The sequence below is a fragment of the Marinococcus tarijensis genome (assembly GCF_054971385.1).
The window spans coordinates 56,833-113,599 of record NZ_JBQOJA010000004.1; the positions used below are offsets into that span (position 1 = coordinate 56,833).

The following is a 56,767-nucleotide window of genomic DNA, read 5'->3' on the forward strand; positions in this document are numbered from 1 at the left end:
GTTTTGCTTTTTTTACGCGGATCGAGCTGAAAACGTTCAATCAGCTGCTGGCGTTTCTCTTCATTAAAATTACCGTGCAGCTTCCCAAGAATATCAATCACCTGGCCGCCGGTTAAATTCGGCCAGACGTTCACATCACCGGGTACGTAAGCCACACGTTTATGAATATCTACTGCCTCAGTCCACGCATCTTTGCCAAACAGCTTCACTTCACCGCCGCTTTTTTTCAGCAGACCGAGCATTACCCGGATCGTGGTGGACTTCCCTGAGCCGTTTGGTCCTAAAAACCCTATCGTTTCTCCGTTTTGGATCGTCAAATCCACATGTTCAAGTGCCGCGTGCTTCCCAAAGTATTTTGACACGCCCTCTAATTTCACCAGTTCGCTCATCTCTACACCCCCTAAAGTGAACATTTTCATTATTATCGTTTAAACTATTTTACAATATTCGTTCAATTAATTCACCATTTATTTTGTTGATTCTATGCTTTAGAAGACTACGGCTGATGATTTTTGGGAATGTGTAACAAAGATCTGAAATTGGAGGCAGTATGTATGATGACTTTACGACTCGGCTACGTATCTCAGGCTCTTGCTCTCTGGAACGCTTCTCCGGGAAAAACAATGACCCTGACACGCTGGCAGAAGATGGATCCCGAAAGCCGCGGGGATAAGCTGCGGGAGGTCACCCGTTTAAACCTGGAGCATACGATCCGCATGCTTCACTACAATATCGCCCACGACATTCCTTTATACCGTTTTTCTTCCTCGCTTGCGCCACTCGCTACGCATGACGATGCCGTCTGGGATTACATAACGCCTTTTGCGGATTTATACAAGGAAATTGGCAGGCTTGTGCGTGAGCACAATATCCGCCCAAGCTTTCATCCGAACCAGTTTACGTTATTTACAAGCGACAAGCCGCATGTCACCGCCAATGCCGTGCAGGACATGGAGTACCATTACCATATGCTTGAAGCGATGGGCCTCGAACAAAGAGCGTGGATCAACCTGCACGTCGGGGGAGCCTACGGTGACAAAAAAACGGCAGTAGCACGGTTTCACGAAAACCTCCAGCAGCTGCCCGGAAAAATCAAGGCGCGGATGACGCTCGAAAATGATGATAAGACGTACACCGCCAGTGACGCACTTGCTGTCTGTGAACAGGAAAACATTCCAATGATGTTTGATTATCATCACTTCAAGGCCAACCATTCCGGGGATGAACGTCTCGAGGAGCTCCTGCCCCGGTTTATCGATACGTGGGCCCATACGGACAGCCGGCCGAAAATCCATCTTTCCTCGCCGAAATCGCCCGAGGCCTTCCGCAGCCATGCCGATTACGTGGACCCGGAATTTAACCTTCCATTTCTGCAGGCCTTAAAGCAGATTGGCAATCCTATTGATGGAATGATTGAAGCAAAGCAGAAGGACTATGCGCTTTTGCAGCTCGTCGAAGATCTCGCTTCGCGGCGGAATGTGACCCGGACCGGCGGGGCTGAGCTTCAGTGGAAATAAAGAGAGACAAAAAGAGAGCCTGGGCGCAGGCTCTCTTTTTTACCATTCCAATATGATTTTTCCGATGTTTTTATTATCCTGCATATACCGGTGTGCATCTGCGATCTTTTCAAATGAAAACACTGTGTCTACGATAGGACGAATGGAGCCGTTCTCAAGGTACGGCATCGCATGCTTCACAAAATCCCTGCTCAGCTCGGCTTTGTATTCGTCGCTCCGCGGTGTAAGAAGCGTACCAGTCAGCTGCACGCGCTTCATTAAAAGCTTCATCAGGTTCACGTTCGGCACGTTTGCCCCGCCAAGCACGCCAATCAACACCCAGCGGCCGTCGGTTTGAATGCTTTTCAGGTTTTGTTCCCAATAGGAAGCCCCGACAAAATCCAAAATCACGTTTACTCCCTGATCGCCGGTCGCTGCAAGCACCTCTTCCTCAAAATTCTGTTCCTTATAGTTAATACGCACCTCTGCGCCAAGCTTTTCGGTAAATGCCAGCTTTTCCGCTGATCCGGCGGTGGTAATTACCCGCGCCGACGAGAGCTGACTGGCCAGCTGGATGGCCGCCGTGCCCACACCGCTTCCCCCGGCATGAATAAGGACAGATTCTTGCTGATTCAGGTGCCCGATCCAGTAAAGCGTCTGGTAGGCCGTTAAGAATACCTCCGGCACGGCTGCTGCTTCAGCATACGTGTACGCCTCCGGTATCCGCATCACCCGGTCGGCACGCATAACAGCATACTCTGCATAGCCGCCGCCATTTACAAGCCCCATCACCCGGTCGCCCGGCGAAAACGGGTTCTCAACACCTGCTTCTTCCACCACACCTGCCACTTCAATGCCGAGCACCGGATTTTCGATGTATCCGGCCTTGCCCTCCCGGTTTAAAATATCGGTCCGGTTCACAGCTGCTGCTTTCACCCTGATCAGCACCTCGTCCATTTCCGGCTTCGGAGCATCACGGTCCTGAATCTGCAGTACCTCTGGTCCGCCGTTTTCTGTGGTAATGACTGCCTTCATTGCTATCACTCGCTTCCTTTAATCTTTCGTTTCCAGTATTCGCTTCCTTAAAGCACGTGTCAACTCGGACATTTACCTGCTGCTGCCACAGCTGCTTATTTCCCGGGAAATAGCCTTTGTAAGATTGATTTTTCGATAATAGCAGCCAATACCTTTATACTGGAAAAAAGGCAAAAGCTGAGGTGCAGATAAATAATGACCAATACAGAAAAATTAAAACAGGACGCATACGCATTTTTAGAGCAATATTACCGGGAAACAGACCAGCCGATGGAAATTTTTCAGCAACGCTGGGAAAACGTCGCGCAGGAGATTGAAGTCTCCGGGCACTATGAGCATACATTTGAAGAACTGGCATTCGGAGCGAAGGTCTCCTGGCGCAACAGCAACCGCTGCATCGGCCGGTTTTTCTGGAAAAGCCTGCAGGTTATCGACTGCCGGAACGTGCGAAGTGAAGAGCACGCGGCCGAAGCACTCCGCCACCATATCCGTTACGCAGAAAACGGCGGAAAGATCATTCCAACGATCTCTGTCTTTCCTTCAGTCAAAAACGGTCTGGAGCGGATGCGCATATGGAACTACCAGCTGATCCGCTACGCCGGCTATGAGCGAGAGGGAGAAATCATTGGCGACCCGCAGTCTGTAGCTTTCACAAAATACTGTGAATCACTGGGCTGGAGAGGCGAAGAAACGTCGTTTGACCTTCTTCCCCTGGTTGTTCAGGTAAACGAAGGCACTCCCCAGTGGTTTCCGCTAAGAGCTGAAGAAGTACTCGAGGTTCCGATTACCCATCCGGATAGCGATGCTTTTTCCACGCTCGGTTTAAAATGGTATGCCGTACCAATTGTTTCGGATATGAAAATGGAAATCGGCGGCATCACGTATACAGCCGCGCCGTTTAACGGCTGGTATATGGAAACGGAGATTGGGGCCCGGAACCTCGCAGACGAGGATCGCTACAATATGCTTCCGCAGGTTGCAGACGCGCTTGGCATCGACCGGACGTACGCGGGAAGCTTATGGAAGGACCGGGCGCTGGTCGAGCTGAACCGTGCCGTGCTGCATTCGTATAAAAAAGCAGGCGTCAGCATGGTGGATCATCACACGGCTGCTTCGCAATTCGGCCGGTTTGAAAAGCAGGAGCAAAAAGCAGGACGGGAAGTAACCGGTGACTGGACGTGGCTGATTCCGCCGGTGTCCCCTGCCGCTACTCATATTTTTCACACCTCCTATCGCAATATCATGCACACGCCGAATTTCTTTTACCAGCAGCATCCCTATAAATAATAATACAAAGAAGCGGGCAGAGCCCTCCTGCTTCTTTGTATTTTACGTTTGAATAAATACCCCTTCCGGGAACCCCTATACCAGAACCTAATATGAGAAGGGATGATGAATATGAACGCTGTACAAAAGGAATGCCTCGAAGCCTGCATCGAATGTATGAAGCAGTGCAATCAGTGCTTTAACAATTGTCTGCAGGAGGACGACGTGAAAATGATGGCCGAATGTATACGTCTGGACCGCGAATGCGCGGACATTTGTGCCCTGACGGCTAAAGCCATCCAGTCCAACAGCCCGTTGATGAAAGAGACGGCCCAGCTTTGTGCCGAGGCGTGCAAAGCATGCGGAGATGAATGCGCCAAGCACGATCATCAGCATTGCAAAGACTGCGCAGATGCCTGCTACCGCTGTGAAAAAGCCTGCCGCGAGCTTGCTGCATCATAATTTCTGCGCTAAAAGCCCCCTCCTAAAAGTGGAGAGGGCTGCTTTTTTTATGAAAATTTCACCGGTACACCGGCTGCTTCAAACAAATCATAAAAGGTCGGACACGTTTTTGACACGCATCCCGGATCTTCAATATAAATCCCCGGCACCTTCGCCCCAATAAGCGAAAGGGCCATAGCCACCCGGTGATCATCGTACGAATGAAGCGACACTCCAATCGGTGTTCCCGGGTATATTTTCAGCCCGTCCGAATATTCATCCACCCGGATGCCCATTTTCTGGAGCTCTGTGCACGCTGCGTGAATGCGGTCGGATTCGTGGTGACGAATATGCTCCACATCCCGGATCGTAATCGGGGCATCGGCAAACGGAGCCAGAGCAGCAACGGTCAGCGTCTGATCGGACATTTCCTTCATGCTGAGCTCAAACCCGCCCGAAAGCTGTGTGGGGCCTGTAACTTCAATGTAGGTGTCACCTTTTTCCACGCGGCAGCCCATTTTTTCGAACACATCCACCATTCCTATATCCGGCTGATTGGTGTCCATTGTTAAATTATTAATACGGACCGTCCCGGCCGTCAGGGCCGCCAGTGCCATAAAGTAGCTGGCTGTCGACGCATCTGCTTCAAGCGCCATGCTCCGGCCCTGAAAGCTTTTTGCCGGCACCTGCATGTCGGTTAAATCCTCGTTGTACGTAACCGGCACCCCGAACTGATTCATTAAATCAAGCGTAATGTGTACATATGCATGCTGCACAATGTAATCCGGAATCCGGATCCGCAGGCCTTCCTCGGTATAGGCGCCCGTCAAAAGCAGACCGCTGATAAACTGGCTCGATAATTTTCCGGAAATGGTCACTTCTTTACCGGGAAGCCCGCCCGCATGAATTTCAAGCGGATAAAACCCCTTTTTATCTATGTAATGAACATCGGCTCCAAGCGTTTCCAAAGCTTCCATTAACGGCTCCACTGGACGTTCACTCATACGTTTGCTTGCTTCCACTTTGTAAACGCCGCTCCCGGCTGCTGCAAGCGGGCCTGGGAGGAAACGGGCCGTCGTACCGGCAGCCCCTATGTAAAGCTCTGCATTCTCCTCCGGCCACCGGCCCCCGCATCCGTGGATCGTCACCGTATCGCCCTCCACTTCGGACTTTACGCCAAGCGCCCGGAGAGCGCCAAGGCACCAGTACGAGTCATCGCTTTTTAAAATGCCGGAAAGGGTGGACGTGCCTTCGGCGAGAGCAGCCATGATCAGTGCCCGGTTCGTAAAGCTTTTGCTTCCCGGCACCGTCAAAGAGGTGTGAATCGATCCGGGCGAAACCGGAGAAACGTGTACTTTATCTACATCTGTTAATGATGCCCACGGCGAGCGGGCCCGAAAATCTGGTGTACTCATAAAACATCCGTCCTCTGCATCTTTTTCTACATTACACCACGAACCAGTACTGCGCGCAACCAGCGTTTTTCGAAGACTTATACTATCCCCGTAAGTGCCGGACTGACCATAAACCAGAGCAGAAGCACCGCCATAACAATCCAGCCGCTCAGCTTCATCCATCCCGGCTCCCGGCGCGAAAAAGCAATCATGCTCATAAATGCACTGAGTGCCAGCAGCAGAATCCCAATCGTCAGCAGTGATCCGAATAACGGCACGAGGGGGCTGCTGTCAGGAAGGGAAAACACGGCGGACACAACGATAGATACAGCAATCAGTCCGAGGCCTCCCAGGGAAGACGTTAAGGAAATTCTGCTGAATTTTTTATCCTTCATTTCATTCGCTCCCTTTTGAGTTCTTTTCTTGTCTTCCTTTCCCTCACGCATATTTCAAAAACGTGCTTTTACGTTTCCAGATCCATAATATCCTGCACGCCTACACGCCGGGTGCCCCCGCCTGCTTCTATTTTAATTGTTTTGTTCAGCGTATCCAGATGCAGAATTTTTCCGGTCATTTTTATTTCTACATAAGGATCAAAAACGTGAAGCGTTACTTCCACTCCGGCCGCCACAGCCTCCTGAAGGCGGTGGGAAAACTCCTCAAGCTGCTGCTCATCCCAAAGGGGCCTGAACTTCATCCGGTCCTCTTTTTGGTGACGCAGCCACATTTCCCGGTGCTCCGGCAGAATCATGCGACTGGATTCCCAGCGCATATTCGATCCCGGGGTTAATTTGTTTTCTTTCATCCGTAACGCCTCCTTTCGCTTTAGTATACACGAACATTTGTTCCTTTTGTGGTTTATTTTTAAAATATGGAAAATTTTTTCTGACAAAAAAAGGCCTCCTGTTTCAGGAGACCTTACCGTTTCAAGCCTTTTTTGTCTGGAAAAACTGAGGCAGATGCTCCCGATGGGCTTCGAGCATGTCATCAAGCATCTGTTTTGCTTTTGTATCAGATGGAACGAGAGGGTTAATGGTCATTGCCAGAAGAGCTGTTTCGTAATTTCCCGTCACCGCCGCTTCGGCAGCGACCCGTTCAAACGACTTGATCTGCTGCACGAGTCCCCGGACTGCCACCGGCAGCTCCCCGACAGCCACCGGCTTCGGACCGTCCTTCGTGATGACGGAGCTGATTTCCACTGCCGACTCTCCCGGAATCCCGGCAATGGCGCCGCGGTTTTTAGTATTAACCGGCTGGATATCCCGGGTGTCGTTATAAATCGAATTGATCAGGCTGCATGCCGCTTCGCTGTAATAAGCCCCGCCGCGCTGCTCCAGCTGCTCCGGCTTCGACCGGAGTGCTTCATCGGTATAGAGGGCAAAAAGCTCCTCCTCCACCCCCTGGACGACCTCCGCCCGGGTGCCGGTTTTCCCGGCGGCCGCCTGCTCCTCGGCCAGCATTTCTTCTGTTTTATAGTAATACCGGTGATAAGGGCAGGGCAGCACCTGCAGCGCCCGGATGAAATCCGGCTCCCATCCGAGCGCTGCGATATTTTTCATCGTGGAGGCATTCGCCAGATCTGCCACTGCTTCGAGTGCCTGCTGTTTCACATCTTCGCCGTCGAGATAAATGTTCAGTCCGTACACCATATGATTCAGCCCGGCAAAATCAATACGGACACGGCTGCCGTCTACCCCAAGCGCTTCGGCCACACCCATCTGCATTCCCACCGGCACGTTGCAGAGACCGACAATGCGTTCATGGTTCGTGTAGCGCAGCACCGCTTCTGTCACCATGCCGGCCGGATTCGTAAAGTTTACAAGCCACGCGTCCGGACACAGCCGCTCGATGTCATGAACAATGTCAATAATAACCGGAATCGTCCGCAGTCCTTTAAACAGTCCGCCCGGCCCGTTCGTTTCCTGGCCGATCACGCCGTAGGAAAGCGGAATCCGCTCGTCCTTCGCCCGGGCTTCAAGCATGCCGACCCGAAACTGGGTGGTGACAAAATCTGCCCCCGGCAGTGCTTCCTCACGGCTGTAGGAAAGATGCACGGTCATATCGATACCTGCTTCGGCTGCCATACGCTGGGCGAGTTTTCCTACGATCTCCAGCTTTTCTTTTCCTTCCGGAATATCTACGAGCCACAGCTCCTTCACCGGCAGTTCCCGGTATCTTTTAATAAATCCCTCCACGAGCTCCGGCGTATAGCTTGAACCCCCGCCGATCGTTACAATCTTAATACCTTCCTTCATCATCTCACTCCTTTATTCTGCATGTCTTTATACAGGCCAGGCCGCCTGCGTGTAGACAGACGGCCCCGTAACCTGGCAGGTATCGTTCCCGGAGAAAGAAATTGCCTATATTACGCTTCATCTGCTCGGCACCCGCCTGTTCGATAATGAGAATGGCACTGTTGAAACGGTAAAGAACTCTCTCGATGCCGATACGTACGATATGGTCGCTTTTCTCCTCGTTCATATCGACAAGGAGCTGCATCTGAAGTTCCAGCACGACCAGGAGCTCGTCATTGCCCTTGCACTTCATCTTCAGCCGGCCATCAGCCGGTTCCGTTACAATATGAATGTGCGCAATCCAATGCTTGCCGATATTAAGGCTAACTATCCGCTCGCCTTTGAAGCCGGGGTGATTGCCGGCATCGCTCTTGAAGACCATTACGATATTCGTATTGATGAAAATGAAATTGGTTATCTGACTCTTCATATCGGTGCCGCTCTTGAGCGCAGTAAAATGGAAACGACGCCTTCCCGCTGCCTGATCGTCTGCGCCTCCGGCCGCGGAAGCGCACAGCTGCTCTACTACCGGCTTCAGTCAAAGTTCGGAAGACGTCTCCACATTATGGGAACAACGGAATACTACCGGCTTCGGGACATGGATTTTGACCATATCGACGTTATTATCAGCTCAGTGCCGATTTACGATGACCTGCCTGTCCCTGTCCTTCAGGTAAATACGATTTTAAGCGAAACTGATCTTCGCACCATCGAGGGCTTCATTGCCAAAGAACCCGCCATCCGTACGTATTTACGGGAGTCTCTCGTTTTTTTACACCAGCCCTTTTCCACTACTCGGCAGGTACTCACGTTTTTCGAACGGGAGCTGTCTTCCCGGCACTTAATTGATGATGGTTTTCTCGATTCTGTCCTCGAACGGGAGAACGTGGCCTCGACTGCCTTTGGCAACCTTGTCGCCATCCCTCATCCGGTCACGCCTAAGACAGAGGAGACCTTTTTAGCCTTTTGCACGCTCGATAAACCTGTCCGCTGGGGCGAACGGCCTGTCCAGCTTGTCTGCCTGTTGAATGTAAAAAAGACAGCACCGAAGACCTTCAGGAGATGTATGAGCTGCTCGGCCGGGTGATTGAACAGCCGAAATTAATTCAAAGGCTGCTAAAAGCAGAAACCGCTGAAGGATTTCTCCAGCTTCTCGCATCTTCCTGATTTGAACAGGCAGAGAAAATGACCCCTCTCTGCCTTTTTCTTTCTAAAAAACGATTTTCGTAAATTATTCACATCCTTTCCTCCTTTTCGAACGTATTCTTTGATATAAAGGAAGAAGACGTTTGTAATCACGTTTTCGTTCATATAAAAGGAGGAAAAACAATGCGCCGTTTAATCGCCTGCTTAGCCGCCGGCTTTCTGCTTTCGCCCGCCGCGGCTGAAGCACATACACACCTCGAAAGCTCCGACCCTGAAGACGGAGCCACGGTGGAAGCACCGGAAGACATCACGTTTTATTTTGACGGTCCTATTGAAGACTACAACGGGGTTACGGTCAAAGATGCAGAAGGAAATGACGTGGAAACCGCCGATGTTTCCATTGAACCCGAGGATCAATTGAACGTAACAATGGAAGAGCCGCTCGAAGCTGGAGAATACGATGCTTCTTTTGATATTGTCAGTGAAGACGGCCACATTATGGAGGACAGCTCTTCCTTTACCGTAGAAGAAGCATCCGAAGAAGAAGCGGCCACCTCCGATGACGCCTCCTCTTCTGAAAACAATGCGGAAGGCGCGGAGGAAAACGCTGACGGTGAAACCGAAAGTGCCATTAATGAAGAAGAAGCCGGCTCCGGATTCGGCATAACCATTGGACTTATCGGCCTCGGTCTTGTCGCCGCCATCGTTGCCCTATTCCTGTTCCGCCTTAAGCGCCGGACATGATTCTTGCAGCAGGTAACGCTCTACAGTATTTGTTTTTTGCTGTGCTCGCCGGTACGCTTTTGCTTCAGCTTATCCCGGCAACGCACCGGCCGGCTCTTTCTATCCCGTTTTTCGTTCCTGCAGCAGCTGCCGCCCTCCTGCCCGTCGTTTCCTTCGTTCCCATCGCCCAGCTCACCCGCACGGTGGCCGCAGGCAGGGACATGCCTTTTTTCGGGGCCCTCGAACGCATATTATTCCAGTACGAAGTAGGCCAGAGCTGGGTAGTCCTGTTTGTGCTGAGCTTTTTTCTGCTCGGGATATTTATTCTTTTTTTTCATTCCACCGGCATGCCGCGCGCTGCTGCTGTGGTTGGGCTCGTTCTTATTATGGGAATGATTGGCGCTCTGGGAGCATCCGGCCACGCGGCGAATGCAATTCCGCTCATCGGCGGGACGCTTCACTTTTTCCATCTGCTTGCCGTGAGTCTGTGGATCGGCACGCTTTTGATGGTCAGCTGGTTTGCCGTTTCCTATAAACATTGGGCTTCTTTTCTGGAATGGTTCACGCTGATCGCTGTCATGTGTGTCATCATTATCGCCTTTACCGGCGTAATCATGGGACAGCTGCTGACAGACCCATTTGTCGGTTCTTGGGCTCTTCCATACGGCGAAGCGCTCATATGGAAGCATTTGTTTTATATTGTTATTCTCATTTTTGCTCTTTTTAACGGAATATTTATCCGCAGGCGCCTGCATCAGGACGAGAATTACAATCCGCGGACGTGGCTTCGGGCGGAAAGCCTGACCGCCATGCTCATCTTTGTCATTACCGCTTTCATGACCGAACAGGAGCCAGGCGGCAGTCTGCATTATGAAAATCCGGCCTTTTTGTTTCATGTACTCTACCCTGCTTCTATAACGGACAGTGCTTCCTTTCAGCTGCAGCTGCATCCCATCACCATTTTAAGCGTGCTGTTATCCATTGGATTTTTATACTTGATGGTGCAGAGCTTTTATCGCGGACGCTCGCCGTTCAGCGTTTTCGTCCTCGGCTGTATGTTCGTGTTGAGTGCATATACCGGTCTCGTATATATTCTGGATTTTGCCTGAGCAGCATGCTGCCCAAGCGCTCATGGAAGTATTCATGAGTGCTTTTTTATTTGCGCCTCAGTTATTTCCGGGTAATAATTGATGCTAATGAAAGGAGCCGTTTTATGTTTCAATTGAACGACGTAAAGTATAAAAACATTATTAGCACAAAGCAGCTGACCATCCCCACGGATACCATCACTGCCGTTACCGGCCCAAGCGGCTCGGGAAAATCAACTCTTCTGCGTCTTCTTAATTATCTGATCACCCCGGAACGCGGCATCATTTCCTACCAGGGAAAAGCGTTCTCCGAATGGCAGCCTACAGAACTGCGCAGGCACGTAATGATGCTTCCGCAGCAGCCGGTACTGTTCGGGGAAACGGTTGCTGAAAACCTTCAGGCCGGAAGGATCTTCAGCGGCAGGGAAGAAGCTTCTGAGGAAAAGCTTACCGCAGCAGCACAGCAGTGCATGCTTGATAAAAAACTCAGCGGTCCTGCCGAAAATCTGTCCGGCGGAGAACAGCAGCGCCTCTCCCTCGCCCGGCTGCTTCTTGCCGGCCCCGATGTCTATTTACTTGACGAGCCGACGTCAGCGCTCGATGAAGACATGGAATGGAACGTCATGGAACGATTTCTGGAGGAAGCACGCCGTTCTGCCAAAGGAGTTATTTTTATCAGCCATGCGACGGCGATGGCCGATCATTTTGCCGAGCACATCATTCAGTCAGATTCTTTTACCAGAGGGGAGATCTGAAGCCATGACTGAAAATACCTCTATTATCGAGCTGTCGTTCTGGCAGATTCTTGCTGCCTACGTATTTATCGTTCTTCTGCTCGCCATTGTACGCTGGCGGAAAATCCCACGGGAAAAAGAAATACTCATTTCTTCGCTCCGCATGACGTTTCAGCTGCTGTTAATGGGCTACGTGCTTATGTTTTTATTTGAAAACCCGAGCCCATGGCTCACGTCGCTGATTGTCCTTTTCATGCTCGGATTTGCGATCTGGAATATTTTCCAGCGTGTCCGCGGGCCGCTGACCCGGGAAATGAAGCGGGCGATTGCTGTATCGATGAGCGTCGGCACCATCCTGAGCCTGCTGTATTTCAACTTCGTAGTCATTCAGTTTGCTCCGTGGTTTAACCCCCGCTATTTTATCCCGATTGCAGGCATGATTATCGGCAATTCCATGACTGGCATTACCCTTGGGGTCCAGACGCTGACAGAGCACCTGCACAGCCAGCGCTCCCGGGTGGAGGCAGCACTTATGCTCGGTGCGACACCAAACCAGGCTACCCGGAAGCTTGTAAATCAATCCTTCGATGCCGCCATTCTTCCCACGATTAACAATATGGTCGGCGCAGGAATCGTGTTTCTGCCCGGGATGATGACCGGACAGATTATTTCCGGCGTTAACCCTGTGACAGCAATCGGCTACCAGATTGCTATTCTTCTCGGCATTACCGGAGCTGTCGCCCTCAGCGTTATTTTATTTACACAGCTCGGCTACAAGACGTATTTCAATGAACGTATGCAGCTGAAGGATCAGCAGTAAAGCTGTTTGTTTGAAAGGTTTCACTTTTTTTCCATTTGTCCGATATGAATAAAAGAAGGTATTCGTTTACATATTAGGGGAGTGGATGAACGTGAAGGAAAAATTATTACAGCCGAATCTTCGAAAAAAACTACTCATATGGTTTTTAGTGATCGGTCTGCTTCCGGCTGCGGCTGTCGCTTTTTTTGTCTTTCAGGAAAGCAGCAGTGTCGTAGTGGCTGAAGAAGAAGAAAAACTGACCATGACTTCTGAAACCGCGGCAGAGGAGATGGACCGATGGCTCGTCAAACGGCTTGATGAAATTGTATTCGCTGCGGGAACGCAGGATATGAGCAGCGGCGATACCGATACCCGCCTCAGCCTGATGAATCAAATTATCGACCGCGATGAAACGTTTGAAACCGTCGTATTTACCGGGCCGGATGGCATTGTGGAAGCGCACACCACCGAAGAAAATATCGGGGAACTCGATCTCGGCGACAGAGACTACTTTAAGAATGGGATGAGCGGCGAGACTACGATCTCCGACGTCCTTAACTCCAATGCTACCGGCAACCGCATTGTAGTCGTGGCTTCTCCGGTGACCGACTCTAATGGTGAGAGTGCCGGCGTCATGTCTGCATCTGTTAATTTTGATGCTTTAATGGATCGTTATACAGGCAGCGGAAAGGAAAACAGTGCTGTACCTATTCTCGTGGATAATCAAAACGTCATCCAGCTTCATCCGCAGGAAGAACTTATCGGTCAGCCGGTCGGCCAGGCTGATATCAGCGGTGAATGGCAGGCACTGCTTGCCCAGGATCAGGAGGAAGCATCCTCCACAAAGATAAAAAATGGCGGTGAACAATTACTCGTCTCTTCTTCCCCGGTTCAGGAAGCAGGCTATAAAATTTTCTTTCTGACGCCCATGGAGGAGGTCCTCGCAGCAACAAACGCCCTCAAGTGGACAGTGCTTACGATTATCGGCGTGGCAGCTCTGCTCATTATTGGCGCTGCCGTTCTGATCGCGGGCCGTATTACAAAGCCTATCCGTTTAATTACCGACCGGGTGAAGCAGGTAGCCTCAGGCTCGGAGCAGCAGTCTGTAAGCATTAAAGAAAGTGCCGGGGCCATGGAGGAAGTCTCCAAAGGCGTCCAGGAAGTAGCAGGTGGCACGACCTCCATTTCCGAGCATGCGGCTTCGACGACAGAAAAAGCGAACGGCGGCCTCGTTACGGTGAGTGACGCCCTGGAAAAAATGCGCTCCATTCATGCCTCCGTCGAACGCTCCAATGAAGTAAACCAGACGCTGAGTGCCCGCTCCCGGGAAATTGAAAATATTTTAAATGTCATCACTGCCATTTCAGAGCAGACCAATCTGCTTGCCTTAAACGCTGCTATTGAAGCGGCCAGGGCTGGAGAGCACGGCAAAGGGTTTGCCGTCGTCGCCGAAGAGGTACGAAAGCTTGCCGAGCAGTCCCGGGATTCTTCGTCTCAGATTGCTTCAATCATTACAACGATTCAGACGGAAATCCAGGATTCTGCCGTTTCCATGGAGCAGGTCACCGGCGAGGTTCAGGACGGTCTGCAGATGACCGAGCAGGCAAAGGCTGCTTTTCAGGAAATTTCGGATTATACGAACGAAGTCAGCGTGCGCCTCGAAAGTGTGGCAACTACTTCGGAGCAAATGGCAGCAAGCTCTCAGGAAATCACTGCTTCCTTTGACGAAATCTCGGCGATATCTGAACACAATGCCGGCACCTCCCAAAGTGTAGCCTCAGCCTCGGAAACGCAGCTTCAGGCAGTGGAGGAGATTGACGCTCTCGCGGAAGCGCTGAATATGATGTCCAGGGAGTTGAACACAATCGTTTCCCATTTCAAAACGGAAAACGACCAGTAAACGGCACAAAGATCCCGGCTCGATACGAGAGCCGGGATCTTTTTTTATGAGCTTCCGAAAATCAGCCTTAATGAAACAAAGACAAGACTGATGGCAAGCACCCGCAGAATAATAGCGCCCGGCAGCTTCGCCGCGAGCGCAGAACCAATCTGGCCGCCGACTACAGCCCCAATCGCCAGCCAGAGTACACTTTCCCACTGCACGTGGCCGAAATACGCATGCGCCGCCGTTCCCACTGCAGCTGAAAGCACCATTAAAAACATTGAGGTCGCCGTCGCAATATGGGACGGGAAAGCAAGCAGCATCACCATGGTCGGCACCATGACAGATCCTCCCCCGACACCAAACGACGTTGAAATAACGCCGACAGCCAGCGCAATCGACAGGCCGATCCAGCGATTGTAGGAATACTCATATGTATGGCCGGTAAGGTCTGTAAACGTCCGGCTTGTCGTCGGCCTGCCGGCGCTCCGCTGTTTGTTTTTCGGCCGGAACAGCAGAAACAGGGCCATGCAGAACAAAAAGATGCCAAACGCAGTATAAAACGTATCTGTATCAAAAAACTGGGTCAGCCAAGCACCAAGGACTGCACCCGGCATCATGGCAAGCGCAAAATAGACACCGCTTTTATAATCAATTCGTTTTTGCTTCGAATACGTCCACGTGCTTGAAATGGCAGTAAACAAAAGCACTGCCATCGAGGTGCCGGCAATATCCGAGGCCGGCATCGGAAAGAACAGTGCAAGTATCGGTACGATAATAAACGCTCCGCCGAGGCCGACCAGCGAACCGCAGGCAGCGGCAAAGATGCCCGTGAGCAGCAGTAAAACAGCTTCCATCATTTCCTTGTCCTCTTTTCTTCTATGTAATTCAGCTCCATTTTAGCATGAACAGCCATCAAAAAAAGCCGGCTTATCCAGCCGGCCCGCCCGAACCCCGTCCTACGTTGTTACCGGGGCATCGTTTACCTGTTTCACAAACTCCCGCATAATGGCAGGCAGATCCGGCCATGCGTGCCCGGAAACCAGGTTCTTATCCACATAATCCATTTCATTAATATATTCTGCGCCCATGCTTTCCACTTCCGGCTTGCACGCCTGGTAGGCGGTCAATTTTCTTCCTTTTGCCACCTCTGCGATTGGTGTCAGCACGAGACTTCCATGGCACATAATCGCAATTGGCTTATCCTTTTCAAAGAAATGCTTCACGATTTCAAGCAGATCCTTGTTCATCCGGATGTGCTCCGGTGCTCTTCCTCCCGGGATAATCAGCGCGTCGTAATCAGAGACATTTACGTCTTCAAAAGCGATATTCGCTTCTATGCCGTACCCCGGCTTTTCCGTATACGTTTCCCAGTCCTCAAAGTCGTGAATTACCGTATGCAGCTTTTTGACACTGGCAGCTGCCAGATCCACATGAAATCCTTCCTCCATGCACCGAAAATACGGGTAATACACCTCCAGCGCTTCCACGGCATCACCGGCCACGATCAATACTCTTTTCGCACTCATCGTACACGCTCCTTTTCTGATTGATGGAAAGCTTACTTTTATTTTATACCTCTTTTGATGTAATAGAAATATGTTTTCTGCATAAAAGTTTAAACACGGCCGCAGCTTTCTCTTTTCTGCAGCTCGGTGGCCACAAGCACCGTTTTGGGAACCGTCCTCCGTCCATCGAGCCTTTCAAGCAGAAGATCCACTGCCGTCTCCCCCATCACCTCTGTGTAAACCTTCACGGACGTAAGCGGCGGATAAACAAATTTCGCCACGCTGACGTCATTGACGCTGGCCACACTGATGTCTTCCGGCACTCTGATCTGCGCTTCATGGAGCGCGCGCAGGCATCCGACTGCCATCGTGTCATTGGCCACAAACAGAGCTGTCGGTCTCTTTTCTGCAGTCTCAGCGGCCAGTTCGTTTTTTGTTAATTCGTAACCGTCCTGAACCGTGAACCGGCCGGTTCGTATCCACGGGGACGCCCCGCCGTCTTTTGCATCCATCAGCCGGCGGAAGGTCTCTTCCCTCGGATCCGGAATCGTCGCGGTTTCTGAAGGGTAGGACTCCCGTCCGCCCAGATAGCCGATACGCGTATGACCAAGCTCCCGAAGATATGAAAGAACTTTTTCCGTCACGCGCTGAAAATCGGCAATAACGGAGTCAAACGTCTCTTCATCCGGAGTGGAATCCACAAAGACGAGCTGTGTGCTCACATGCTGCAGACGCTCCGCCTGCGCTGGGCTGAACTTGCCTACGGCAATGACCGGCTCACCTTCGGCCTTTTCCTGATCCAAAAACTCTTCAAGCAGCAGACGCCGGGCCCGGATCCCAAGTTCATCGCAGCGCTTTTCAATGCCAAGGCGGATCGACAGATAATACAGGTCTTCGAGCTCTTCCTGTTCGGTATACCAGTAAACGATAGTAAGGGCCTGAACGGCCTGTTTCCGTTTGGCGTGCTTCGTATAGTTCAGTGCTTCGGCGGTCTGGAAAATACGCTGCTTTGTGCTTTCCGCCACAGAGAGCGTGTCATCGTAGTTCAGCACCCGGGAGACGGTTGCTATCGACACCCCGGCTTCTTTTGCGATATCCTTTATCGTTGCCATGTCATCAGCTTCCTTTTATTTTTCTTTGAGCTCTAAGGGCAGCGCGTGCAAAAACTGGAGGAACCCGCGGCGTCCGGCAGCATCCTGCTTAAAAACGCCTGCGTGATGCAGCACCTCCATAAATTTTTTACCGACAGCCTGTTCGACCTTCTGCCGTACTTCAGCCTTCGGTCGTCCCTTCAGCTTACCGCGAAGCTCTTCAGCCCACGTCTTATGCTGTTCGGGCACAGTATCCCCAAGTCCCGCAGCAAACTCAGTGATCTGATCGAGCTCCCCGAGGAGTCTTGCCGGAAGAACAGCCAGTCCCATGACTTCGATCAGGCCGATGTTTTCTTTTTTGATATGATGCACTTCCTCGTGGGGATGAAACAGGCCGTACGGATGCTGATTGGTCTTCCGGTTGTTGCGCAGCACTATATCCATTTCCCAGGCCGTACCGTTCTTTCTTGCAATCGGTGTTACCGTATTGTGAGGTTCTACGCCGGAGTAAGCTTCTATCTCTAGCTCCGTATCGGTATAATCCTGCCACGTTTTCCTTACAGCTTCTGCAGCCTCAATCACGCCTGTCTGCTCCTCCGAGCGAAGCCGCAGAACGCTCATCGGCCAGTGAACAATTTCCACAGTTAAACCCGGATAATCCGGCACGTCAAAAACGGTTTCCGGCTCTGCCTTTTCCAGGGCAAAGGTATACCTTCCGCCCTGGTAGTGATCATGGGATAAAATTGACCCCCCCACTACCGGAAGATCGGCGTTCGAGCCCATGAAATAATGCGGAAACTGCTCTACAAATCCAAGCAGCCGGGTAAAGGTTTCCCGGTTAATTTTCATATCCCGGTGGTATTCGCTGAGAAGAATGGAATGCTCCGGGTAATAAATATACGGGGAATACTGCAGATACCACATCTCCCCTTCAAGCTCTGTCCGGACCAACCGGTGGTTCGACCGGGCCGGATGGCCGAGCCGCCCCGGGTATCCTTCATTTTCTTTACACAGCACGCATTTCGGGTACGACACCGGCGTACTCTTCTGCTTTTGTGCTTCAATATCACGCGGATCTTTTTCCGGCTTGGACAAATTGATCGTAATATCGACCGTCCCATAGGAGGATGCATACGGGAAATGAACGTTTTTGGCTACCCGGTCCATCTGAATGTAGTTGGAGGACCGGCTCAGCCAGTAAAAATAATCGGTTGCCTCGACCGGGTTCCGGCGATACTTTTCTTCAAAGGTCCGCTGGACGTCAGAAGGCCGGGGAAGGAAAATATTCATGATGTCTGCTTTGGCCTGCTCCCGCCTGTCGAGCAAATCCTCCACGATCCCTGCCTCCACCATGTAGGAGGTGAGCTGCCCGAGCAGTTCCTCAAACGGCTTTGGCCCGCCAGCTGCATTTTCATCAATCGCTTCAAGGTGAAGCTCCCGCAGCAGCTGATTGCGTACATACACCTTGTCCTCTGCATGAATTAATTTATGTTCTTCTGCCCAGTCGACGAGCGACATGACAGCTGAATCCACCTGCATGGCCATAGAACCTCTCCTTTCGCTTACTTCTGCCCGGCCCGTGCCAGCTCCCGGGCTCCCCCGCCGGCGGTAGCTTTGTAGAACGAAGGCTTGAAGCCTGTCTCTTTTTCATAGGCTGCTGCAATCCTTTTCTCCGCCTCTTCGGCCTGGCCATGCTTTACAAGAGCGATCGCACAGCCGCCAAATCCCGCTCCGGTCATCCGGGCGCCAATCACGCCGGGCTGCTTCTGGGCTGCTTCGGCCAGCGTGTCGAGCTCGGGGCCGGTTACCTCATAATCCTCTTTTAACGAGCGGTGTGACTCATTGAGCAGCCGGCCAAACGCTTCATAATTCTCCGCCTTCAGCATGGCTGCTGCCTGCTTCGTGCGGTCGTGCTCGTAAATAACGTGCCGGGCTCTTTTTCGGACTGTTTCATTTTTGACCTCCCGGCTGAGCTGGTTCCAATCCTCCACCGATAGCTCACAAAGGCTCGTAATATTCCGGTGCTGCTGCATTTCTGCCAGTGCTTCTTCACATTCGGCCCGCCGCTCATTATACGCTGAATCTGCAAGCTCTCTGGACTTATTCGTGTTCATAATCAAAATAGTATATTTATCTGTCGGAAGCGGAGCGTATTCATATTCGAGCGTTCCACAGTCAAGCAGCATGGCGTGCCCGTCTTTGCCAAATCCGATCGCAAACTGATCCATAATACCGGTCTGAACGCCGATATACTCGTTTTCCACCCGCTGGGCGTACTGCACAAGGGTTTTGATGGGGAGCCCCCAGCCTTCCCATTCATTCAGCAGTACGGCTGTAGCCAGCTCAATCGACGCTGACGAGGACAGGCCGGCCCCATTTGGGATATTGCCGGAAAAATAAATATCATAGCCGGTTTCACATTGATAGCCCTCCGCTGCCAAAATGGCAAATACCCCTTTCGGATAGTTTGCCCAGCCGTCTTTCTCCTGGAATGAAAGCTCATCCAATGAGAGCGTTATCATTCCATCGTCTAAAAAATTGCCGCTCAACAGCCTCAGCTTTCGGTCACTCCGGCCGGCCGCTGCTGCATATGTGCCGTTTGTAATTGCACACGGGAACACAAATCCCCCGTTATAATCGGTATGCTCGCCAATGACATTGATACGGCCGGGAGCAAAAAACAGCCGTTCCGCCTGGCGGGAAAACTGTTGTTCAAATTCTTTCAATACCGCTGCATCCATGAAATAGCCTCCTTCATTCTTTTTATCAGTATAACGTAAAGCTAAGCTGAAATAAATATTTTACTAAAATTTTTACTTTAAAGTTTTAGATTTTAGCAGCTTCAATGGGGGTAATAGTACTTTTAGCAGGAAGGAGGCGGCCCGGGTGTTTTTTAATAAGTTGTTTGAACGTCTGGTTAATGTGAATACAGCGGTTATTTTTATGATTACTGCCCTTGTGATTGGGGGAAGTTCCTTTGCGATCTATTACATAGAGCCTGAAGAATTCGGCAGCCCGTTCAACGGCTTCTGGTGGGTCATGACTTCTGTCACCACTGTCGGGTTCGGGGATTACGTGCCGGAGACGGTGCCCGGAAAGCTGTACGGCATTTTTTGTACCTGATCGGCATCGGCCTGATTTCTATTGTAATCAGCAAGATTATTGATTTTATATATGTGTACAACCGCAGAAAGGAGCGGGGAAAATTGGATTACAACGGCAAAAATCATATCGTCATTGCTGATTGGAGCAAGCATGCGAAAATCGCGATCCAGGAAATTTTAAATACGGAAAAAAATATTGAAATCATACTTATCGATCAGTATGAAGAAACACCGTATCATCATGACCGCCTGTTTTACGTCCGCGGCAATCCGGCCGAAAAAGAAGTACTCGAGCAGGCAAATATCAGTGAAGCCCGGGCAGTATTTATTTTCCCCAATGAAATCACCATCAGCGGGGAATATATCCACGACCCTTCCTACATCGACGGAAAATCATTATTAATTGCCACCAATATCCAGCGTCACTTTAAAGACATTTATACCATCGTAGAGGTGAAGGAGCGAAATAATATTCATAACTTCACCCATGTGGACGTGGATGAATTTATCGTCAGCTCAGAAATGATCTCACAGCTGGCCGTTCGTTCCGCCTTCAGCCGGGGCACCTCAAGGATCGTGTCTCAGTTGCTCTCAAAGAGGCACGGAGAGGATCTGTATGAAATACCTAAATGCCCCTCGTGGGGAACCTACCGGGAAGCTTATATGGATTTGCTGGAGGAGGGAGCCACCCTTGTATCTGATCACGAAGATTTAAATATTAACCATAAGCTCGACGAACGTATTCCGGAGGACGCACGGCTTTTCGTTATCTGCCACGAAGATACGTACCATAAAATCAGCGGGAAGCAGGCAAAATAAATTTCTTCTGCACTGTTTAACTGGAAATTATCCCCTTATCATTCTTCGGCTGCGTTATAATAGCCGGGTAAACTACTAAACGAAAAGGTGTGACGCATATGAGCTTTAACTGGGGCATCATCGGCACCGGCAATATCGCCGGAAAATTTGCCGAGGCATTAAATGAGGAGCACGGCGGGATTCATTCCGTCTGCTCCCGTACCATGGATAAAGCCAAAGGCTTTGCAGATGATTTTAACATTGGGCAACCGTTTGATTTGCTGGACACATTCCTCGAGGACGAAGCGCTTGATATCGTCTATATCGCCACTCCCCACACGAATCACTATGAGATCGCCAGACAGTGCCTTGAAAATGGGAAGCATGTGTTTTGCGAAAAGGCCATTACCGTTAACAAGCAGCAGCTCGATGAACTGGCGGCGCTTGCTTCTGACCGGGACCTGGTGCTGCTTGAAGCGATGACGCTGTATTATCATCCACTTCACCGTAAGCTGCAGCAAATGCTCGAAGACGGGATAATCGGCAGCGTGCGCTCTATTAACGTCACGTTTGGCACTATTAAAGAGTATGACACCACCAACCGCTTCTTTAACCCGGACCTTGCCGGGGGCGCGATGCTTGATATCGGCGTTTACGCCCTGTCGTTTGCCCGTTTTTTCCTGCAGGAGCAGCCGCAGGAGGTAACAACCATTGGAGAAATGGCCGGGAGCGGCGTCGATGACCAGTCGGGGATCGTTTTAAAAAACAGCCCGGGCCAGATAGCGACAGTCCAGCTTTCCTTCAGTTCCAGGATGCCCAAAAGAGGGATTATTGCCGGTGATAAAGGCTCAATTACTGTCGATAACTTTCCACGGGCCGACGAGGCAGTCATTGAGTATACAAGCGGAGAAAGCGAGCGCGTTACTCAGGGGGAGACGTCAAAAGCCCTGCATTATGAAATCCGGGAAATGGAACGGTCTGTCTCCAGCCGGGACTATGCCTCTATCCTGCAGTACTCCTCTGATGTGATGGCACTCATGGATGAATCCCGGCGGCAGTGGCATTTCCGCTATCCATTCGAATAACCGGAATTTCCCGGGAAATACAAGCAAAGCCTTTATTCCGCATGGAATAAAGGCTTTTTTACTTAACGGGACTGCAGCAGGACATTGTTAATGGCCTCTGCCACCCCGTTTTCATTATTTGTAGATGTAATGATATCAGCGGCTGCCTTGATTTCCGGAATGGCATTTCCCATCGCCACCCCGCACCCTGCTGCCTCTATCATAGATAAATCGTTGCCGTCATCCCCGATGCACATCACTTCCTCCCGGGCAATACCGAGCCGGGCTGCCAGATCCATCACTGCGTTGCCCTTACTTGCTTTTGGATGAAGAAATTCCAGGAAATACGGCGTACTGCGCATAATTTCATTTCTCGCTTTAATTTTTTCCGGCAGTAAAAGCTCTGTTTGGTCAATGTCTTCTTTATCGCCGACAAACATCACCTTCGGCAGGGCCACAGACGGCCCGACCTCTTCAAGCGTGCGCACGCGCAAAGGTGTACTATTCAGATAAGCGTCAAGCACCGTGTATTTATCAATATCCTTTTGCGGTGTGTAAATATGCTTTTCACTAAAGTACTGCATAGCTATGGGGAGCTCCCGGCTCAGATGCTCAAGCTCCATAACGTCTTCATACAGCATATCGAGCTGGCTGACGACCCGGCTTGCGAATGTCTCCTGGACAAGCGCGCCGTTAAATACAGCGATATAGTCCCCCTCCTCCCGAAGTGACAGCTGATCAACATAACGCTGCACACCCGGGAGCGGCCGACCGGTACAAAGTACGATTTTGATGCCGGCTGCTTTCGCTTCGCGGACTGCCTGAATTACCTCCGGCGTCAGTACGTGCTGATCATTCAGCATGGTCCCATCCATATCTACGGCTATTAGTTTGTACATACCAATCCTCCTGCTGTATTTAAATATGCCCTGCCGGTCCCCACAGGAAATGCTCCTCCATATAGGCGAGCAGTTCTTTCTTCCGGTGCTGAAGAGCTCTGCACACCTGCTGGCCCACCGGCACCTGCAGCACCTTTTTTCCACACTGGCTGCATACATCTTTCTCAGCAAACGTATGAAGAACATTTAACGGAAATAACGGCTTTCCGTCGGCTATCAAAAATTGAAAGCGCTGGCCGTGGATCGAGAATAAAACAGTATATCCCTCGAATTCTGCTGCTTTGTGAACGATCACATTTTCTACTTCGGTCACAGCTGTGTTTTTCCGCACCCCGGGCCTCCTTTTTTATTAAACGTCATAAAATTCATGTTTTTTACAGAAAAATATCCGGTCATGCTTTAAGTATAACTTTTTGCATAAAATTGCGCCCGTCTCTTTTAAAAAATCGTTCCCCGGGGAATGAACAGTAAGGAGTCCAAACATCCAAGGAGGCTATACAATGGCATCAGTACAAAACCGGGCTTTTCGGCTTCGGGAGCCGAGAAGCATAGAAAATCTGGAGATGACAGAAGAAGCCATGCCGCAGGTGCAACGGGGAGAGGTGCTTGTCCGGGTGAAAGCTACTTCCTTAAACTACCGTGACCTCGCGATGATCGAAGGCAACTATCCGGGCGAGCTGCGGGAAAATCTCGTGCAGCTGTCGGATGGCGCCGGGGAAATTGTTGAAGCAGGCGAAGACGTGCGCCGCTTCCGTGTCGGAGACCGGGTCGCCGGCAATTTCACACGGGAATGGTTCGGCGGAAAGCGCCCTTCCTATATGGAGCCGTATGGCACTCACAGTAACGGCTGGCTGACGGATTATAAAGTCATCAATCCGGAGGAGCTTGTGCGCCTGCCTGATCATCTTACGTACGAGCAGGGAGCCACGCTTCCATGCGCCGCTGTCACTGCCTGGAACGCTCTGCATGGTCCTTCTCCAACCGGTCCCGGAGATACTGTTCTGACGCTTGGCACCGGTGGCGTTTCCGTGTTCGCCGTACAGCTGGCAAAAATTCTGGGACTTCGCGTTATTTCCACCACCTCAAGCAGCTGGAAAGAGGAAAAGCTCGAGGAGCTCGGCTCTAACAACATCATCAACTACAATGACACCCCGGACTGGGGCAAGCGTGCAGAAGAGCTTTCCAACGGCGGCGTCAACCGTGTTGTTGAAGTGGTTGGTCCTGCTTCGTTTCATCAATCCATTGAAGCAGTCGCCCCTGGCGAAGAAGTAGCTTTAATCGGCGTACTCACCAGAACCGGGGACAAAATCGATTACTACGATCTGTTCGGAAAAGCTTCCACAAGAACAATTGGTGTCGGCAGCCGGGACATGTTTGAATCCATGAACCGCGCCATCGCTGCCCATCAGCTGACGCCGGTCATTGATACGGTCTATCCATTTGAACAGGCCCAGGAGGCCTACCGCCATATGAAGAGCCAAAACTTTTTCGGCAAAATTGTGATTTCCCACGACCAGTAATAAAACAAGCGGAGCGCTTTTGTTACGCGCTCCGCTTAATTTTTCCCAACCCATTCGAAGCAGTAAGGAGAGGATCACGTTGACGAACGTCACCGCCGCTTCCCCGTTTACATTACATAATAAAAATGTGACATTTAAAAACCGCTTCGTTAAATCAGCCATGAGCGAAGGACTCGCTACAAAAGCCCACTTGCCGGGTGCCGCCATTTTCCGGCTGTACCACACCTGGGCCAAAGGAGGAGCGGGGTTACTCATTACCGGGAACGTGATGATAAACCACCAGGCGCTTGGGGAGCCGGGAAACGTCGTGCTTGAGAGCGAAAAGCAGCTTGGCCTGTTCCGCGCCTGGGCCCGTGCCGGCACATATAATGACACCCATTTATGGATGCAGATCAATCACCCGGGCAAACAGGTGCCAAAAGGTGTTGCCCGTGAAGCTGTAGCCCCTTCGGCTGTACCGTTTGAATCAGGGATCCAGCGCTTCTTTCCCGAAGCCCGGGCTTTAACCCATCCAGAGATAGAAACAATCATCCGGCAGTTTGCCCATACCGCCTCTCTGGCCAAACGTGCCGGCTTTACCGGCGTTCAGATTCACGCCGCCCATGGCTACTTGATCAGCCAGTTTCTCTCGCCCCGCCATAATCAGCGGGCCGACGAATGGGGCGGTTCGATTAAAAACCGTTTCCGTTTTTTGCGTAAAATTTTTAAAGCTGTCCGCGAGGCCACGGGACCTGAGTTTCCTGTTGGAGTAAAAATTAACAGTGCGGATTTTATGAAAGCTGGCTTCTCAGAGGAAGAATCCCAGTATGTAATTAAAGAGCTCGAACGCCTTGGAGTGGATATGATTGAAATCTCCGGAGGCACTTACGAACGTCCGGAGTTATTCGGAAAAAATGCTTCTGCCTCTACGCTTCGGCGTGAAGCTTATTTCCTCGAATATGCCGAAAGCCTGAAGCAGACCACAGAGGTTCCGGTAATTTTAACCGGAGGCTTCCGCACCCGCCCGGCGATGGACAGCGCGCTCCAGTCAGGAGCAGCCGATTTCATCGGTCTGGCAAGACCAATGGCTGCGTCCCCGGACTATCCGGCCAGGCTTCTTTCAAAAGCTCCTGTCCCACGGATTGTTCCTGTCAAAACTGGTCTTCCGTTTATTGATAACCTTGGGATTATGGAGCTTGCGTGGTATAACCAGCAGATCTCCCGGCTGAGTAAAGGCCGGAACGCCGCCCCTGGCTTTCCTCCCATTTTATCTTTAGGGCTTCTTCTGATGAAAAATGGTTTAAATGTTATCCGGCAGCGCAGGGGATAAGCTTTACAGCGCCTTTATCAGCCCGCCGTCCACGAGCAGTGTCTGGCCGGTCACGTAGGTATTGGCGAAGGAGCCGTAAAAAACGACCTGTGCCGCAAACTCCTCCGGCTGCCCGTAGCGGCCGAGCGGGATCGCTGCTTCCGACTCCCTGCGCACCTCCTCCGCGCTCTTATTCATCTGGCCGGCTTTTTTTCCATCAATCTCTGCCACACGGTCTGTAGCTATTTTTCCAGGACCCAGGGAATTAATGAGAATGCCGTGCGGGGCAAGCTCCTGGGACAGACTTTTGGCCAGACCCATCAGGCCGGCCCGGAATGTATTCGATAAAATTAAATTATCCAGCGTCTGTTTCATCGAAGAAGACGTAATATTGACAATCCGTCCGCCACCGCTCTCCTTCATTGACGGCAGCACTGCACGTGTTGCACGTACGAAGCTCATCAGGTTTAAGTCAAACGCCTTCTGCCAGTCATCGTCATCAAAGTCATCAAACGTGCCGGCAGGAGGACCGCCGGCGTTATTAACGAGCACATCGACCGGACCGAATGCTTCCACAACGTATTCAACAAGCGCTTTAATTTCTGCCTCTTTTGTAATATCGCACACATAATAATCAACCCGGCCGCGCCCGCTTAGAGCCTGAAGCTCTTTTTCCGCCTCTTTCAGGCTCTCCTCGGAGCGGCCCGTAATCATGATATCAGCGCCTTCTTTGGCAAATGCGGCAGCCGTTGCTTTTCCAAGCCCCCGGCTTGACGCCAGTACAAGTACCGTTTTCCCTGCAAGCTGCAGATCCATATTTTTCTCCCCTTCTTGCTGCGGCCCGGATGCATTCATACTGGCGGCTGCAGCTGTTTCGTTTCTTCCTTTAGTTCTTCGGTGTCAAATTCGTCCTCTACCCTTCGTTTAAGCACATAGCCGAGCACAGCTATCACTACCGCAATCACTCCCAGGATAATCATTTTCATCGGCTCAAAAGAAAGAATACTCGAGCCAAAAAAACCAAGCAGGACAGCCCTCGGTATAGTACCGACCAGGGTTGCACCCAGATACTGCCGCCAGCCTACGTCCAGACGGGCGCTGAGGGACGTTAATAAATCATAATGAAGCACCGGGATGAGCCGGAGCATTAATAAAAATTTGAAGCCGTGCTCCTCTAGCTCTTCCTTGATTTTATCAAGTTCTTCCATGTTTTTATCATCTAAATTTAAATCTGCCGCCTTGCGTCTTTTCGTAAAAAAAGAAATGGAAGCGCCCAGAACGGCTCCAAGAAAAATCAGGAGCGCGCCCAGCCAGTGTCCAAACAAAAAACCGGCAGCTATAGCTACCACGGGCAGAGGGATCAGCAAATACGGCCGGATCACAAATAACAGCAGCAGAACGACCGGTCCTAAAAATCCTATGCTTTCCATCCACCCTTTAACATCGTCAGGATTGAGATACAGGTAAAAGCGGGAAAGCCCCAGAATCAAAATGGCGACACTAACCGTAATCGTGAGCCTCAGAGCATAGTGTTTTAATTTTGCTTTCATAACGCCTTCCTCCTCAATATCTATATTTATTATAACGAAGAAGCGTGATAATACGCTTTATTTTCCCAAAAATTATATCTATAAAAAATATTTTATTTTTAAGGTGTGAGCAAAAAACTTTCCATCTTTTCTCTTTTTAGTTAAGCTGAAGCAGATTTGAGCAATTTCATCTACTTCAATTTCAGCTTAGAAAGGCGGCTTACATATATGAACCAATTAACCGGCTTCAGACGGGCCCGTTTTGTTGTCCTGCTCGGAGCACTTGCAGCACTGATTCCTTTGACTATTGATATGTACCTTCCCGCCCTTCCTGATATTACTGCTTCCTACGAAACCAGTGCCTCTATCGTACAGCTGAGTTTAACGGCCTGTCTGCTCGGGCTCGGCGTTGGCCAGCTTGTCGCCGGGGCCCTCAGTGACGTGTATGGCCGGCGCCGGCCGCTGATTGTCGCACTTATCGTTTATATTGCTGCATCAGCCGCCTGTATTTTTGCGCCGAATATTTTCATTTTGATCGCCGGGCGTTTTATACAGGGCTTTGCTGCGTCAGCCGGACTCGTTATTTCCCGGGCAATCGTCCGGGACGTCAGCAGCGGGGCCGAACTCACGAAGCTGTTTGCCCTGTTGATGCTCGTTAACAACCTTGTGCCGCTGCTCGCCCCTTCTATCGGGAGCGGGGTTCTCCTTTTCACCAGCTGGCCCGGAATCTTTTTAACGCTTTCTATACTAGGTACCATCCTGCTGCTGATTACGGCTTTCCGTTTAGGCGAGACCCTTCCTGCAGACGACCGGGTGGCGAGCAATCTCGGAGCTACCTTCAGCAATTTTCTATCCCTTCTTAAAGACCGGCAGTTTTCGGGGTACGCTTTGTCCCAGGGCTTTATGATCGGTGGTATTTTTGCCTATGTGGCCGGCACTCCGTTTATTTATCAAAATATATACGGCGTGTCCCCTCAGGTGTTCAGTATTTTGTTTGGGTTAAACGGACTCGGCCTTCTGCTGGGAACATTTATGGTCGGCCGCTTTGCCTCAGTTATTCCTGAAAAAACATTTCTTGAATCCGGACTTGTGATGGCGTTTGCCGCCGGTCTTGCTCTGCTTGTGGTCGTTATTTTTGAAGGCCCGCTCTGGGGCATTGTACTGCCTATTCTGTTTTTTGTTACCTCTATCGGCTTTGTCGCTACTTCGTCGTTTTCCCTTGCGATGGAAACCCAGAGTCATATCGCCGGCAGCGCCTCAGCGCTTTTAGGTCTTCTGCCTTTTGTACTCGGCGCCGTAACGGCTCCTATGGTTGGTATTGCGGGCGAAGAGACAGCCGTTCCCATGGGACTCACCATCTTTTTGATGAGTGCGTTAGCTCTCGCAACATACGTATTCATGGCTAAACGAGGCAGACCGACGGAAAAGCCGGCTTGATAATCTAAAAGAATCACGACTTTGGATGTAAAAAAACAGAGGGCATGGTTATGAATTTTTTCAAATACTGCCGTATAAGTCTGTCAGCCTCCTGGGTACATGCTCTCTCTTTTTTTCATTGTTTACAAGCAGTAACTCCTGCTTATTGGCAAAAGATCAAAATTTTCTTACATTTTAAATAGTTCTTTTATACATATCAGGGGGGATTGCATGAACAATTCATATTTACGATGGGGGATTGCCGCCGGCGCTTCTGCCGCTGCTTTCGTACTGCCCGCAGCCAGTGCCGGGGCAGCAGAGGGGGAAAAGGAAGTCACAGTCATCCATGCCAATGACATCCATTCATCCATTGAGGATATGGGAAAGCTTGCTGGCTACATTGATGAGAAGAAAGCAGAATCTGATCACGTCGTGTTTGTCAGCCCCGGAGATATTTTCAGCGGTGACCCTGTAGTTGATCTGCAGGACGGCGCTCCGATGGTCGACTTAATGAACGATGTCGGACTTGAAACGATGACGATCGGCAACCACGAATTCGATTACGGCCAGGAAGTCTTCGCTCAGAATGAATCAGACAGTGATTTCACCTGGATCAGTGCTAATACATCCATTGAAGACAGCTCGATTCCTATTGAAGAACCCGCAGCCTATGATGAAATTAACGTTAACGGCATCGATATCGCGCTTCTTGGACTGACTCAGGCACCACCTGCCACAGCGCCTGATGGCATCGGTGGCCTCAGCTTTGACAATGATTATGCAGGGGTGGCAGAGACATACGAAGGTCTCGGAGAAGATGCAGACCTTTTTCTCGGCCTTACTCACATAGGCTACAGCGAGGATGAGCAGCTCGCAGAGGACGTGGACTTTTTTGATGCCATTATTGGCGGCCATACGCATACCGTCCTTGAAGAGCCGGCCGTTGTGAATGGCACGCCTATTGTCCAGGCAGGCTCAAGCCTCGATTTTATCGGAGAATTGACCTTTACCATTGATGATGAAACCGGAGAAGTAACAAATACTGAAGGGCAGTTGCACGACATCGAAAGCATAGAAGCGGTGAATGAAGATGTTCAGGCGAAGGCGGATGATTATATAGCGGAAGCAGATGAACTGCTGGGAGAAGTCATTGGGGAAACAAATACTGGCCTGTCGAGAGACAGCCGCTATGAGGAAGACGCTCCGCTTGGTAACTTCTGGACTGATTCCATGCGCTACACAACAGATACAGACGTTGCCGTTTATAATAACGGAGGCCTGCGGGCTGGCATCGATCCTGGAGATATTACTGCAAGAGATATTTACTCCATTGAACCATTTGGAAATAATATCGTTGAAATGAATATGACCGGGGAAGCTCTTAAAAATGTAATTGAGCAGTCCTACAACCGCGGGGAGCAGGTGGACCTGCAGACCTCCGGACTGAACTATACCATTTATACGACCGAAGACGGTGCATTTAACGGAGCCGAACTCACTATTGACGGAGAGCCGGTCGAAAGCACGGAAACCTACTCGGTCGCGCTGCCAAACTTCCTCGCGGACGGCGGGGACGGCTATAATTTCGAAGGGGAGATTATCCAGCCTGATGCCGGACTTGTGACCAACAGCATGATCACCTATGCTGAATTCTTAATGGAAACAGAAGGTGCCGTGGATTATGAAACAGAGGGGCGGATCAGCCTTGAAGTCGGAGAACCAGCCGCTGAAGAACCGGAAGCTCCCGTTGAAAATGTCACAAAAGAGTGTATTATCGATGAAGTGCATGAAATGGTGCCAAACGGCAATCCAAACAAAAATGACTCCGGCCTTAACCGCGGCCAGCTGATTTCTGTACTTCAAAAGTATAAAAACGGCAAAGATGTAGAAGTTCCTGCTGCAGCAGAGCCGGCAAAGGAATGCATCGATCAGGCTCAAGCAGAGTAATAATGTAACATCCTTCAGGACTGGGGAAGCCCGGTCCTGATTTTTTCAGTGGTTTACTTTTTCTTTTGATCATGCCTTTTCATAACAGGAAACGCTAATACATCCTGATGAGGAGGCATTATTATGAGCTATGTATCTTTAGTTCCGTTCCGAAAAGAGAGCGGTCTCTCTGCCGCATCCTACGTGCCGGGTGGAGTGGAAATGATCGAAGCACCGCCGCAATGGGAGGAAACGTCTCAGGGAGCGGGCAATGTTATCGCAGTTATTGATACCGGCTGCCAGACAGATCACCCTGATCTGCAGCAACAAATTATCGGCGGGCGCAATTTCACCAGCGACTACCGGGGGAATCCAGCGATTATTGAAGACAATAACGGGCACGGCACTCATGTGGCCGGCACTATCGCCGCCGCCGACAACGGCTTCGGTATAGCCGGAGTTGCGCCTAAGGCCAGACTTCTGATTTTAAAAGCACTGAATGGATCAGGAAGCGGGAGCATGCAGGGAATTATCGACTCCGTCCGCTACGCTGTCTCCTGGCGCGGCAGCAACGGGGAACGGGTGCGTGTGATCAGTATGTCTCTCGGCGGTCCACAGGACGTTCCTGAGCTCCAAGCGGCCATTAAAGAAGCAGTTGCGGCCGATATTGCTGTTGTCTGCGCCGCTGGAAATGAAGGAGACGGGGACGTTGATACTGAAGAGTTTGCCTATCCCGGCGCCTATAATGAAGTTATTCAGGTCGGGGCGGTCAACTTTTCCAACGAATTGACCCCGTTTACAAATACCAACGATGAAATTGATCTCACAGCGCCGGGGGCTTCGATTTTATCTACGTATGTGGGGAGCTCCTATACCAGGCTGAGCGGCACTTCCATGGCAGCTCCTCATGTTTCCGGCGCCCTTGCCCTTGTAACCAACTGGGCGGAAGCAGGCTTTGGCCGGCGAATTTCCGAGCCGGAGATGTATGCCCAGCTGCTCCGCCGTACTGTTCCTCTCGGCTATCCATTGAGCGCAGAAGGCAGCGGCCTGCTGATGCTCGGTACTGTTAAACGTCTTGCCCAGATAATTCAAAGTGAAGCCGTCGTGCGTTAATCCTGCAGCGGACACAAAGAAGGTCATGCCGCACATCCGGCATGACCTTACATATATAATACAGCTATTTCGCTTCCGGCACGGGATCCGTGACAAATACCACAACGCTTGTGTCATTATCAAAATCCCAGTCTACGAAAATATCATGTACCTTCGCTCCGAACAGACGATCGAAGCGTATTTCGTTTAGCAGCTGTTTTTCCAGGTGGCGCTTCGCCGTTTTCAGATTCGCTCCGTGACCCAGGTTGATTAATTCCTTTTCGATCAGAATTAAAATACCTGTCCGTGCCGCTATTAATGTTCGTTCATTAATCTGGTACATTGCGATATCATCAGGAATTTTTTCTGTTTTGGCACTGACGTCATTCACTTTTCTTTTAATATTTTCTTCGTATTCCGGTCGTTTTTTTTCTTTTTCAATCTTTAACTCCTGCGAGTTCAAGGCAGTAATCATACCCGACCGGTTTTCAATATTCCAGTCAAAATAGAACTCCCAGCCGTCTATATCTGCGATCCTTGAAAGATAATGCTTCACTTCAGGAAGAATCTGCTCCATCATCGTCTCCCTAAGCTCTTCCACGGCTTCCTGGTTTCTCTGCCCCATGATTACCTGCTCCATCGGCGAAAGAAATTTGCGGATATGCATTACGATACAATGAGGATCAATGCTGACGTAGACCGATTCAGGCCCCTTCCCAAAGTGATCCCTTAATAGCTTTCCAAGGTAGCTTCCCAACTGCTTCTGTTGCTCCTGCAGATCTTCACTTGAGTGTTTTTCCGCCATGCCCTCTCCTCCTCTTAATATATCCCGGCTAAATTTAAAGATCTTAAAAAAAGATCTATATATTAGTTGCAAAATAAAGGCCGGCCTCCCCGGGAAGGCCGGCCGTTGTGCCCACAAATATCACCTTGATAAATGATATCCTATTACTACATTCCCACCCCGGCGCTTCGTTCAATCGTTTAATTTTAATAACATGCGTTTAACCTGCGTTTTTATTAAAGAAGCCCAGTTAAAAAGCCGGACACTTTTGCAGCGCCGGCCCTTTTGCCATATCTACCTCATACTCCGTACATCGAAACGATTCCTGCGTTCACTGGCGAGCAGCCGGGGGACAATTTCCTGTTGGCTTTGTACACGTACATTACGCTGGGCTTTTATAAAAAAAATCACGGCGGAAAAAACAGCTCCGATCAGCAGTCCAATCAAAAAACTAAGCATCAAACCCTTCCCATATGGTGGTAAAATATCAAAATTACCATAACAAGGACGTAGAGGTATTAGTCTTAGAAGCTGATTCCTGTTATGTACAAAGCGTTATAATTCCGGTTCGTAAAATTCTACGCGAAGTCCTTCAAGCGTAAGTTCCTCTGGCTTCCATTCCCCTTCCTCAAGCAGTCCTTCCCGGGTAAACACAAGGGAATCCTTATCCTGAAAATCTTCAAGCTCCCAGTAAAGCACCCGCTTTTCTTCCTGATAGATCTCAAGATAAGCAGCATTCGAGTTTTTCTTTGCATGTCCTTTAAATAAACCAAAAGGAAATGTTTTTTTGGACCGGTTTTCCATTTTTCTGAACGTGAACTTGTGTGTTTCATCAATCGTGCCGTGCATTTCATCTTCCAGAATATTTATTTCTATTGTTCTCAATGTATCTCTCCTTTTCTTTATTTACTTTGATTGATGGTTAGTTATGAATAAAAGCCCTGTGTATTTAACTTTATACAGAGCTGTAGAGAAATAACATATTTTCCATACCTCTTTACTACCCTCATTTTTTCCCGTGTAATCTTTCTTTAAAGAATTACCGCAACCTTTTCTTTCTCTGTACGTAGTTTTGGTATACTGGATCCAGTTCCTAAGAAGGAGGAAATCAGATGGCCCAGGCGGTATCTCTAAAAGAACGTATACATACGATCGACATGCTGAGAGGCTTTGCCCTGCTCGGCATTATACTGGCAAATATGGCTGCCTTTAAGGCTTTAGGCTTCAGCCAGTACGCAGACATGGTAAATACCAGCCTAACGGAGACCACAGCAGCCGATCAAACTATTAATACGCTGCTGGACTTTTTTGTGATCGGAAAATTTTATCCTCTGTTTTCTTTTTTATTCGGGCTCGGATTTTATATGTTCCACAAGCGTCTGGTAGAAAAAAACCTTTCCGCTGACCGTATCTTTCAGCGCCGGATTCTTTTTTTGCTGTTTATCGGTATGATTCACCTCGTATTTTTATGGTCAGGCGACATCCTTCATTTATACGCGGTGACTGGCTTCTTTCTGCTTATGCTTATTTATAGAAGCAGTAAAGCAGTTTTAGCATGGGCTCTCGGGCTTATCCTTGCTTCGGGATTCTTTATGACGCTTCTTTTAACTGCAGCCTCCGTGGGTACTGCCTCAATGAATCCCGGAGCCTCCGCCGAGCAGTCAGTTGCTTCGGGGATTTCTGTAATGAGAAACGGCTCCTACAGCGATATTTTATCCTACCGGCTGAGTAATGAAGTCGTATTCGTCCTGCTGCAGCTTCCGTTTTCTGTGCCCTTCATTCTTGGATTATTTCTTCTAGGCTTTTATTTTGGACGCCGGAGTATGTTTACAGAAGCCGCCTCCCATATAAAATCATGGAAGCGTCTCTGGATACACAGTCTGTGGCTTGGCCTTATCCTAAATGCTGTTGTTACAGCATTTAAACAGGAATGGACAGCCCTTCCCGGCGGCCTCAGCACCGGGCTCGGAGATGGTTTGAATTATATCGCCGGACCGGTGATGATGCTGTTTTACGTGTCGTCCTTTGTGCTGGCCGTAAAAAAACCAGGCCTGCGCCGGCTTCTGCTTCCGTTCGCCTCCATGGGGAGACTCGCTTTAACAAACTACCTGCTGCAGACTGTTATTGCTGTTCTCTTATTTCATGGCTACGGCCTGGGGCTGTTCGGGGAGGTTTCTGTTACTGGCGGGTTTACTGCAGCGTTAATCATTTATATTCTCCAGCTCGCCGGCAGCCATTGGTATGTGAAGAAATTTTCCCAGGGGCCAATGGAATACCTGTGGCGCAAATGGACCTACGCCCGTACGACGTGAATCCAAAAGGCAGCCGCTCAAGCGCAGCTGCCTTCACTTTTCCGGTTCTTTAGTAATGTTTTTATTCCACCAGTCTGCTGCCTGCTTGCGAAACACAAGCAGCGTGCACCCAAACAAACATAAAATCGCGGGAATCCAGTTTGGGACACTGGCTAAAATAAATAAAAATACGCCGATGCCGTTAATAAGCGTAGCCAGATTCATCACTGTTTTCGGTTTCAATGCGTCTCCCCCGTTTGGCTAGGTTAATTTTTCCGTTGGATAAAACTCAATTTCCCGGCTCTCCCCAGGTTCCAGGTTTTCTTCACAAAAGTGCTCCACAATGTCTTTTAAGGAATCGGAATCAGATGCAGCGTATCGTTCCTTTAAATAGCTGTTCACTTTTTTCTGTTGCTTCCGGTGCGCTTTTGGCACCATCAAAAAACCAATCATTTCACCGTCAGACGTGCGGTCCAGTCTATCCGCCAGTTCTTCGTAGGTCATTTCAGTCTCTCTGCCTCCTTACACGGTACACTTTTTATAATTTCCATTATTTTCTATATCATTTATGATGAACATGTCTTTTCATCTTTTCCACAGCATATCATACAAAGGAGGGCCCGACATGCATGATTCTCCCGCAGTAGAAGTTAACCAGCTGACAAAACAATTTAAAGGGGCCACTGCCGTACACCCATTGAGTTTCGATGTCCATGCTCATGAAATATTTGGCTTTCTCGGACCAAACGGGGCCGGTAAAACAACGACGATGCGAATGCTCGCCGGCCTGCTTGAACCAAGCAGCGGAGACGGATACATTCATGGCAAATCGATTAAAAGTCAGGCACTCGAAGCAAAGCAGCAGCTTGCCTATCTGCCTGATAAACCTGATATTTATCCAAAGCTCACAGGATGGGAATTTCTTCAGTTTATTGCTTCTGTATTTAAACTCGACAAAAATATATGGATAGAGCATGCAGAGGGGCTGCTGCACCGGTTTGATTTAACAGAAAGCGCCGGCAGGTTAATGGAGACGTATTCCCATGGCATGAAGCAGAAAATAGCTTTAACCGGGGCGCTAATTCACCAGCCGTCTGTTATTTTTCTGGACGAACCTACAGTCGGGCTCGATCCGAAGAGCTCCCGCGACCTCCGGGCCATTCTGCGTGAAACCGCAGCAGAGGGTACTGCCGTTTTTTTCTCCACTCATATGCTTGACGTTGCTGACCAGCTCTGTGACCGGGTCGGAATCATTCATCAGGGGAGGCTTCTGCAGACAGGCACCCCCGAGGCGCTTAAGCAGGAGCATGCCAGTCATGCAGGGGGTTCACTGGAGGATGTCTTTTTGCGCATGACAGAGCAGCAGGAAGCCGAAGGCCCTGAAGGGAAGATTCCGTGATACAAACGCTCTGGTATTATCAGAAAAAAACCATGCGTCATCAGTACGAGTCTCTGCCGCCCGGACGGAAAGTATTATACATCACTCTGACAGCCCTGGCCCTGCTCATTATGATTCCCTTTGGTCTCGGCATGGCCGCGGCCGGGGACATTTTCTCTCCGGAAAGCTTGCATGCGGTCGTTGTTTACCTGCTGCTGAGCATCATGGCTGTCATCACCTTTGTGACCATGCCGCGCACCTTTCAATTGTTGTTCGGCTCCAAAGATATTGAGTTTTTATTCACTCTTCCCATCCGCTCGAGGCATCTGTTTGCTATGCAGTTTTTCACCGGGTGGGCCGGGTTCCCTCTGCTTTCCTTTTTATTGTTAACCGGACTCAGCATTATTATCGGGGCCGTTTCGGGAGCCCACCTTCTGTTTTATCCGGCCGCTACCCTTCTTTTTTTCGGCCTGTCTGTTTTTGGAGCAGGCCTGGCGTTTCTATTGAATTTATTTCTGGTTTACATTCTGCCGGCTCAACGCGCCCAGCAGCTGACTACTGTAATCAGCTTCATATCTGCAGCGCTGTTCGTTCTGGCTGCGCAGATGCCAAACATCATTATGCAAAACGATAACACATCTCTTACCATTGAAGCAGCTCCCGTATGGCTGCCCACGCAGCCGGCGGCAGCCGCTCTTTTCACTTCTTTTCAGGGGGAGGGCGCGGGAGCCATTTTTACAGCGGCCTGTCTCGGAGCTTTGGCGGTCATAAGCCTCGCCTCCCTGTGGTTCGTGGAAAAACACTATTTTTCCTCCTGGCAGCGGGCCACCGAGCCCGCAGGAAACAAAATCAAATCGGCCCGGCCCGGGGCAGCCCGGCCTGTTCCCTATGCCATTGCCTTTAAAGAATGGCGGTCCGTGCAGAGAAATCCTAAGGAATGGACCACCTGCTTCACATTTGCCCTTATTCTTATTTTAATGTTCATTAATTTCTTTGGGAGCGGATCGGCACTTGCTTCCCCCTGGGCAAATCCTGCCTCTGCCTGGAGCAGTGTGCACGTTATGCTCGGGCCTGCCATTCTGCTCGGTCTGCAGCAGTTTGCCGCGGCCTCATTTGGACGGGAGGGCGACTCCCGCTGGATGCTGCGGGTGCTTCCGGTAACTCCCCGGCAGATTGTCACCGGAAAATTTCTGGGCCACTGGGTCATGACAGGAACGGCAATTGCTGCACTTGAACTGATCACCTTTATGCTCTTTAGGTGGAACATCGTACTGTTTTTCGCCGGACTTGTGCTGACGCTTTCCCTCACAGCGGTTGCCGCGGCTTCCGGTGTGTGGGCCGGGGCGGCCGGTGGAACGTACAATGAAAAAAACCCGCAAAAGCGGGTGCGGTTCGATACAGGAGTTGTCTCCTTCTTTCTCAACGTTCTGTACCTTCTGCTTTTTTTCATCCCTGCCTGGATGCTTTTAAGTGCCGGTATGTCCCTGCACTCAAAATGGCACGGCCCGGAGCCGGCTTTTCTTCCCTTATGGAATACAGCCCCGTGGCAATGGATCAGCCTTCTGGGAGCCGGCGGGCTTTTGTCTGCCGCTGGAATTGCACTCCTAATCGTCTACCTCCATCTGCGCCATGGAACAAAAGAGCTCACAGAGCGTGGTGTTGATTATTTAGATCCATAAAGCTGCCGGGAGTCCGGCAGCTTTTTTGTGTTAAAATCTCTAAGCTCATTACTTGATTCTCTACACGGCAAATGCTACGATACTCTTTGTGACTAAACGTTCACCAAAAGTAACCATATAGTCAAAAGGGGGTCGAAAACTGCATGGCAGAGCGTAAGGATGAGCTTTTGGAAGCAGCACTGCAGCTGTTTGTGAAGCAGGGATTCCACTCCACCTCCATCCAGCACATTACAGCGGCCTGCGGCATATCCAAAGGCGGCTTTTATAAGCATTTTGATTCCAAGGAAACGATGCTTTTAGAGCTGCTCCGCAAAGTGCATGAAAACATGCTTCACGAGGCCGAAAACTATCAGGGAACCCAACATGAGCCGGAACTCAAGCGGCTTGAGGGGAAAATACGCATTGAGCTGGAGAAATTCACGGAGTACCGCCCGCTGTTTCAGATGCTTTTCACAGAATTTCCTCCTCATACGGAAAACAAAATTTCCAACTACTTAAACCGTATGCGCCGCTTTTTTCAGGAATGGCATGAGCAATCACTATTGGAAGCCTTTGGCCCCCGCGTACGTCCGTACGTTAGTGATCTGGCTGTCATTCTCGAAGGAATCATGCACTCCTATTTAACCCTTATGACCTGGCATATTTCCGCCCTGCCGTTGAACCAGTTATCTGCATTCATTGTCGAGAGGCTCCATTCCATTGTTAAGGATGACAGCGATCTCCATCCCCAGCTTCCGAGAGGATGGGCTGGAGGAGACGAGCCCATACAGGGTATGGAAAGCGTCCGCTGCGAAGCCGAAGCACTGCTTTTGTTTGTAAAAGCCCGGCACACGCAGGGCGACCTGCCTGAAAAAACGCTCCAGACAACTGAAATGATTTACGAAGAGTTCAAAGCAGAAATACCGAGAGAGTTTTTGATCGATGCTTTACTGCATCAGCTGCAGCACCACGCGGATCTCCATACGCACACGCAGAAGCTGAGTGCAAAATGGAGCGCATGGAAAGGAGAGAAACACGTACTATGAGTTCTTCATCTTGGGACATTCCCACCGGGCAGAAGGCAGCTATGATTACTGCCCTGCTGCTTGGCGCCTTTATGGGAATTATTAACGAAACACTGCTTGCCACCGCCCTGCCCTCCATTCAGGACGCTCTCGGGGTTACCCAGGGAACCGTTCAGTGGCTGACGACAGCCTTCTTAATGACAAACGGTATTATGATTCCAATCTCTGCATTTTTAATTGAACGCTTTACGACCAGAGGGCTGTTTTTGACCGCTATAGGCTTATTCGGCACCGGTACCGCTGTTGCTGCCATTGCTCCGTCATTTCCGGTACTTCTTTTTGCCCGTGTCATCCAGGCATCCGGCTCCGGCATTATGCTACCGCTGTTAATGACGGTGCTTCTGGCCATTATTCCAGTGGAACGCCGCGGCACAGCGATGGGCATGATCGGGATCGTTATTTCGTTTGGCCCCGCTATCGGCCCAACGCTCTCCGGTTTTCTACTCGAGCACTTTCCGTGGAGAGCCCTGTTTATTACCGTGCTTCCAATCGTCGCGCTGACGATCATTACCGGGGCTATCTTTTTGAAAAACGTAACCGAACTGGGCAGTCCAAAGATCGACGTATTGTCCATCATTCTTTCTTCCTTTGGGTTCGGCTCCTTTTTGTACGGATTCGGAACAGCTTCTGAAAGCGGCTGGGGCAGCCCGGTCGTTCTCACCGCCGTGATTGTCGGTGCCCTTATTATCGGATTATTCGTCTGGCGTCAGTTTACATTAAAGTCGCCAATGCTCGAATTCCGCGTGTTTCAGTTTAAGATATTCAGTCTCGCCATCGGTATCACTATGGCTGTTCTGATTTCATTAATAGGCGCAGAAACGCTTTTGCCGCTGTTCATGCAGAATGTGTTAGGCTTTACACCGCTGGAGTCCGGATTGATGCTTTTGCCGGGCGCCATTGTGATTGGGATTATGTCGCCGATTACAGGCCGTCTGTTTGATGCCTTCGGTGCGAAATGGCTTGCCATTACCGGGCTTTCCATTGTTACCATCACGACCTTTATGTTTACGAATCTTTCGCTTGAAACATCGTTTACGTATTTAACCATTGTATATGCCATCCGCATGTTCGGACTCGCCTGCGCACTGATGCCGGTCATGACATCAGCGTTAAACCAGTTGCCGATGAAATGGTACGCCCACGGCTCGGCGATGGCGAATACGCTGCAGCAGATTTCCGCCTCTATCGGTACAGCCCTCCTGGTGACCTTTGTTGCTCTGGGAGCCCAGCAGTATCAGCCTGACGCTTCGACCTCCGCAGAGGCGGCTCCCCAGCTCGCGCAGGTAGCCGGGTTTGAGTGGGCCTTTATGGGAAGCACGGCTCTTGCCTTTGTCGCTCTGATTCTTTCCCTTTTCTTAAGCTCACCGAAAGAAGAAAAGGAAATGACCCGCCAGGCAAACGAAGAACAGCAGAGCAACGCTCCCGCTAAATAGCAAAAATCCCCGGCAGGCCTGAAAAAAACGGCCTCCCGGGGATTTTTTATTCGCTTCCTTTTGCCAGCAGCTTATACACCGCCGCAAAGTCTTCATCACCCATACCATACTGCTTCGCGAGCGCATACGCCTCCCGCACAGACCCGGTAACCGGCAGGGAAATTCCCGCCTGGTACGCTGATTCCTCGAGCAGATGCAAATCCTTGTAGGCATGCTTCAATGGAAACTGGGTTTCATAGCTGCCGCTCAGAAGCATGTCACGCTTTCCTGCCACCGCAGGTGCCGTCGTCGGCACCTGAAGCAGCACATCAAGCGCCTGCTCCTTATTAAGTCCCAGTCCTTCTGCTGCGTGCAGCCCTTCTGATAAGCTGGTCATGGCATGCATCAGCGTTAAGTTGACGGACATTTTCATCGCGGATCCGCTTCCAGTGCCTCCCATGTAATGGACATTTTTACCCATAATTTCGAGAAGCGGCTGTACTTTTTGTACGTCCTCCTCACGGCCGCCGGCAAGAAACACCAGCTCTCCCTTTTCAGCAGGCCCCTTGGATCCGGATACCGGTGCATCCACCAGGCGCATTTCCTTCATTTTTGCGGTTTTAGCCATCTGCCGGGTAAAGCCGGGGTTAACGGTGCTCATGTCCACCCAGATTTTCCGGCTCGTTTCGCCGGCAAACAGGCCATCCACGCTGTTCGCGATTTCCTCTACGGCTTCAGGGTTCGACAGCATCGTGAATACGACATCCACTTTGGAAACAAGTTCTCTCGGTGTTTCCCGCCACCCCGCGCCTGCATCGAGCAGGTGCTGCGCCTTCTGCTTGGTCCGGTTGTAAATCGTAACCTTCTCTCCGGCCTCCATTAAATTTTTTACCATATTTGAGCCCATAATTCCTGTTCCAATAAACCCAACTCTCACACTCATTCATCCTTTCTACGCACGCTTCTATTTAGGTGTTCCCTGTCCGCAATCTGGCAAACGTCCGCCAGAGCTTATTGTTTTCGCTTCTTTGCCTATGTTTAAATAAGTATAATTATAAATGCAGGAGATGATTCTATGTTAACACTTCAGGATGCCTGGGAAGCAAGGCAGCGTTTACGTCCGGTACTTCCGGAAACGCCGCTCCTTTTCTCCCAGCCACTGACAAATATTGCAGGCCAGCCCGTATACTTAAAGCTCGAGCAAATGCATGTCACCGGCTCCTTCAAGCTCCGAGGGGCAACTAACATGATTCGTTCTCTGTCTCCGGAGCAGCGGGACCAGGGCGTGGTCACATTTTCCACCGGTAATCACGGCTTTGCCGTAGCGACATCAGCAGCCCTGCTCGGCATCCGCTCTGTCGTATGTGTGTCAGAAAACGTACCGGCAAATAAAGTCGAGGCGCTCAAAGCAAGCGGCGCTGAGCTTCATGTGGAAGGCAGCGGCCAGGACGAAGCCGGAGAAGTCAGCGCCCGCCTCGTCGAAGAGGAGGGACTGACTCTTATCCCCCCTTTTGACCATCCTTCGATCATCGCCGGACAGGCAACAATGGGACTAGAAATCATCGAGCATCTGCCCTCCGTGAAGCACGTGCTCACAGGCCTTTCCGGCGGCGGTCTGCTGTCCGGCCTCGGTCTTGCCCTGAAGGAACAAATTCCTGATCTTGAGCTTATCGGTCTGTCCCTCCGGGAAGGAGCTGCTATGGATGAGAGCCTGAATATCGGCAAGCCAACGATCGTTCCGGAGGCACCAACACTTGCTGACAGCCTGCTCGGAGGTATTGGTCTCGAAAACCAGTATACGTTTTCCATGGTCCAGCGCTACGCCGACCAGCGCCTCCGGCTGCATGAAGACACAATCGCCCGGGGCATGGCCTTTTTATACGATAAGCATAAAATGGTCGTCGAGGGAGCAGCCGCTGTCGGCGCCGGTGCCCTTTTAGACGGACTCGTCTCCGTTAACGGTCCCACTGTCCTCATCGTTTCCGGCAGCAGTGTGGACGTGCACACGCACCGCGAAGCCGTTGCTCCGTATATTTAAACAGGACGCTGCCTGCAGCTATATTTTCTTTTCTTCCCGCTGGCGCGAACGGTATGGAGAGAGGGACAGCAGATCCATGGCGTCCTGCTTCTTTATTTTTTCCCATTCCTTTCGGCGCTGTGCGAACCATTTACGGTAGTTTTTGTTCCCCATCCGCTTTTTTAAAAAAGAAAGGCTCTGAAGCGGGCCCTCTTCATTAGCCAACGTTGTCAACTGCAGCTGAAATGCTTCTTCCTTCTGCAGCCACGCGTCCATCTGCCGGGGAGACATTAATACGTACGGCACCCTTCCTTCATACAGGCGACGGTAAAGCAGCAGCCGGTAATCTGCCCGGATAAGCCGGTCGGCTGCCTCTTTCTGCTCCCGGAATTTTTCCGGAAAACGGCGCGTGAGCACTTTCGCTTTTTGTTCTTCCGCGGCAGCCCGCTGTTCAATATAGCGGGGCGTATCGGCTACGTAGAACGCGCGGCTGCGATAGCTTTTAAAAAACGGAAGCTCCCGCTCCCAGGCAATATATCCGTATTTATCCTTTTCTAAATCATCGTTGCGGTATAGACGGCGGCATTCGAGTTCGTTCCATTTACGATTCCATTCATGATAGATCATATTTCGCTATACCTCCGCAAAGGATGGATTTTCCTACATTCTAATTGTTTCTTCTTCAAACAACAATGATGACGCTTTCGGAAAAACGGGAATATTATTAACCTGTCCCCGTTTTTTTAAAATGCACGAATACTTCCTTGTCAAGCCTACTATAAAGGAGGCGATTACAATGAATAATGAGTTCAGCAGCAAAGATGCCGGCTTATTCACCCACGCCTTTAACCAGAACCCGTACCCCGCCTTTCACTCTCTCCAGCAGCACGACCCGGTGCATCAGGCCTTAATGCCCGATGGCCATTACGCCTGGATCGTCTCACCCGGTACGAGGATGCTGTCGCTGTGCTGAAGGACACTCGCTTCATTAAGGATTTCACTGTCTTTTTAAATGAAGAAGAGCGCGCCGAAGCACAGAAAAATATTTTTTCCCAAAATATGCTTTTTGCAGACCCCCCGGATCATAAACGGCTGCGCGGACTTGTTCAGCAGGCGTTTACACCGAAAATGATCGAAGAGCTCCGGGGCAGGATTACAGAGATTGCAAATGAGCTGATCGATGATATGCAGGACCGCTCCCGGATCGACATTATCGACGATTTCGCCTTTCCGCTTCCTATCATTGTTATCTGCGAAATGCTCGGTGTGCCAAGCGAGGACAGAGATAAATTCCGCACCTGGTCCAATACCCTCGTCGAAGCCTCCAATGATTCCGGAAAAGCCGAAAAAATTCAGCAGCACACGGAGGAATTCACCGCCTATCTCCGGGATTGGATAGCCACCAGGCGGGAGCAGCCGGTCGATGATATGGTGAGTAAGCTCATTCAGGCAGAAGAGGCAGGTGACCGTCTATCCGAGCAGGAGCTTTACGGCGTCGTTTCGCTGCTCATTATCGCCGGCCATGAAACGACGGTAAACCTTATCGCAAACGGCTTGTTTGCTTTGATGACCCATCCGGATCAGATGCGCACGTTACAGCAGCAGCCCGAGCGCATCCGCCCGGCCATTGAAGAAATGCTCCGCTTCGAGGGACCGGTGGAATTCAGCACCGACCGCTGGGCCTCTGAAACAATTGAATTCCAGGGAAAAATGATCAACATGGGAGATCATGTCCTCGTCGCGCTTGATGCGGCTAATCGCGATCCGGAAGCATTTGAAGATCCGGATGTTTTTGATATCACCCGCGGTCAGAGCAAACACCTTGCTTTTGGTAAAGGCATGCACTTCTGCCTCGGGGCGCCGCTTGCCAGAGTCGAAACTGAAGTCGCTGTGAATACGCTGCTTGAACGCTTCCCCGAACTCCAGCTGGATGCGTCTCCTGCTGAATTGGAATGGCGGCCAGGCATACTCATACGCGGACTTACAGAGCTTCCCGTTCGTCTGACGTAAATAAAAGGCCGGAAAGCCCTACGAGGCTTCCCGGCCTTTTTGATGATCTTAAGCCTTTATTTCGTCCAGCCAAGCAGCATTTCCCGAATGCACTTTCCGGCCACAATGGCAGTCTGGTCGCCGCTGTCGTACGGCGGTGAAATTTCTACAATATCGGCTCCGATTACATTAACGTCTGAGGCGGCAATCACGTGAATGGCTTCGAGCAGCTCCTTTGATGTTATGCCGCCGGCTTCCGCCGTGCCTGTGCCCGGGGCGTACGCCGGATCTAAAACGTCGATATCAATCGACACATATACCGAACGCCCGTGAAGCTCTTTTAAATCCCGTCGCAGCGGCTCCGCTACTTCAAATGGGGAGAAGTGCATACCGGACGTACGGGCGTAGTCGAACTCTTCCTTTTCCCCGGAGCGCACTCCGTAGGAGTACACATTCTCCGGTCCTATTTTTTCGCAGATTTTCCGCACCGGGGTGGCATGGGACAGGGGTTCCCCTTCATAATCCTCACGCAGATCCGTATGCGCATCAATGTGGATAAAAGCAACGGACGGGTCATGCGCATAGGCCGCCTGCATAATCGGCCAGGTAATCAGATGCTCTCCGCCTATGCCGAGAGGGAACTTGCCATCCGCAAACAAACGCGATGCTGTCTCCTGAATAATCTCTATGCTTTTGGACGGATTTCCAAACGGAAGCATCATATCCCCTGCGTCGTGATACGAATAGTCCTCTAAATGCCTGTCCAGATAGGGACTGTATTCTTCAAGGCCGATAGAGTTCTCCCGGATCCGGTTCGGCCCAAAGCGGGAGCCCGGACGGAAGCTGACCGTCCAGTCCATCGGCATGCCGTACAGCACTGCGCTGCTCTCCTCGTAGGAAGCAGAGCTGCCGATAAATACCTTTCCAGTATAAGCCGGATCAAAGGCGTTCATTGTCACTCCCCCTTCCGCTCAAGGCCCCGCTGCACAAAAGCCGGGAGCGCAAATGCAGCCTCATGTATTTCCGCCGTATAGTAATGAGTATCCAGCGCTTGTGCCCTGCTGCGATGCACCTCTTTGGGTCTGTATTGCTTCGACCCGATAGTAAAAGTCCAAAGCCCGCTCGGATACGTAGGAATATTTGCGGTATATACATCAGTATGAGTAAATATTTCCTTTACGTCGTTATATACGGTATGAAGCAGGTCCGCGTGAAACCACGGATTGTCTGTCTGGGCGACAAAGAGCCCGTCCTCCTTTAACGCCCGGTGAATGCCTTCGTAAAAGCCTTTTTCAAAAAGCTTCACCGCCGGGCCGACCGGCTCCGTGGAGTCCACCATAATTACGTCATACGCGGCGTCACTTTCCGCGATATGCATAAACCCATCAGCCACCTGCACGTCCACCCGCGGATCATCAAGCGCCCCGGCGATGGAAGGCAGGTATTTTTTTGAATACTTCACCACCTGGCCGTCGATTTCTACAAGCGTGGCTGCCTCAACTGAAGGATGCTTCAGCACTTCCCGGATAACGCCTCCGTCACCGCCGCCGACCACCAGCACATGCTTCGGTTCGGGATGAGCTGCAAGCGGTACGTGGGCCATCATTTCATGATAGACGAACTCGTCCTTTTCTGTTGTCATCACCATACCATCAAGCAGCAGCATATTCCCAAACTCCGCTGTTTCCACTACGTCAAGCTGCTGAAAATCGGTCTGCTCGGAATGCAGCGTTTTCGTAACACGGGCCGTAATGCCAAAATGCTCCGTTTGTTTTTCTGTAAACCACGTTTCCATAGCCGTTCCTCCTCTTTTCACATACGAAACGTGCGGGAAATATCCCCGCACGTCCTGTTTTTTATTGCTCCGCTGCTCCGCGGAAGGCCTCATACAGCTCTTCTGTCGAATTGTCCCACATGTTCCGGTTAAATGCTTTTAAATATTCCTGCAGAATGTAGCGGGAATGCTCATCCATGTGCGCAATTGCGATGCGCCCTTTAATGGCTTTATCCAAGTTGTTCACATGCTCCGGCATACTTTTGTACGCACGGCGGGCTTTTTTGTCCACGAGCATTTCGCAGGCACCGAGACCGGCGTAAAACGGGCCGTTTTCACCCTGCTCCGTCGATACCCATACGAGCCAGTACAGCTTGCCATCCGGCACGCTGCTTTTATCCGGGCCGAACTTCACCCGTTTTTCCGGTTCGGATCTGGCGTGCAGTGCCCCCATGTCAATAAAAGCTGCGTCTTCGGCCGGGTCGATGAAAACGGGGGTCACATTGTCGAGACTGAGGGCGCCGGCGTTAAAGCCGCCGTCCCCTTTCGTAGCGTCCCCGCTTAGAATATTAAACTGGCTGCCGCGTTTCTTTTCAGCGCCTTTATTATTGTCTTTACTGAATTCACTCATTCGTAAAAAGCTCCTCCTTTAATTGTTCCTTACCCTTATCGTACCTGTTTTCTTACTGATTCTGCAACGATTCGATATATTCCCAGCCTTCCTCGAATTCCTCCGGGCGGTAATTCTGGCTTTTTTTCAGCTCGGCCACCCGGGCTTCCACCGCTTCTTTGGACAGGTGATCAAAATAAAGCATGGTGGATACAAGCTCTAAAAAACGGGCGCTCTGGCTGTTCAGACTTTGAAGCACAGGCTTTGCACGCTCAGATGGCCAGTCGAGCGGGAATTTCTCCAAAAACGAAGTTCCATCTTCCGAAAGCTCATACCGGTACTGATAGTAGCCGGATTTTGTTTCTTTACACTCGGTGATAAGGCCGAGACCACACAGTTCTTCGAGCCGGAGCGTCAATTCCTCTGAATAAGGGCCGTACATACGAAATGTGTATTTTTCCTGAAATGGAAGGTTCAGCTTTTTTCCAATATATACGATTTTCTGCAGTTTTTTTCGTCCAATAACTTCTTTTGTATCCTCAAGCAGGGCCATAATCTTAGCGTGATCCGGTAGCATAATGCCGCGCCCCCTCCCTTTCTGCTGCTTTCTTTATGTATCTTCCGGCTTCACCGGAAGGACGGCGGAATCACCGTTCTACTTTCCCTAATTTTAAATGAAGTATGTCCTTAATCTGCTGCTTCGTGTCTTCCTGCCCGGGCTCTTCAAGAATCTCTGATGGGTAATATAATTTATGGTCGGTCCGCTTTTTACCCGAAATCGCCTCTACCACATCCGACTCTCTCGACAATTCACGAAGACGGCGGTCCGGCATCAAAAGATGAATAGGCACCCGGTCCTCTTCCTCGCCGGGCCGGTAAAAATCATACGGCAGATCCGACGAAGAATCGACGACCAGGTAATACGCAGGATCCACACCGAGATCTGCAAACAGCTGCTGCAGACGAAGCCATTCATTCATCATAAAGTGCTGGTCAAATTCCACATATTTAAACAGCCGCCTGTTCATAAAGCGCCGGCACAAATCCTGAAGTATCGCATCTTCTTCCTTCTGCCACATCAAAAAATAATACATAACGACCGACTCGTCGAGGTCCAGATAATCCTCGAGCATAATGGCGCCGCGGAAAAAGCTTTCAAAATGGTCCGGGGGATATTTAAACGGATAGCCCTCGTTTTTAAGGTCTTTGACGCGCTGCAGAATTTTTGTCAGTATCACTTCCGCGCTCCGCGTTACCGGATGAAAATACACCTGCCAGTACATCTGGTACCGGCTCATAATGTAGTCCTCGACCGCATGCATCCCGGTTGCCTTAATAACCACCTGGTCTTCTGTCGGCCTCATAACACGGAGTATACGCTCCATATCAAAATGACCGTAGCTGACCCCGGTGTAGAAGGCGTCCCGCTGCAGATAATCCATCCGGTCCGCATCAATCTGGCTGCTGATCATGCTGACAATCAGTTTATTCGGATGGGTTTTTTCTATCACGTCTGCGACCTGCTGGGGAAAATCCCCGCCCATCCGCCGGAGAACGGTATTCACTTCTGTATCACCCAGAATAATATGGCGCGTCCATTCTTCATGGTCTGTATTAAACACCTTTTCAAACGAGTGGGAAAACGGGCCGTGGCCGATATCATGGAGAAGCGCCGCACTCAGGCAAAGCAGCCCCTCGTCCCCATTCCAGTGTGGACGGCCTTCAAATACCTCGATAATCCTGCGCATGATTTCATACACGCCCAGGGAATGGTTAAAGCGGGTATGCTCCGCTCCGTGAAACGTCAGAAACGTCGTTCCAAGCTGGCGGACACGGCGCAGCCGCTGAAATTCTTTTGTCCCCACCAGATCCCATATAAGTTCATCGCTGATATGAATATAGCGGTGGACCGGATCCTTAAATACTTTTTCTTCTGGAAGCTTCTTATTCCCAACCGGCATGGTCATTGCGTTCCTTTCCGTCTCTGTTTCAGCGGGCCCGCTGATCGTATATTCCAATACTATTATTATAGCAATTTCTTTCCTGGCTTAGCAAAAAAGCAGCCATAAAAAATACCGGCAGCATATGCCGCCGGTACCTATTTAAGATCATTACTTTCCAATATGCTCTATCTCTTCGCCCCGTTTTCGTTTTTCCGAACGGTCGATGACGAACGCACAAGCGGCGTCGCCTGTCACGTTCAGGGAAGTCCGGAGCATATCCAGCAGACGGTCGACACCAATAATCAGGGCGATGCCCTCCACCGGCAGTCCGACCTGGGTCAGCACGAGCGAAAGCATGATCAGACCAACGCCTGGAACACCGGCAGTCCCGATACTGGCCAGAGTCGCCGTCAGAATAATAACAATCACCTGAGTAAACGAAAGATCGATGCTGTACGCCTGCGCGATAAATACTGCCGCCACAGACTGCATGATGCCCGTACCATCCATATTAATCGTTGAACCGAGCGGCTGGACGAAGCTTGATACCGGCTTGCTTACCTTCAGCCGCTCCTGGGCCATTCTCATCGAAATCGGCAGCGTACCACTTGAACTCGATAAACTAAAGGCCACGGCCATCGCCGGGAAGAATTCTTTAAAGAAGGTGAGCGGGTTGCCCTTCCCGAGTAAAGAAATCGCAAGAGTATATACAATAGCTGCCTGCAGCACAAGAGCCAGAATAACTGCTAACGCGTACATTAAAATGGACTGAAGGCCATCCAGTCCCGCTTCCCCAATAGCAGAAGCGATCAACGCAAACGCGCCGAACGGAGCTGTGTACATTACAATCGTAACCAAAAACATGAGAATATCGTTCAACTGCTCAAAAAACTTTTTCACCATCGATACTTTCTCTCCAAGCATGGCAAGAGAAATACCAATGAAGATACCAAAGGCAATAATCTGGAGCATGTTAGCCTCTGCCATCGCCTGTACCGGGTTGTCCGGAATAATTCCAAGCAGGGTATCTGTAATGGAAGGCGCTTCTTCTGCTTCGTAGCTGGCGTTTTGAATATCAAAATCCCCGCCGGCTCCCGGCTGAAGCACGTAAGCAACAATAACGCCAATGGTGAGAGCCATCGCGGTCGTAACAAGATAAAATGCAATCGTCTTGCCCCCGATCCGTCCGAGATCCCTTGGGTTTAAAGCTGCAGCCCCAAGTGTAATGGAAACGAACACAATCGGTACGACGAGCATTGTAATTAAATTAAGGAAAATTTCGCCGACAGGATATAGCACGTATGTATCCAGCGGATTGTAGACGCTGTCCGGGCCAAAGCTCAAAATAATACCGGCAATCACACCTGCAACAAGCGCAATTAAAATCCAGACCGTCAATTTCTTGTTCATGTTAAGGTCCCCCTTTTCAAATATAAATATTATGAATATTCTCTCTATGTTGTTTTTCGGGCCCCTCCACTAAAAAACTCTCTCAGGCAGATACCGTAATTATACTGTTCATGACCCTGTTTGGAAAGGAAAAATCCTGGTTTCTTCTATTATTTAGCAGCCTGCAATATCTCACATGGAAACAGCAGTGTTATAATAAAACCGGTCAAATTGAAAATGAATAGAATCGGGGTACATAAAAATGGAAATGAAAGATATTTTTACGGATAAAAAATGGCGGTGGATCGATCATTCAGTAACTGGAATTAATATGGATCCATTGCAATCTTTTGCCTTTGATGATAATTTTTGTGTGAGTCTTGGGGAGGGTTCCTCCCCTTCTGTTATGCGTGCCTGGGTCCATGCCCCCACCGTTGTCCTGGGTATCCAGGACACCCGGCTGCCGGCTGCAGCCGACGGGCTTGAATATCTGCGGGCTCAGGGGTACGAAGTTATTGTACGTAATTCCGGCGGCCTTGCTGTGGTGCTTGATGAAGGAATTTATAATCTGTCCCTCATTTTCAAAGAAGAACGCGGCACATCCATTCATGCCGGCTATGAATGGATGTGGTCATTTATGCAGGAGGTTTTTGGCGACAGTCCGGGGTACATTGATGCTTACGAAATCGTCGGCTCCTACTGTCCGGGCTCCTACGATTTAAGCATCGATGGGAAAAAATTTGCCGGAATTTCGCAGCGCCGTATTAGAGGGGGCGCAGCGGTGCAGATTTATCTGGCCGTCACCCGGAGCGGCGCTGCCCGCGCAGAAGTTTTGCGGGAATTCTACGAGTGTGCCACTGATGACGAAACAGAAACAAAGATCACCTGGCCGGCCGTTGTTCCTTCTGTCATGACTTCTCTCGAAGAGCTGTATGGCACCGCTTTTTCCATTCAGGATATCAACCGGCGGATCCAGCACACAGCAGAGCGCCTGGGTGCTTCTGTATACGATGATCAGCTTACAGAGGACGAGCAGTCCCGTTTTGCGCATTTTTACGACCGGGTGCTTGCAAGAAACAAAAAAGCGACCCAGCCACGCTCATAGGAAAACCTTAAACAGCCAAAAACACGTATTGTTTGCGGCTGTTTTCTTATGATTTTCCTAAATGGAAATGTTTGGGACGATCCCAAACGTGGAAGAACCTCTTCAGGACAAAAAATTAAAGGTGGGTATATGATGTCTAACGGTTTAAGCAAGGGCTGGATATACTTTTTTGGAGCCCTTGGCGGCCTATTGTACGGTTATGAAACCGGTGTTATATCCGGCGCTCTCATTTTCATTAATCAGGACATTCCTCTTTCGGACTTCCTGCAGGGTGTCGTCGTCAGCTCGCTGCTCGCAGGGGCTATTGTTGGTGCCGGCCTGAGCGGCTATGTATCGGATAAGTTCGGACGAAGACGGGTCGTATTTGTAATTGCTCTCGTCTACTTAATCGGCTCTTTGATTCTTGCATTTTCTCCAAACGCAGCTGTACTTATTACCGGCCGTATTATTCTCGGCTTTGCAGTCGGGGGGTCAACTGCGCTCGTTCCGGTGTACTTATCGGAAATGGCTCCGACAAGTCAGCGCGGCGCTCTTTCGTCTTTAAATCAGCTCATGGTTACTCTCGGTATTTTACTAGCCTACATCATCAACTACGCCTTCACTCCAATTGAAGGATGGCGTTGGATGGTCGGACTAGCAGCCGTGCCGGCGATTCTGCTTATGATAGGCGTAATCTTTATGCCGGAAAGCCCGCGTTGGCTGATCAAAAGAAACCGTGAACAGGAAGCCCGGAATATCATGGGCTTAACACGCGACCAGTCAGAAATCGAAGATGAAATGAAACAGATGAAGGAAATTGAAAACATTGAAGAAGGCACCGGCGATCTCCTGAAGGCAAAATGGCTGCGCCCAATGCTGGTAGTCGGCTGTCTGCTCGCTGCCTTTCAGCAGCTGATTGGTATTAACTCCGTTATTTATTATGCGCCAACCATATTTACGGAGGCAGGGCTCGGTAATGCCGCTTCAATTCTTGGAACAGTTGGTATCGGTACAGTAAACGTGTTAATGACTCTCGTCGCGATCGCAACGATCGATAAGCTGGGACGGAAAAAGCTGCTTTTGGCTGGAAATATAGGTATGGTCAGCAGTCTCGCAGCGCTATCGATTATTCTGTTCAGTGTAGAGCTCACCACTACCATTGCCTGGCTGATCGTGGTCTTTCTTGGCGTATTTATTATGTTTTTCTCCGCCACGTGGGGCCCCGTTGTATGGGTGATGCTTCCAGAGCTCTTCCCAATGAAAGCCCGCGGTGCAGCTACTGGTATTACAACGCTCGTACTGTCTCTGGCAAACTTAATTGTTTCCTTAACGTTCCCTATTCTATTAGGCTCTATAGGGATCAATTGGGTTTTCGTTATCTTCGCCTTCATGGGCGTTCTTGCCTTTTTATTCGTACTGCGGTTTATTCCGGAAACCAAAGGACGCAGTCTCGAGGATATCGAAAAAGATCTTCGCGGAGGATTATCCTCCAAATCATAAAAGCTTTTTTAGACGGGCGCTTGCAGGAGCGTCCGTCTTTTTTCCGGTTTTAATTATCCGGGACAAGGAAATACGTATCATACATGCTTATTTCTGAAGGAGGAAAATAATGAGCGAGGAAACGAACGAAGAGCTGTATAATCCAATGGCGGACAAGTATCTGCCGATGACCTCGGTGAAAAGCGGCAAGGAGCATACGGTAGCACGGGGAGTACACGCTTATACAAATAAAATCGTCAATCTCTGTACTATCGAGCAGCATGATAATAACAACAACTGGGTGCTAGTGGATACTGGCATGCCTAAATCCTCGGATAAAGTGATTCAGGCTGTCGAGGATTTATACGGAACAAACAATAAACCAAATGCAATCATACTCACGCACGGTCATTTTGACCATATAGGTACAGTGGTGGAGCTCGTAAAAAAATGGAACGTCCCTGTCTATGCGCACCCCGAGGAAATGCCTTTCCTGACCGGAAAGAAAGCCTATCCAAAGGCGGACAGCTCTGTAGACCGCGGCCTTGTTGCGAAGATGTCGCCACGGTTTCCAAACGAGCCGGTCAACCTGGGAGATTTCGTGCAGCCGCTTCCGTCCGACGGTTCTGTTCCTGAATTGAGCGAATGGAAATGGCTGCACACACCGGGACACACACCGGGGCACATCTCGCTGTTTCGTGAAGACGACCGGACGCTCATCGCCGGTGATGCTTTTGTTACTGTAAAACAGGAGTCCCTCTCCCGTGTTACGACGCAAAAGCTCGAAATCCACGGTCCTCCGAAATATTTAACAATGGACTGGGTGGCCGCTAAAAGCTCCGTTGAAAAACTAAACAAACTCGAGCCAGCTGCTGCAATCACCGGCCACGGTATGCCGGTTCGCGGCAGCACATTGCGGGATGGGCTGCAAAAGCTTGCAGACGATTTTGATACCATAGCCGTACCGGAAACGCAGACGCACGATACGCGGCAGTAACAAAAAAGGACCTTTCGGAGCTTTTATCCGAAAGGCCTTTTTCATTTATGATTTTTTATTTGCTACTGCTTCTCGTTCGGTGATAGCCTGCTTGGCCGTAATAAGGGAAAGCTTATACACATCGTCTACGCTGCACCCTCTTGAGAGATCATTCACCGGCTTGTTCAGGCCCTGGAGAATCGGGCCGATGGCATCGTAGCCGCCGAGACGCTGGGCGATCTTATAGCCGAGGTTGCCGGACTCAAGACTTGGGAAAATAAATATATTCGCCTCGCCGCGAAGCGGTGAATCCGGGGCTTTCTTCTGTGCTACCGCCGGCACAAACGCAGCATCAAACTGGAACTCCCCGTCAATAACAAGATCCGGACGGGTCTGTTGAGCAGTTCTTGTCGCTTCGGATACCTTCTGCGTTTCCATGGAAGCGGCCGAGCCTTTTGTAGAAAAGCTGAGCATCGCTACTTTTGGATCGATATCGAATGATTTTGCCGTTTCTGCGGTCGAAATAGCAATTTCCGCCAGCTCTTCAGCGCTTGGAGATATATTAATGGCACAATCCGCAAACACGAATTTATGATCCTCTTTCACCATAATAAAAACGCCGGACGTTTTTTGAATACCCGGTTTTGTTTTAATAATTTGAAGCGCCGGTCGCACGGTATCACCGGTAGAGTGAGCTGCCCCGCTGACGAGCCCGTCTGCAAAATCCATATATACAAGCATTGTACCGAAATAATTAACGTCCGTGAGCTTTTCTTTTGCAGTCCGCTCTGTTTCTTTGCCTTTCCGGCGGGAAACAAAAGCGGCTACAAGCTCGTCCATTTTTTCATACGTTTTCGGGTTGAAGATAGTAACGTTCTCGAGGGAGACGCCTAAATTCTGTGCCCTGGCTTCTATCTCCTGCTCGTCTCCAATAAGAATAGGGGTAAGCACATTTTCTTCCCCGAGACGTGAGGCTGCCTGGACGACGCGGTCATCGTCTCCTTCCGGCAGTACGATGGAAGGATGTTCTTTTTTCACCTGATCATAGATGGATGCGAAAAGATCGCTCAACAAAATTCCTCCTCAAAATATTGTAAACAAGTGTATATGGTGTTGGTTCTATTATAGTAGTTCTCCTGCTAATTGGCGAAGCTCCTGCAGAGGAGCATTCGTTATTCATTGTGAAAATACCTGCACAGTTTTCATACATTAGCATACTCCTTCTATCACGAAAAATAAACCGGGACGAATAAATTCAATGATTTGTAAATTTTTACACTTTTGCCCCCCTCTTAATTCCTGATGCAGAAGGGATGATCGTTTTTCAAAGATCATGATGCACGTGTCACAAATTGCTCAATCATATTCGTTTTGGACACTCTCGTACTGTGGTATAGTGGGCAACGGAAGGTTTAGATGAAGGAGGAATCAGGATGAGCGAAGCTTCTCAAACACTCGACGGCTGGTATTGCCTGCATGACTTCCGCCACTTTAACTGGCATGCATGGAAGCAGGTGCCAAGCGAAGAGCGTGACCAGATGGTTAACGAGTTTCATCGTATGGTTGAAGGCTTTCAGCAGGTGGAAGAGGCTGAACAGGGCAGTCATGCTTTATACACGATTGTCGGCCAAAAAGCCGATTTTGTTATTATGGTGCTCCGTGAAACCATGAAAGAGATTCACGATATTGAGCTCGCTTTCGATAAATCGGGACTCGCTGCTTACACGACTCCTGCCTATTCATACGTTTCCATCGTAGAGCTCGGAAACTACATGCCCCCGGAAGACGGAAGCGATCCTCTCGATAATGCATGGATCCGCGGCCGCATTTACCCTGTACTTCCGAAATGGGAGCATTTCTGCTTCTATCCGATGGATAAAAAGCGGGAGGGCGAAGACAACTGGTATTCGCTTCCGATCGATAAACGCCGCGAATTAATGAAAGCACACGGCATGACCGGCCGCCAGTATGCCGGAAAAGTAAAACAGATTATTACCGGATCCACCGGTCTTGATGACTGGGAATGGGGAGTCACTTTATTTGCCCATGACGCCCTGCAGTTTAAAAAGCTTGTATACGAAATGCGTTTTGACGAAGTCTCTGCCCGCTACGGCGATTTTGGAGCCTTTTATGTCGGAAACATTCTCGAACCGGAAAAAATTCAGGCATATTTTTCTGTATAATAGAACGAACCGCCAGAGTGAGCATACACTTTGGCGGTTTTTTCTTTGAGCATAAGGCAGAAGCCGTATATTTCCCAGGAAATACTTTCGTTCTCAGCTGCGGATTAAAAATTTTCTCAAGCTCTGCTTTCAGTTCTTTCCATTTTTCTTTCTACAATGTCTTCTACGGAATACGTCCGGCCATCCATGTCTTTATAAATAAGATTGTTCCGGTTAAATTCCGTCGGCGAATGGAGCCCGGCTGCCACTGCTAAATTATGCATCCCCTCCCGCATGGAAATAATAAAATTGGTGACGCGGTAGGATTTTTCTTCAATATCCAGAGCCTCCTGCCGCTTCGGATCGGTCGTGGCCACTCCGACCGGGCACTCGTTAGTGTGGCACACCTGCGCCATGATACAGCCGACGCTCACCATGAATCCTCTTGCCACGTGGATCAAATCTGCGCCAAGGGCCAGTGCTGTGACTGCCTTGTTCGGCGTTAACAGCTTCCCGGAGGCAATAATGGTGATTTTGTCCCTGATCCCTGCTTCAAGCAGCGCTTCTTCAAGCATCGGCAGCGCTGAGAAGAGCGGAAGGGCGACACTGTCAGCCATTTCTTTGTAGGAGGCTCCCGTGCCGCCCTCGCTGCCGTCCAGCGTGATAAAGTCGGGAAGGATCTCCGAGGTCTTCAGCTCTTCCGCCAGCTTGGAGGCGTGCTGTCGTGAGCCAAGAGTAATTTTAATGCCGACGGGCTTGTCACTCAGCTGCCGCAGTTCTTCAAGAAAAGACATCAGCTTTTCGGTTGTTTCAATATCTTTAAACCGATTCGGGCTGTCTATCGTTTTCCATGGCTCCACGTTCCGGACAGCGGCAATTTTTCGGTGACTTTAGCCCCGTCCACGTGTCCGCCCCGCTGCTTTGCTCCCTGAGCCAGCTTGATTTCTACAGCCTTTACCTCATCGTAAGCTGCCTGTTCCTGAAACAGCTGCCGGTTAAAGCTGCCGGCACGGTCTCTTGCACCGAACAACCCTGGGCCGATCTGCCACATGATGTCCGCTCCACCCTTCAGATGGTAGTCTGACAGCCCGCCTTCCCCGGTATTCATCCAGGAGCCGGCGGCCCGGGCATTTCCTATGGACAATGCTTCAATCGCCCGGTCTCCGAGCGAACCGTAGCTCATGCCTGACTGGCCGATGAGCC

At 50.3% G+C, this 56,767-nt stretch carries 57 protein-coding genes and 1 pseudogene (2 of these 58 running past the window's edge); 29 read left to right on the plus strand and 29 right to left on the minus strand.

Translation table 11 applies throughout. From position 1 onward, the window contains the following. Positions 1-389: the 5' portion of an ABC transporter ATP-binding protein gene (locus ACTTK7_RS03330; RefSeq protein WP_462865765.1), read on the minus strand. It extends 511 nt beyond the left edge of the window; only the first 389 of its 900 coding nucleotides appear in the window; the start codon lies at positions 387-389; its stop codon lies beyond the left edge, outside the window. A 168-nt stretch (positions 390-557) separates the two neighbouring features. Between ACTTK7_RS03330 and uvsE the strand changes: the two genes are divergently transcribed. Then, the gene (uvsE, locus tag ACTTK7_RS03335; RefSeq protein WP_462865950.1) at positions 558-1,517 is read left to right on the plus strand and encodes a UV DNA damage repair endonuclease UvsE; all 960 of its coding nucleotides are present in this window, start codon (positions 558-560) and stop codon (positions 1,515-1,517) included. 39 nt (positions 1,518-1,556) lie between these two features. On the opposite strand, the gene ACTTK7_RS03340 is transcribed toward uvsE, so the two are convergent. Further along, positions 1,557-2,531 carry an NAD(P)H-quinone oxidoreductase gene (locus tag ACTTK7_RS03340; RefSeq protein ID WP_462865767.1) on the minus strand — a complete coding sequence of 325 codons (975 nt, stop codon included), beginning with the start codon at positions 2,529-2,531 and terminating at the stop codon, positions 1,557-1,559. 195 nt (positions 2,532-2,726) lie between these two features. On the opposite strand from ACTTK7_RS03340, the gene ACTTK7_RS03345 reads away from it, so the two are divergent. Together ACTTK7_RS03345 and ACTTK7_RS03350 are read left to right on the plus strand one after the other, a co-directional pair. Next, the gene (locus tag ACTTK7_RS03345) at positions 2,727-3,818 is read left to right on the plus strand and encodes a nitric oxide synthase oxygenase (protein WP_462865768.1); all 1,092 of its coding nucleotides are present in this window, start codon (positions 2,727-2,729) and stop codon (positions 3,816-3,818) included. A 111-nt stretch (positions 3,819-3,929) separates the two neighbouring features. Continuing rightward, entirely contained in the window at positions 3,930-4,259 is a 330-nt protein-coding gene (locus ACTTK7_RS03350; protein WP_462865770.1) for a four-helix bundle copper-binding protein, read from the plus strand. A 47-nt stretch (positions 4,260-4,306) separates the two neighbouring features. Here the strand turns inward: ACTTK7_RS03350 and aroA are convergent, their stop codons facing one another. The 4 genes from aroA to ACTTK7_RS03370 form a co-directional block, all read right to left on the minus strand. Further along, the gene (aroA, locus tag ACTTK7_RS03355; RefSeq protein WP_462865771.1) at positions 4,307-5,653 is read right to left on the minus strand and encodes a 3-phosphoshikimate 1-carboxyvinyltransferase; all 1,347 of its coding nucleotides are present in this window, start codon (positions 5,651-5,653) and stop codon (positions 4,307-4,309) included. A gap of 77 nt (positions 5,654-5,730) precedes the next feature. After that, on the minus strand, positions 5,731-6,027 hold the full coding sequence (locus tag ACTTK7_RS03360) for a hypothetical protein (protein WP_462865773.1): 297 nt from the start codon (positions 6,025-6,027) through the stop codon (positions 5,731-5,733). 68 nt (positions 6,028-6,095) lie between these two features. Continuing rightward, positions 6,096-6,437: a YolD-like family protein gene (locus ACTTK7_RS03365; protein WP_462865775.1), complete on the minus strand. Its 342-nt coding sequence runs from the start codon at positions 6,435-6,437 to the stop codon at positions 6,096-6,098. 121 nt (positions 6,438-6,558) lie between these two features. Next, complete coding sequence (locus ACTTK7_RS03370) at positions 6,559-7,887, minus strand: 6-phospho-beta-glucosidase (RefSeq protein WP_462865777.1); 1,329 nt, start codon at positions 7,885-7,887, stop codon at positions 6,559-6,561. A gap of 202 nt (positions 7,888-8,089) precedes the next feature. Here ACTTK7_RS03370 and ACTTK7_RS03375 point away from each other — a divergent pair, with 202 nt between their 5' ends. From ACTTK7_RS03375 to ACTTK7_RS03400, 6 genes are all read left to right on the plus strand, one after another. Then, positions 8,090-9,013, plus strand: a complete 924-nt coding sequence (locus ACTTK7_RS03375) for a BglG family transcription antiterminator (protein ID WP_462865779.1) — start codon at positions 8,090-8,092, stop codon at positions 9,011-9,013. Positions 9,014-9,255: 242 nt separating this feature from the next. Beyond that, the gene (locus tag ACTTK7_RS03380; protein ID WP_462865780.1) at positions 9,256-9,816 is read left to right on the plus strand and encodes a copper resistance CopC family protein; all 561 of its coding nucleotides are present in this window, start codon (positions 9,256-9,258) and stop codon (positions 9,814-9,816) included. Next, entirely contained in the window at positions 9,813-10,904 is a 1,092-nt protein-coding gene (locus ACTTK7_RS03385) for a copper resistance D family protein (RefSeq protein ID WP_462865782.1), read from the plus strand. The genes ACTTK7_RS03380 and ACTTK7_RS03385 overlap by 4 nt, the downstream gene beginning before the upstream one ends. A 104-nt stretch (positions 10,905-11,008) precedes the next feature. Beyond that, entirely contained in the window at positions 11,009-11,638 is a 630-nt protein-coding gene (locus ACTTK7_RS03390) for an ABC transporter ATP-binding protein (RefSeq protein ID WP_462865784.1), read from the plus strand. 4 nt (positions 11,639-11,642) lie between these two features. After that, entirely contained in the window at positions 11,643-12,437 is a 795-nt protein-coding gene (locus ACTTK7_RS03395; protein WP_462865786.1) for an ABC transporter permease, read from the plus strand. A 91-nt stretch (positions 12,438-12,528) separates the two neighbouring features. Next, positions 12,529-14,316 (plus strand): methyl-accepting chemotaxis protein, encoded by a 1,788-nt coding sequence (locus ACTTK7_RS03400; RefSeq protein WP_462865788.1) that lies wholly within the window; start codon positions 12,529-12,531, stop codon positions 14,314-14,316. A gap of 44 nt (positions 14,317-14,360) precedes the next feature. Here ACTTK7_RS03400 and ACTTK7_RS03405 read toward each other — a convergent pair whose 3' ends face one another. The 5 genes from ACTTK7_RS03405 to ACTTK7_RS03425 form a co-directional block, all read right to left on the minus strand. Then, a complete protein-coding gene (locus ACTTK7_RS03405) occupies positions 14,361-15,158 on the minus strand; it encodes a sulfite exporter TauE/SafE family protein (protein WP_462865790.1) in 798 nt (265 codons plus the stop codon). A gap of 99 nt (positions 15,159-15,257) precedes the next feature. Beyond that, positions 15,258-15,827: a DJ-1/PfpI family protein gene (locus ACTTK7_RS03410; protein ID WP_322525474.1), complete on the minus strand. Its 570-nt coding sequence runs from the start codon at positions 15,825-15,827 to the stop codon at positions 15,258-15,260. 89 nt (positions 15,828-15,916) lie between these two features. Next, positions 15,917-16,918, minus strand: a complete 1,002-nt coding sequence (locus tag ACTTK7_RS03415) for a LacI family DNA-binding transcriptional regulator (RefSeq protein ID WP_462865792.1) — start codon at positions 16,916-16,918, stop codon at positions 15,917-15,919. A 15-nt stretch (positions 16,919-16,933) separates the two neighbouring features. Next, positions 16,934-18,442, minus strand: coding sequence for a UDP-glucose--hexose-1-phosphate uridylyltransferase (locus ACTTK7_RS03420; protein ID WP_462865794.1), 1,509 nt, complete (start codon positions 18,440-18,442; stop codon positions 16,934-16,936). Positions 18,443-18,459: 17 nt separating this feature from the next. Then, positions 18,460-19,638, minus strand: coding sequence for a galactokinase (locus tag ACTTK7_RS03425; protein ID WP_462865796.1), 1,179 nt, complete (start codon positions 19,636-19,638; stop codon positions 18,460-18,462). A gap of 145 nt (positions 19,639-19,783) precedes the next feature. Between ACTTK7_RS03425 and ACTTK7_RS03430 the strand changes: the two genes are divergently transcribed. From ACTTK7_RS03430 to ACTTK7_RS03440, 3 genes are all read left to right on the plus strand, one after another. Continuing rightward, complete coding sequence (locus ACTTK7_RS03430) at positions 19,784-20,020, plus strand: ion channel (RefSeq protein ID WP_462865798.1); 237 nt, start codon at positions 19,784-19,786, stop codon at positions 20,018-20,020. Positions 20,021-20,103: 83 nt separating this feature from the next. Beyond that, positions 20,104-20,820, plus strand: a complete 717-nt coding sequence (locus ACTTK7_RS03435) for an NAD-binding protein (RefSeq protein ID WP_462865800.1) — start codon at positions 20,104-20,106, stop codon at positions 20,818-20,820. Positions 20,821-20,918: 98 nt separating this feature from the next. Next, positions 20,919-21,884: a Gfo/Idh/MocA family protein gene (locus ACTTK7_RS03440; RefSeq protein ID WP_462865802.1), complete on the plus strand. Its 966-nt coding sequence runs from the start codon at positions 20,919-20,921 to the stop codon at positions 21,882-21,884. A 62-nt stretch (positions 21,885-21,946) separates the two neighbouring features. Here the strand turns inward: ACTTK7_RS03440 and yidA are convergent, their stop codons facing one another. Next, positions 21,947-22,762 carry a sugar-phosphatase gene (gene yidA / locus ACTTK7_RS03445; protein WP_462865804.1) on the minus strand — a complete coding sequence of 272 codons (816 nt, stop codon included), beginning with the start codon at positions 22,760-22,762 and terminating at the stop codon, positions 21,947-21,949. Between the two features lie 19 nt (positions 22,763-22,781). Next, entirely contained in the window at positions 22,782-23,093 is a 312-nt protein-coding gene (locus tag ACTTK7_RS03450) for a hypothetical protein (protein WP_462865806.1), read from the minus strand. 169 nt (positions 23,094-23,262) lie between these two features. Between ACTTK7_RS03450 and ACTTK7_RS03455 the strand changes: the two genes are divergently transcribed. Together ACTTK7_RS03455 and ACTTK7_RS03460 are read left to right on the plus strand one after the other, a co-directional pair. Continuing rightward, positions 23,263-24,282, plus strand: a complete 1,020-nt coding sequence (locus tag ACTTK7_RS03455) for a zinc-dependent alcohol dehydrogenase family protein (RefSeq protein WP_462865808.1) — start codon at positions 23,263-23,265, stop codon at positions 24,280-24,282. Between the two features lie 79 nt (positions 24,283-24,361). Next, positions 24,362-25,591 carry an NADH:flavin oxidoreductase/NADH oxidase family protein gene (locus ACTTK7_RS03460; RefSeq protein ID WP_462865809.1) on the plus strand — a complete coding sequence of 410 codons (1,230 nt, stop codon included), beginning with the start codon at positions 24,362-24,364 and terminating at the stop codon, positions 25,589-25,591. 3 nt (positions 25,592-25,594) lie between these two features. Here the strand turns inward: ACTTK7_RS03460 and ACTTK7_RS03465 are convergent, their stop codons facing one another. Both ACTTK7_RS03465 and ACTTK7_RS03470 read right to left on the minus strand, forming a co-directional pair. Continuing rightward, positions 25,595-26,386, minus strand: a complete 792-nt coding sequence (locus ACTTK7_RS03465; protein WP_462865811.1) for an SDR family oxidoreductase — start codon at positions 26,384-26,386, stop codon at positions 25,595-25,597. A 35-nt stretch (positions 26,387-26,421) separates the two neighbouring features. After that, positions 26,422-27,120, minus strand: a complete 699-nt coding sequence (locus ACTTK7_RS03470; RefSeq protein ID WP_462865813.1) for a TVP38/TMEM64 family protein — start codon at positions 27,118-27,120, stop codon at positions 26,422-26,424. A 207-nt stretch (positions 27,121-27,327) separates the two neighbouring features. Here ACTTK7_RS03470 and ACTTK7_RS03475 point away from each other — a divergent pair, with 207 nt between their 5' ends. From ACTTK7_RS03475 to ACTTK7_RS03485, 3 genes are all read left to right on the plus strand, one after another. Continuing rightward, entirely contained in the window at positions 27,328-28,536 is a 1,209-nt protein-coding gene (locus ACTTK7_RS03475; RefSeq protein WP_462865814.1) for a multidrug effflux MFS transporter, read from the plus strand. Positions 28,537-28,746: 210 nt separating this feature from the next. Beyond that, positions 28,747-30,462, plus strand: coding sequence for a bifunctional metallophosphatase/5'-nucleotidase (locus ACTTK7_RS03480; protein ID WP_462865816.1), 1,716 nt, complete (start codon positions 28,747-28,749; stop codon positions 30,460-30,462). A 123-nt stretch (positions 30,463-30,585) separates the two neighbouring features. Further along, on the plus strand, positions 30,586-31,554 hold the full coding sequence (locus tag ACTTK7_RS03485; protein WP_462865817.1) for a S8 family peptidase: 969 nt from the start codon (positions 30,586-30,588) through the stop codon (positions 31,552-31,554). A gap of 64 nt (positions 31,555-31,618) precedes the next feature. Here the strand turns inward: ACTTK7_RS03485 and ACTTK7_RS03490 are convergent, their stop codons facing one another. Beyond that, positions 31,619-32,338, minus strand: a complete 720-nt coding sequence (locus ACTTK7_RS03490; protein ID WP_462865818.1) for a Na-translocating system protein MpsC family protein — start codon at positions 32,336-32,338, stop codon at positions 31,619-31,621. 534 nt (positions 32,339-32,872) lie between these two features. Beyond that, a complete protein-coding gene (locus ACTTK7_RS03495) occupies positions 32,873-33,202 on the minus strand; it encodes a hypothetical protein (protein WP_462865820.1) in 330 nt (109 codons plus the stop codon). A gap of 227 nt (positions 33,203-33,429) precedes the next feature. Between ACTTK7_RS03495 and ACTTK7_RS03500 the strand changes: the two genes are divergently transcribed. After that, on the plus strand, positions 33,430-34,629 hold the full coding sequence (locus tag ACTTK7_RS03500; RefSeq protein ID WP_462865822.1) for a DUF418 domain-containing protein: 1,200 nt from the start codon (positions 33,430-33,432) through the stop codon (positions 34,627-34,629). A gap of 33 nt (positions 34,630-34,662) precedes the next feature. On the opposite strand, the gene ACTTK7_RS03505 is transcribed toward ACTTK7_RS03500, so the two are convergent. Together ACTTK7_RS03505 and ACTTK7_RS03510 are read right to left on the minus strand one after the other, a co-directional pair. Next, the gene (locus ACTTK7_RS03505; protein ID WP_462865824.1) at positions 34,663-34,851 is read right to left on the minus strand and encodes a hypothetical protein; all 189 of its coding nucleotides are present in this window, start codon (positions 34,849-34,851) and stop codon (positions 34,663-34,665) included. 18 nt (positions 34,852-34,869) lie between these two features. Beyond that, positions 34,870-35,112: a hypothetical protein gene (locus ACTTK7_RS03510; protein WP_022793068.1), complete on the minus strand. Its 243-nt coding sequence runs from the start codon at positions 35,110-35,112 to the stop codon at positions 34,870-34,872. A gap of 121 nt (positions 35,113-35,233) precedes the next feature. On the opposite strand from ACTTK7_RS03510, the gene ACTTK7_RS03515 reads away from it, so the two are divergent. The 4 genes from ACTTK7_RS03515 to ACTTK7_RS03530 all read left to right on the plus strand — a co-directional run bounded on the left by ACTTK7_RS03515 (position 35,234) and on the right by ACTTK7_RS03530 (position 40,162). Beyond that, positions 35,234-36,007 (plus strand): ABC transporter ATP-binding protein, encoded by a 774-nt coding sequence (locus ACTTK7_RS03515; protein ID WP_462865826.1) that lies wholly within the window; start codon positions 35,234-35,236, stop codon positions 36,005-36,007. Next, positions 36,004-37,665 carry a putative ABC transporter permease subunit gene (locus ACTTK7_RS03520; RefSeq protein ID WP_462865828.1) on the plus strand — a complete coding sequence of 554 codons (1,662 nt, stop codon included), beginning with the start codon at positions 36,004-36,006 and terminating at the stop codon, positions 37,663-37,665. Before ACTTK7_RS03515 ends, ACTTK7_RS03520 begins: the two co-directional genes overlap by 4 nt. A 143-nt stretch (positions 37,666-37,808) precedes the next feature. After that, positions 37,809-38,690, plus strand: a complete 882-nt coding sequence (locus ACTTK7_RS03525; protein WP_462865829.1) for a TetR/AcrR family transcriptional regulator — start codon at positions 37,809-37,811, stop codon at positions 38,688-38,690. Further along, on the plus strand, positions 38,687-40,162 hold the full coding sequence (locus ACTTK7_RS03530; protein WP_462865830.1) for an MDR family MFS transporter: 1,476 nt from the start codon (positions 38,687-38,689) through the stop codon (positions 40,160-40,162). The genes ACTTK7_RS03525 and ACTTK7_RS03530 overlap by 4 nt, the downstream gene beginning before the upstream one ends. A 46-nt stretch (positions 40,163-40,208) precedes the next feature. On the opposite strand, the gene ACTTK7_RS03535 is transcribed toward ACTTK7_RS03530, so the two are convergent. Then, on the minus strand, positions 40,209-41,078 hold the full coding sequence (locus tag ACTTK7_RS03535) for an NAD(P)-dependent oxidoreductase (RefSeq protein ID WP_462865832.1): 870 nt from the start codon (positions 41,076-41,078) through the stop codon (positions 40,209-40,211). A 138-nt stretch (positions 41,079-41,216) separates the two neighbouring features. Between ACTTK7_RS03535 and eutB the strand changes: the two genes are divergently transcribed. Then, on the plus strand, positions 41,217-42,179 hold the full coding sequence (gene eutB / locus ACTTK7_RS03540) for a hydroxyectoine utilization dehydratase EutB (protein ID WP_462865834.1): 963 nt from the start codon (positions 41,217-41,219) through the stop codon (positions 42,177-42,179). 18 nt (positions 42,180-42,197) lie between these two features. Here eutB and ACTTK7_RS03545 read toward each other — a convergent pair whose 3' ends face one another. Next, positions 42,198-42,785, minus strand: a complete 588-nt coding sequence (locus tag ACTTK7_RS03545) for a hypothetical protein (RefSeq protein ID WP_462865836.1) — start codon at positions 42,783-42,785, stop codon at positions 42,198-42,200. A gap of 169 nt (positions 42,786-42,954) precedes the next feature. On the opposite strand from ACTTK7_RS03545, the gene ACTTK7_RS03550 reads away from it, so the two are divergent. Both ACTTK7_RS03550 and ACTTK7_RS03555 read left to right on the plus strand, forming a co-directional pair. After that, the gene (locus tag ACTTK7_RS03550; protein WP_462865838.1) at positions 42,955-43,131 is read left to right on the plus strand and encodes a hypothetical protein; all 177 of its coding nucleotides are present in this window, start codon (positions 42,955-42,957) and stop codon (positions 43,129-43,131) included. Next, complete coding sequence (locus ACTTK7_RS03555) at positions 43,125-44,168, plus strand: cytochrome P450 family protein (protein WP_462865840.1); 1,044 nt, start codon at positions 43,125-43,127, stop codon at positions 44,166-44,168. The genes ACTTK7_RS03550 and ACTTK7_RS03555 overlap by 7 nt, the downstream gene beginning before the upstream one ends. A gap of 56 nt (positions 44,169-44,224) precedes the next feature. On the opposite strand, the gene speB is transcribed toward ACTTK7_RS03555, so the two are convergent. The 6 genes from speB to ACTTK7_RS03585 form a co-directional block, all read right to left on the minus strand. Beyond that, the gene (gene speB / locus ACTTK7_RS03560) at positions 44,225-45,100 is read right to left on the minus strand and encodes an agmatinase (protein ID WP_462865842.1); all 876 of its coding nucleotides are present in this window, start codon (positions 45,098-45,100) and stop codon (positions 44,225-44,227) included. Between the two features lie 2 nt (positions 45,101-45,102). Continuing rightward, positions 45,103-45,942, minus strand: a complete 840-nt coding sequence (speE, locus tag ACTTK7_RS03565) for a polyamine aminopropyltransferase (protein WP_462865844.1) — start codon at positions 45,940-45,942, stop codon at positions 45,103-45,105. A gap of 61 nt (positions 45,943-46,003) precedes the next feature. Then, positions 46,004-46,552, minus strand: a complete 549-nt coding sequence (locus tag ACTTK7_RS03570; RefSeq protein ID WP_462865845.1) for a YwhD family protein — start codon at positions 46,550-46,552, stop codon at positions 46,004-46,006. A 52-nt stretch (positions 46,553-46,604) separates the two neighbouring features. Continuing rightward, positions 46,605-47,108 carry a YwgA family protein gene (locus tag ACTTK7_RS03575; protein WP_322525444.1) on the minus strand — a complete coding sequence of 168 codons (504 nt, stop codon included), beginning with the start codon at positions 47,106-47,108 and terminating at the stop codon, positions 46,605-46,607. Positions 47,109-47,178: 70 nt separating this feature from the next. Continuing rightward, positions 47,179-48,492 (minus strand): HD domain-containing protein, encoded by a 1,314-nt coding sequence (locus ACTTK7_RS03580; protein ID WP_462865847.1) that lies wholly within the window; start codon positions 48,490-48,492, stop codon positions 47,179-47,181. 150 nt (positions 48,493-48,642) lie between these two features. Further along, entirely contained in the window at positions 48,643-49,884 is a 1,242-nt protein-coding gene (locus ACTTK7_RS03585; RefSeq protein WP_462865849.1) for a dicarboxylate/amino acid:cation symporter, read from the minus strand. 241 nt (positions 49,885-50,125) lie between these two features. On the opposite strand from ACTTK7_RS03585, the gene ACTTK7_RS03590 reads away from it, so the two are divergent. The 3 genes from ACTTK7_RS03590 (at position 50,126) to ACTTK7_RS03600 (ending at position 53,423) form a co-directional block, all read left to right on the plus strand. Continuing rightward, positions 50,126-50,968: a lipoate--protein ligase family protein gene (locus ACTTK7_RS03590; protein WP_462865851.1), complete on the plus strand. Its 843-nt coding sequence runs from the start codon at positions 50,126-50,128 to the stop codon at positions 50,966-50,968. Between the two features lie 132 nt (positions 50,969-51,100). Continuing rightward, positions 51,101-52,447, plus strand: coding sequence for a sugar porter family MFS transporter (locus tag ACTTK7_RS03595; RefSeq protein ID WP_462865852.1), 1,347 nt, complete (start codon positions 51,101-51,103; stop codon positions 52,445-52,447). 109 nt (positions 52,448-52,556) lie between these two features. Continuing rightward, entirely contained in the window at positions 52,557-53,423 is an 867-nt protein-coding gene (locus ACTTK7_RS03600; RefSeq protein WP_462865854.1) for an MBL fold metallo-hydrolase, read from the plus strand. Between the two features lie 45 nt (positions 53,424-53,468). Here the strand turns inward: ACTTK7_RS03600 and pta are convergent, their stop codons facing one another. Further along, positions 53,469-54,473 carry a phosphate acetyltransferase gene (gene pta / locus ACTTK7_RS03605; protein ID WP_462865856.1) on the minus strand — a complete coding sequence of 335 codons (1,005 nt, stop codon included), beginning with the start codon at positions 54,471-54,473 and terminating at the stop codon, positions 53,469-53,471. Positions 54,474-54,835: 362 nt separating this feature from the next. Between pta and hemQ the strand changes: the two genes are divergently transcribed. Then, entirely contained in the window at positions 54,836-55,585 is a 750-nt protein-coding gene (hemQ, locus tag ACTTK7_RS03610; protein WP_462865858.1) for a hydrogen peroxide-dependent heme synthase, read from the plus strand. A 116-nt stretch (positions 55,586-55,701) separates the two neighbouring features. Here the strand turns inward: hemQ and ACTTK7_RS03615 are convergent. Continuing rightward, positions 55,702-56,767 (minus strand): annotated as a pseudogene (locus ACTTK7_RS03615) (glutamate synthase-related protein); it runs 538 nt beyond the window's last position.

Bases quoted from the DNA above. Each gene is read 5' to 3' on its own strand.
- uvsE (WP_462865950.1), top strand. From the start codon at position 558: ATGACTTTACGACTCGGCTACGTATCTCAGGCTCTTGCTCTCTGGAAC.
- ACTTK7_RS03340 (WP_462865767.1), bottom strand. From the start codon at position 2,531: ATGAAGGCAGTCATTACCACAGAAAACGGCGGACCAGAGGTACTGCAG.
- ACTTK7_RS03345 (WP_462865768.1), top strand. From the start codon at position 2,727: ATGACCAATACAGAAAAATTAAAACAGGACGCATACGCATTTTTAGAG.
- ACTTK7_RS03350 (WP_462865770.1), top strand. From the start codon at position 3,930: ATGAACGCTGTACAAAAGGAATGCCTCGAAGCCTGCATCGAATGTATG.
- aroA (WP_462865771.1), bottom strand. From the start codon at position 5,653: ATGAGTACACCAGATTTTCGGGCCCGCTCGCCGTGGGCATCATTAACA.
- ACTTK7_RS03360 (WP_462865773.1), bottom strand. From the start codon at position 6,027: ATGAAGGATAAAAAATTCAGCAGAATTTCCTTAACGTCTTCCCTGGGA.
- ACTTK7_RS03365 (WP_462865775.1), bottom strand. From the start codon at position 6,437: ATGAAAGAAAACAAATTAACCCCGGGATCGAATATGCGCTGGGAATCC.
- ACTTK7_RS03370 (WP_462865777.1), bottom strand. From the start codon at position 7,887: ATGAAGGAAGGTATTAAGATTGTAACGATCGGCGGGGGTTCAAGCTAT.
- ACTTK7_RS03375 (WP_462865779.1), top strand. From the start codon at position 8,090: ATGGTCGCTTTTCTCCTCGTTCATATCGACAAGGAGCTGCATCTGAAG.
- ACTTK7_RS03380 (WP_462865780.1), top strand. From the start codon at position 9,256: ATGCGCCGTTTAATCGCCTGCTTAGCCGCCGGCTTTCTGCTTTCGCCC.
- ACTTK7_RS03385 (WP_462865782.1), top strand. From the start codon at position 9,813: ATGATTCTTGCAGCAGGTAACGCTCTACAGTATTTGTTTTTTGCTGTG.
- ACTTK7_RS03390 (WP_462865784.1), top strand. From the start codon at position 11,009: ATGTTTCAATTGAACGACGTAAAGTATAAAAACATTATTAGCACAAAG.
- ACTTK7_RS03395 (WP_462865786.1), top strand. From the start codon at position 11,643: ATGACTGAAAATACCTCTATTATCGAGCTGTCGTTCTGGCAGATTCTT.
- ACTTK7_RS03405 (WP_462865790.1), bottom strand. From the start codon at position 15,158: ATGATGGAAGCTGTTTTACTGCTGCTCACGGGCATCTTTGCCGCTGCC.
- ACTTK7_RS03410 (WP_322525474.1), bottom strand. From the start codon at position 15,827: ATGAGTGCGAAAAGAGTATTGATCGTGGCCGGTGATGCCGTGGAAGCG.
- ACTTK7_RS03415 (WP_462865792.1), bottom strand. From the start codon at position 16,918: ATGGCAACGATAAAGGATATCGCAAAAGAAGCCGGGGTGTCGATAGCA.
- ACTTK7_RS03420 (WP_462865794.1), bottom strand. From the start codon at position 18,442: ATGGCCATGCAGGTGGATTCAGCTGTCATGTCGCTCGTCGACTGGGCA.
- ACTTK7_RS03425 (WP_462865796.1), bottom strand. From the start codon at position 19,638: ATGGATGCAGCGGTATTGAAAGAATTTGAACAACAGTTTTCCCGCCAG.
- ACTTK7_RS03440 (WP_462865802.1), top strand. From the start codon at position 20,919: ATGAGCTTTAACTGGGGCATCATCGGCACCGGCAATATCGCCGGAAAA.
- yidA (WP_462865804.1), bottom strand. From the start codon at position 22,762: ATGTACAAACTAATAGCCGTAGATATGGATGGGACCATGCTGAATGAT.
- ACTTK7_RS03455 (WP_462865808.1), top strand. From the start codon at position 23,263: ATGGCATCAGTACAAAACCGGGCTTTTCGGCTTCGGGAGCCGAGAAGC.
- ACTTK7_RS03465 (WP_462865811.1), bottom strand. From the start codon at position 26,386: ATGGATCTGCAGCTTGCAGGGAAAACGGTACTTGTACTGGCGTCAAGC.
- ACTTK7_RS03470 (WP_462865813.1), bottom strand. From the start codon at position 27,120: ATGAAAGCAAAATTAAAACACTATGCTCTGAGGCTCACGATTACGGTT.
- ACTTK7_RS03475 (WP_462865814.1), top strand. From the start codon at position 27,328: ATGAACCAATTAACCGGCTTCAGACGGGCCCGTTTTGTTGTCCTGCTC.
- ACTTK7_RS03480 (WP_462865816.1), top strand. From the start codon at position 28,747: ATGAACAATTCATATTTACGATGGGGGATTGCCGCCGGCGCTTCTGCC.
- ACTTK7_RS03485 (WP_462865817.1), top strand. From the start codon at position 30,586: ATGAGCTATGTATCTTTAGTTCCGTTCCGAAAAGAGAGCGGTCTCTCT.
- ACTTK7_RS03490 (WP_462865818.1), bottom strand. From the start codon at position 32,338: ATGGCGGAAAAACACTCAAGTGAAGATCTGCAGGAGCAACAGAAGCAG.
- ACTTK7_RS03500 (WP_462865822.1), top strand. From the start codon at position 33,430: ATGGCCCAGGCGGTATCTCTAAAAGAACGTATACATACGATCGACATG.
- ACTTK7_RS03510 (WP_022793068.1), bottom strand. From the start codon at position 35,112: ATGACCTACGAAGAACTGGCGGATAGACTGGACCGCACGTCTGACGGT.
- ACTTK7_RS03515 (WP_462865826.1), top strand. From the start codon at position 35,234: ATGCATGATTCTCCCGCAGTAGAAGTTAACCAGCTGACAAAACAATTT.
- ACTTK7_RS03525 (WP_462865829.1), top strand. From the start codon at position 37,809: ATGGCAGAGCGTAAGGATGAGCTTTTGGAAGCAGCACTGCAGCTGTTT.
- ACTTK7_RS03530 (WP_462865830.1), top strand. From the start codon at position 38,687: ATGAGTTCTTCATCTTGGGACATTCCCACCGGGCAGAAGGCAGCTATG.
- eutB (WP_462865834.1), top strand. From the start codon at position 41,217: ATGTTAACACTTCAGGATGCCTGGGAAGCAAGGCAGCGTTTACGTCCG.
- ACTTK7_RS03545 (WP_462865836.1), bottom strand. From the start codon at position 42,785: ATGATCTATCATGAATGGAATCGTAAATGGAACGAACTCGAATGCCGC.
- ACTTK7_RS03550 (WP_462865838.1), top strand. From the start codon at position 42,955: ATGAATAATGAGTTCAGCAGCAAAGATGCCGGCTTATTCACCCACGCC.
- speB (WP_462865842.1), bottom strand. From the start codon at position 45,100: ATGAACGCCTTTGATCCGGCTTATACTGGAAAGGTATTTATCGGCAGC.
- speE (WP_462865844.1), bottom strand. From the start codon at position 45,942: ATGGAAACGTGGTTTACAGAAAAACAAACGGAGCATTTTGGCATTACG.
- ACTTK7_RS03570 (WP_462865845.1), bottom strand. From the start codon at position 46,552: ATGAGTGAATTCAGTAAAGACAATAATAAAGGCGCTGAAAAGAAACGC.
- ACTTK7_RS03575 (WP_322525444.1), bottom strand. From the start codon at position 47,108: ATGCTACCGGATCACGCTAAGATTATGGCCCTGCTTGAGGATACAAAA.
- ACTTK7_RS03580 (WP_462865847.1), bottom strand. From the start codon at position 48,492: ATGCCGGTTGGGAATAAGAAGCTTCCAGAAGAAAAAGTATTTAAGGAT.
- ACTTK7_RS03585 (WP_462865849.1), bottom strand. From the start codon at position 49,884: ATGAACAAGAAATTGACGGTCTGGATTTTAATTGCGCTTGTTGCAGGT.
- ACTTK7_RS03590 (WP_462865851.1), top strand. From the start codon at position 50,126: ATGGAAATGAAAGATATTTTTACGGATAAAAAATGGCGGTGGATCGAT.
- ACTTK7_RS03595 (WP_462865852.1), top strand. From the start codon at position 51,101: ATGTCTAACGGTTTAAGCAAGGGCTGGATATACTTTTTTGGAGCCCTT.
- ACTTK7_RS03600 (WP_462865854.1), top strand. From the start codon at position 52,557: ATGAGCGAGGAAACGAACGAAGAGCTGTATAATCCAATGGCGGACAAG.
- hemQ (WP_462865858.1), top strand. From the start codon at position 54,836: ATGAGCGAAGCTTCTCAAACACTCGACGGCTGGTATTGCCTGCATGAC.